General features: G+C 65.7%; 47 protein-coding genes (1 of these 47 running past the window's edge). 28 read left to right on the top strand and 19 right to left on the bottom strand.

The annotated features are described in order from the left end of the window. A protein-coding gene (locus YH64_RS19915) for a FecR family protein (RefSeq protein ID WP_046807062.1) crosses the window boundary here: on the top strand, nucleotides 1-122 show its final stretch. 874 nt of this gene lie to the left of the window's left edge; 122 of the gene's 996 nt are visible here — the last part of the coding sequence; its start codon lies off the left edge, out of view; the stop codon is at nucleotides 120-122. A 225-nt stretch (nucleotides 123-347) separates the two neighbouring features. After that, nucleotides 348-2,738, top strand: a complete 2,391-nt coding sequence (locus YH64_RS19910) for a TonB-dependent receptor (protein WP_046807061.1) — start codon at nucleotides 348-350, stop codon at nucleotides 2,736-2,738. A gap of 114 nt (nucleotides 2,739-2,852) precedes the next feature. Here YH64_RS19910 and YH64_RS19905 read toward each other — a convergent pair whose 3' ends face one another. From YH64_RS19905 to YH64_RS19885, 5 genes are all read right to left on the bottom strand, one after another. Continuing rightward, the gene (locus YH64_RS19905) at nucleotides 2,853-3,992 is read right to left on the bottom strand and encodes a hybrid sensor histidine kinase/response regulator (RefSeq protein WP_046807060.1); all 1,140 of its coding nucleotides are present in this window, start codon (nucleotides 3,990-3,992) and stop codon (nucleotides 2,853-2,855) included. Between the two features lie 20 nt (nucleotides 3,993-4,012). Beyond that, nucleotides 4,013-4,654, bottom strand: a complete 642-nt coding sequence (locus tag YH64_RS19900; protein ID WP_046807059.1) for a chemotaxis protein CheB — start codon at nucleotides 4,652-4,654, stop codon at nucleotides 4,013-4,015. Next, nucleotides 4,651-5,490 carry a protein-glutamate O-methyltransferase CheR gene (locus YH64_RS19895; protein WP_046807058.1) on the bottom strand — a complete coding sequence of 280 codons (840 nt, stop codon included), beginning with the start codon at nucleotides 5,488-5,490 and terminating at the stop codon, nucleotides 4,651-4,653. Before YH64_RS19895 ends, YH64_RS19900 begins: the two co-directional genes overlap by 4 nt. Before the next feature lie 35 nt (nucleotides 5,491-5,525). After that, nucleotides 5,526-8,954: a response regulator gene (locus YH64_RS19890; protein ID WP_046807057.1), complete on the bottom strand. Its 3,429-nt coding sequence runs from the start codon at nucleotides 8,952-8,954 to the stop codon at nucleotides 5,526-5,528. 226 nt (nucleotides 8,955-9,180) lie between these two features. Continuing rightward, the gene (locus tag YH64_RS19885) at nucleotides 9,181-10,167 is read right to left on the bottom strand and encodes a tripartite tricarboxylate transporter substrate binding protein (protein ID WP_082134632.1); all 987 of its coding nucleotides are present in this window, start codon (nucleotides 10,165-10,167) and stop codon (nucleotides 9,181-9,183) included. A 272-nt stretch (nucleotides 10,168-10,439) separates the two neighbouring features. Here YH64_RS19885 and kdgD point away from each other — a divergent pair, with 272 nt between their 5' ends. The 11 genes from kdgD to YH64_RS19830 all read left to right on the top strand — a co-directional run bounded on the left by kdgD (nucleotide 10,440) and on the right by YH64_RS19830 (nucleotide 23,875). After that, entirely contained in the window at nucleotides 10,440-11,354 is a 915-nt protein-coding gene (gene kdgD, locus YH64_RS19880) for a 5-dehydro-4-deoxyglucarate dehydratase (protein WP_046807056.1), read from the top strand. 317 nt (nucleotides 11,355-11,671) lie between these two features. After that, complete coding sequence (locus tag YH64_RS19875) at nucleotides 11,672-12,400, top strand: FadR/GntR family transcriptional regulator (RefSeq protein WP_046807055.1); 729 nt, start codon at nucleotides 11,672-11,674, stop codon at nucleotides 12,398-12,400. Between the two features lie 462 nt (nucleotides 12,401-12,862). After that, nucleotides 12,863-13,879 (top strand): amino acid ABC transporter substrate-binding protein, encoded by a 1,017-nt coding sequence (locus YH64_RS19870; RefSeq protein WP_046807054.1) that lies wholly within the window; start codon nucleotides 12,863-12,865, stop codon nucleotides 13,877-13,879. 164 nt (nucleotides 13,880-14,043) lie between these two features. Further along, nucleotides 14,044-15,252: an aminotransferase class I/II-fold pyridoxal phosphate-dependent enzyme gene (locus YH64_RS19865; RefSeq protein ID WP_046807053.1), complete on the top strand. Its 1,209-nt coding sequence runs from the start codon at nucleotides 14,044-14,046 to the stop codon at nucleotides 15,250-15,252. A gap of 3 nt (nucleotides 15,253-15,255) precedes the next feature. After that, the gene (locus YH64_RS19860) at nucleotides 15,256-16,446 is read left to right on the top strand and encodes an amino acid ABC transporter permease (protein WP_046807052.1); all 1,191 of its coding nucleotides are present in this window, start codon (nucleotides 15,256-15,258) and stop codon (nucleotides 16,444-16,446) included. Nucleotide 16,447: 1 nt separating this feature from the next. Beyond that, on the top strand, nucleotides 16,448-17,551 hold the full coding sequence (locus YH64_RS19855) for an amino acid ABC transporter permease (RefSeq protein WP_046807051.1): 1,104 nt from the start codon (nucleotides 16,448-16,450) through the stop codon (nucleotides 17,549-17,551). Nucleotides 17,552-17,592: 41 nt separating this feature from the next. Further along, nucleotides 17,593-18,333: an amino acid ABC transporter ATP-binding protein gene (locus YH64_RS19850; RefSeq protein ID WP_046807050.1), complete on the top strand. Its 741-nt coding sequence runs from the start codon at nucleotides 17,593-17,595 to the stop codon at nucleotides 18,331-18,333. A gap of 292 nt (nucleotides 18,334-18,625) precedes the next feature. Continuing rightward, nucleotides 18,626-21,343, top strand: coding sequence for a T6SS effector BTH_I2691 family protein (locus YH64_RS19845; RefSeq protein WP_370512765.1), 2,718 nt, complete (start codon nucleotides 18,626-18,628; stop codon nucleotides 21,341-21,343). After that, nucleotides 21,343-22,452, top strand: a complete 1,110-nt coding sequence (locus YH64_RS19840; protein WP_143215451.1) for a DUF4175 domain-containing protein — start codon at nucleotides 21,343-21,345, stop codon at nucleotides 22,450-22,452. The genes YH64_RS19845 and YH64_RS19840 overlap by 1 nt, the downstream gene beginning before the upstream one ends. A 34-nt stretch (nucleotides 22,453-22,486) precedes the next feature. Continuing rightward, nucleotides 22,487-22,744: a PAAR domain-containing protein gene (locus YH64_RS19835; protein WP_046807295.1), complete on the top strand. Its 258-nt coding sequence runs from the start codon at nucleotides 22,487-22,489 to the stop codon at nucleotides 22,742-22,744. Nucleotides 22,745-22,888: 144 nt separating this feature from the next. After that, nucleotides 22,889-23,875 carry a hypothetical protein gene (locus tag YH64_RS19830; protein WP_255444581.1) on the top strand — a complete coding sequence of 329 codons (987 nt, stop codon included), beginning with the start codon at nucleotides 22,889-22,891 and terminating at the stop codon, nucleotides 23,873-23,875. Between the two features lie 84 nt (nucleotides 23,876-23,959). On the opposite strand, the gene ilvA is transcribed toward YH64_RS19830, so the two are convergent. Then, entirely contained in the window at nucleotides 23,960-25,525 is a 1,566-nt protein-coding gene (gene ilvA, locus YH64_RS19825) for a threonine ammonia-lyase, biosynthetic (RefSeq protein ID WP_082134651.1), read from the bottom strand. Nucleotides 25,526-26,129: 604 nt separating this feature from the next. Here ilvA and YH64_RS19820 point away from each other — a divergent pair. Continuing rightward, nucleotides 26,130-28,358: an NADP-dependent isocitrate dehydrogenase gene (locus YH64_RS19820; protein WP_046807297.1), complete on the top strand. Its 2,229-nt coding sequence runs from the start codon at nucleotides 26,130-26,132 to the stop codon at nucleotides 28,356-28,358. Nucleotides 28,359-28,482: 124 nt separating this feature from the next. On the opposite strand, the gene YH64_RS19815 is transcribed toward YH64_RS19820, so the two are convergent. The 6 genes from YH64_RS19815 to YH64_RS19790 all read right to left on the bottom strand — a co-directional run bounded on the left by YH64_RS19815 (nucleotide 28,483) and on the right by YH64_RS19790 (nucleotide 34,029). Then, nucleotides 28,483-30,066 carry a glycosyltransferase family 39 protein gene (locus tag YH64_RS19815; protein WP_046807298.1) on the bottom strand — a complete coding sequence of 528 codons (1,584 nt, stop codon included), beginning with the start codon at nucleotides 30,064-30,066 and terminating at the stop codon, nucleotides 28,483-28,485. Nucleotides 30,067-30,300: 234 nt separating this feature from the next. Further along, on the bottom strand, nucleotides 30,301-31,101 hold the full coding sequence (fetB, locus tag YH64_RS19810; RefSeq protein ID WP_046807299.1) for an iron export ABC transporter permease subunit FetB: 801 nt from the start codon (nucleotides 31,099-31,101) through the stop codon (nucleotides 30,301-30,303). After that, nucleotides 31,092-31,709 (bottom strand): ATP-binding cassette domain-containing protein, encoded by a 618-nt coding sequence (locus tag YH64_RS19805; protein ID WP_255444580.1) that lies wholly within the window; start codon nucleotides 31,707-31,709, stop codon nucleotides 31,092-31,094. Before YH64_RS19805 ends, fetB begins: the two co-directional genes overlap by 10 nt. 48 nt (nucleotides 31,710-31,757) lie before the next feature. Beyond that, nucleotides 31,758-32,510 (bottom strand): amino acid ABC transporter ATP-binding protein, encoded by a 753-nt coding sequence (locus YH64_RS19800; RefSeq protein WP_046807336.1) that lies wholly within the window; start codon nucleotides 32,508-32,510, stop codon nucleotides 31,758-31,760. A 49-nt stretch (nucleotides 32,511-32,559) separates the two neighbouring features. Next, the gene (locus YH64_RS19795) at nucleotides 32,560-33,213 is read right to left on the bottom strand and encodes an amino acid ABC transporter permease (RefSeq protein ID WP_006219374.1); all 654 of its coding nucleotides are present in this window, start codon (nucleotides 33,211-33,213) and stop codon (nucleotides 32,560-32,562) included. Between the two features lie 21 nt (nucleotides 33,214-33,234). Further along, nucleotides 33,235-34,029 (bottom strand): amino acid ABC transporter substrate-binding protein, encoded by a 795-nt coding sequence (locus tag YH64_RS19790; protein WP_046807300.1) that lies wholly within the window; start codon nucleotides 34,027-34,029, stop codon nucleotides 33,235-33,237. Between the two features lie 296 nt (nucleotides 34,030-34,325). On the opposite strand from YH64_RS19790, the gene YH64_RS19785 reads away from it, so the two are divergent. After that, nucleotides 34,326-34,733 carry a hypothetical protein gene (locus tag YH64_RS19785; RefSeq protein WP_143215450.1) on the top strand — a complete coding sequence of 136 codons (408 nt, stop codon included), beginning with the start codon at nucleotides 34,326-34,328 and terminating at the stop codon, nucleotides 34,731-34,733. After that, the gene (locus YH64_RS19780) at nucleotides 34,730-35,584 is read left to right on the top strand and encodes a TlpA disulfide reductase family protein (protein WP_046807302.1); all 855 of its coding nucleotides are present in this window, start codon (nucleotides 34,730-34,732) and stop codon (nucleotides 35,582-35,584) included. The genes YH64_RS19785 and YH64_RS19780 overlap by 4 nt, the downstream gene beginning before the upstream one ends. Nucleotides 35,585-35,588: 4 nt before the next feature. On the opposite strand, the gene YH64_RS19775 is transcribed toward YH64_RS19780, so the two are convergent. The 4 genes from YH64_RS19775 to YH64_RS19760 are packed head-to-tail and all read right to left on the bottom strand — an operon-like array spanning nucleotide 35,589 to nucleotide 40,084. Further along, on the bottom strand, nucleotides 35,589-35,903 hold the full coding sequence (locus YH64_RS19775; protein WP_046807303.1) for a Zn-ribbon domain-containing OB-fold protein: 315 nt from the start codon (nucleotides 35,901-35,903) through the stop codon (nucleotides 35,589-35,591). Then, complete coding sequence (locus YH64_RS19770) at nucleotides 35,900-37,054, bottom strand: thiolase family protein (RefSeq protein ID WP_046807304.1); 1,155 nt, start codon at nucleotides 37,052-37,054, stop codon at nucleotides 35,900-35,902. Before YH64_RS19770 ends, YH64_RS19775 begins: the two co-directional genes overlap by 4 nt. Continuing rightward, entirely contained in the window at nucleotides 37,051-38,364 is a 1,314-nt protein-coding gene (locus YH64_RS19765; protein WP_046807305.1) for an MFS transporter, read from the bottom strand. Before YH64_RS19765 ends, YH64_RS19770 begins: the two co-directional genes overlap by 4 nt. Before the next feature lie 37 nt (nucleotides 38,365-38,401). Next, nucleotides 38,402-40,084 (bottom strand): AMP-binding protein, encoded by a 1,683-nt coding sequence (locus YH64_RS19760; RefSeq protein WP_046807306.1) that lies wholly within the window; start codon nucleotides 40,082-40,084, stop codon nucleotides 38,402-38,404. 164 nt (nucleotides 40,085-40,248) lie between these two features. Here YH64_RS19760 and YH64_RS19755 point away from each other — a divergent pair, with 164 nt between their 5' ends. Next, nucleotides 40,249-41,175: a LysR family transcriptional regulator gene (locus tag YH64_RS19755; RefSeq protein ID WP_223265061.1), complete on the top strand. Its 927-nt coding sequence runs from the start codon at nucleotides 40,249-40,251 to the stop codon at nucleotides 41,173-41,175. 102 nt (nucleotides 41,176-41,277) lie between these two features. After that, entirely contained in the window at nucleotides 41,278-42,177 is a 900-nt protein-coding gene (locus YH64_RS19750; protein WP_046807308.1) for an MBL fold metallo-hydrolase, read from the top strand. A 153-nt stretch (nucleotides 42,178-42,330) separates the two neighbouring features. Here YH64_RS19750 and argC read toward each other — a convergent pair whose 3' ends face one another. Next, a complete protein-coding gene (gene argC / locus YH64_RS19745; RefSeq protein ID WP_046807309.1) occupies nucleotides 42,331-43,263 on the bottom strand; it encodes an N-acetyl-gamma-glutamyl-phosphate reductase in 933 nt (310 codons plus the stop codon). Nucleotides 43,264-43,390: 127 nt separating this feature from the next. Here argC and YH64_RS19740 point away from each other — a divergent pair, with 127 nt between their 5' ends. Beyond that, nucleotides 43,391-44,284, top strand: coding sequence for a LysR family transcriptional regulator (locus YH64_RS19740; protein ID WP_046807310.1), 894 nt, complete (start codon nucleotides 43,391-43,393; stop codon nucleotides 44,282-44,284). A gap of 56 nt (nucleotides 44,285-44,340) precedes the next feature. On the opposite strand, the gene YH64_RS19735 is transcribed toward YH64_RS19740, so the two are convergent. After that, nucleotides 44,341-46,044, bottom strand: a complete 1,704-nt coding sequence (locus YH64_RS19735; protein WP_082134652.1) for a chloride channel protein — start codon at nucleotides 46,042-46,044, stop codon at nucleotides 44,341-44,343. 50 nt (nucleotides 46,045-46,094) lie between these two features. Here YH64_RS19735 and YH64_RS30830 point away from each other — a divergent pair, with 50 nt between their 5' ends. The 8 genes from YH64_RS30830 to YH64_RS19690 all read left to right on the top strand — a co-directional run bounded on the left by YH64_RS30830 (nucleotide 46,095) and on the right by YH64_RS19690 (nucleotide 53,995). Beyond that, entirely contained in the window at nucleotides 46,095-46,235 is a 141-nt protein-coding gene (locus YH64_RS30830; RefSeq protein ID WP_143215449.1) for a thiocillin family RiPP, read from the top strand. Between the two features lie 141 nt (nucleotides 46,236-46,376). After that, complete coding sequence (locus tag YH64_RS19725; RefSeq protein WP_046807311.1) at nucleotides 46,377-46,823, top strand: MarR family winged helix-turn-helix transcriptional regulator; 447 nt, start codon at nucleotides 46,377-46,379, stop codon at nucleotides 46,821-46,823. Nucleotides 46,824-46,959: 136 nt separating this feature from the next. Then, nucleotides 46,960-48,123 carry an HPP family protein gene (locus YH64_RS19720; protein ID WP_046807312.1) on the top strand — a complete coding sequence of 388 codons (1,164 nt, stop codon included), beginning with the start codon at nucleotides 46,960-46,962 and terminating at the stop codon, nucleotides 48,121-48,123. 147 nt (nucleotides 48,124-48,270) lie between these two features. After that, nucleotides 48,271-49,719: a sensor histidine kinase gene (locus tag YH64_RS19715; RefSeq protein WP_046807313.1), complete on the top strand. Its 1,449-nt coding sequence runs from the start codon at nucleotides 48,271-48,273 to the stop codon at nucleotides 49,717-49,719. Further along, entirely contained in the window at nucleotides 49,716-50,378 is a 663-nt protein-coding gene (locus YH64_RS19710) for a response regulator transcription factor (RefSeq protein WP_046807314.1), read from the top strand. Before YH64_RS19715 ends, YH64_RS19710 begins: the two co-directional genes overlap by 4 nt. A gap of 102 nt (nucleotides 50,379-50,480) precedes the next feature. Further along, entirely contained in the window at nucleotides 50,481-50,969 is a 489-nt protein-coding gene (locus YH64_RS19705) for a heme-binding protein (RefSeq protein WP_046807338.1), read from the top strand. Nucleotides 50,970-51,194: 225 nt separating this feature from the next. Further along, nucleotides 51,195-52,769 (top strand): hypothetical protein, encoded by a 1,575-nt coding sequence (locus tag YH64_RS30235; protein WP_046807315.1) that lies wholly within the window; start codon nucleotides 51,195-51,197, stop codon nucleotides 52,767-52,769. 77 nt (nucleotides 52,770-52,846) lie between these two features. Next, a complete protein-coding gene (locus tag YH64_RS19690) occupies nucleotides 52,847-53,995 on the top strand; it encodes a diguanylate cyclase (RefSeq protein ID WP_046807316.1) in 1,149 nt (382 codons plus the stop codon). Between the two features lie 55 nt (nucleotides 53,996-54,050). Here the strand turns inward: YH64_RS19690 and YH64_RS19685 are convergent, their stop codons facing one another. Further along, nucleotides 54,051-56,285 carry a rhodanese-like domain-containing protein gene (locus YH64_RS19685; RefSeq protein ID WP_046807317.1) on the bottom strand — a complete coding sequence of 745 codons (2,235 nt, stop codon included), beginning with the start codon at nucleotides 56,283-56,285 and terminating at the stop codon, nucleotides 54,051-54,053. Between the two features lie 222 nt (nucleotides 56,286-56,507). Here YH64_RS19685 and YH64_RS19680 point away from each other — a divergent pair. Continuing rightward, a partial coding sequence (locus YH64_RS19680) for a type VI secretion system Vgr family protein (RefSeq protein WP_143215448.1) occupies nucleotides 56,508-57,671 on the top strand: 1,164 nt, incomplete at its 3' end.

The raw sequence follows: 57,671 nt of genomic DNA, 5'->3' as shown, positions 1-57,671 counted from the left end.
TCTTCGGCAGCTATCCGCTTACCGATGTGGACCGCGCGCTGGCCATGTTGGCCTCGGTGCTGCCCATCCGCCTGCAACGCCCCTTGCCTTGGTGGATCAGCATCGAAGCACGCGACGCCTGAAAAATATTCACGCATGCGGTTCCGCATTTCGATGCGTCGTTCGATTTAGGAAGCAAGAGTTCTAGCAACGTCCGTTTCGTTGTCTGGCTTCGTTAGCCCGCTTCGTTGGCCCGCTTCGTTAGCCCGCTTCGTTGGCCGCTTCGTTGGCCGCTTCGTTAGCCGGTTTCGTTGCCTCTCCGCCCGCTTCCTTCATTGACCCCTCGCACGAGCGCACAGGTTTCCGTCATGTCTCACCGCTTTCCCTCCGCGCCAGCGCTGGCGCTGGCCATCGCCGCCGTCTTCGCCCCCTGGGCGCCGACCTTGCATGCGCAGTCCGCGCCCGCCGCCGACCTGCTGTCGTTCGACATCCCCGCCGCCCCGGTGGACCAGGTGCTGACCCGGCTGGCCAATGAAACCGGCATCTTGCTGGCCGCGCCGCCTGAGCTGCTGGCCGGCCGCCTGAGCGGCGGCGTGCGGGGCCGCTATACACGCGCCGATGCGTTGACCCAGGCATTGACCGGCACCGGCCTACGCGCCACGCGCGAGGCGCCCAACCAGTTCCGGCTGTCCGCCCTGCCCGCCGCTGGCGCCACCACGCTGGAAGCCGTCACCGTCACGGGCAGCGCCGTGGACACCAGCCTGCCCCCCGTCTACGCAGGCGGCCAGGTGGCCAGCGGCGGTCGCATCGGCCTGCTGGGCAACATGAGCGACATGGACACCCCCTTCAGCGCCACGCAATACACGTCCAAGCTGATCGAGGACCAGCAGGCGCAGAACATCGGCGACGTACTGGTCAACGACCCGTCGGTGCGCAACACGTATTCACGCGGCGCGGGACGCGATGAATTCAACATCCGCGGCTTCACCCTGTTCAACTACGACGTGTCGTTCAACGGCCTGTACGGCGTGTCGCCGCGCAACGCCAGTTCGCTGGTCGGCGTCGAACGCGTGGAAGTGCTGCGCGGCCCCAACGCCTTGCTCAACGGCATGGCACCGTACGGTTCGGTGGGCGGCGCGATCAACCTGGTGCCCAAGCGCGCCGGCGCCGAGCCGCTTAACCGCTACTCCGTCAACTACATCGGCGACTCGCAGTTTGGCGTGCACGCCGACCTGGCGCGCCGCTATGGCGACACCCAACAGTTCGGCGTGCGCCTGAACGTGGCCGGCAGCGGTGGCGACCTGCCGCAAGACGGCTCCAAGGAAAACCTGGGCGCCGTGGCCCTGGGCTTGGATTACCAGGCCGAACGTTTCCGGCTGGACGGCGACATCAACTATCAGAACCGCACCACCGATGCGCGCAGCGGCTTGCTGTTTCCGCCGCCGCCGGGCGTGGACATCGGCGCGGCGCCCGACGCGCGCGGCAACTTCTTTCCGTCATGGACCTATTGGAAGACCAAGGAATGGTCGGGCGCCCTGCGCGCCGAATACGACCTGACGCCCGACTGGACGGTGTACGGCGCCATCGGCGCGCGCAAGCACGACTTTGAAAGCCTGCAAACCAGCTGGCTGATGCTGGACGGCGACGGCGACATCGGCGCCGTGCCGGCCCGGCTGAACGAGAACCTGTTGAGCAAGACGGGCGAAATCGGCCTGCGCGGGCGCTTTAACACCGGCGCCGTCAAGCATGAGCCATCCATCAGCGCCAGCGCGCTGGACATCGATTATTCGTCGGCCCGCATCCGTTCGCGCACCGTGTTCTCAAACCTGTACGACCCGGCCGACCTGCCCAAGCCGGACATCGCGCGACCGGGCGACCTGCCCAAGACCAGCGAGTCGCGCCTGTACAGCGTGGCGCTGGCCGACAAGATCTCGTTCCTGGATGACCGCGTGCAAGTCATTGCGGGCTTTCGGCACCAGCGCATCGAGTCCACCAACTTTGACGCCGCCACCGGGCGCAGCACGTCGGAATATGCCAAGTCGGCCGTCACGCCCGCCTTCGCATTGACCGTGCGCCCCACCCAGCGCCTGTCCCTGTACGGCAACTACATCGAAGGCTTGAGCCAGGGCGGCACCGCGCCCGAAGGCTCGATCAATGCGGGGGAAATGTTCGCGCCGGAAATTGCCAAGCAGATCGAAGTGGGCGGCAAATACGACTTTGGCGAATTCTCCACGACGCTAAGCGCGTTCCAGATCGAAAAACCCAGCAGCTTTCTGGACCCCGACACCCGCCGCTACGTATCCAACGGACAGCAGCGCAATCGCGGCCTGGAATTCTTGGTGCAAGGCGACGCCGCGCCCGGCGTGCGATTGCTGGGCGGCGTGGCCTATACCGACGCGCGCCTGACGCGCACCGAAGGCGGTGCCAATGATGGCAACTGGGCGCCGGCCGTGCCGCGCTTTCAGTTCAACGCGGCAGCGGAATGGGACACGCCCTTTCTCCCCGGCCTGACCGTCACGGCGCGCATGGTGCGCACCAGCCAGCAGTATGTCGACGTGGGCAACACGCAGACGATCCCCGGCTGGACGCGCTTTGATCTGGGCGCGCGCTACGCGTTCAACGCCAGCGGCACGCCGATGGTGGTACGGGCGACGGTGGAAAACGTGTTCAACAAGAACTACTGGCAGTCGGCCGCGCGGGAAGGCTTGACCGTCGGCGCACCGCGCACGGTGCTGCTGTCGGTCTCGGCCGAGTTCTGACCCACGCCGGGGTCTGGTCCGCGCCGGGTTCGATCTACACCGGGTGAGATCTGCACCGGGTGCGATCTGCACCGGCTTCGATCTACGCCGAGTTCGATCTACGCCGGCTTCGATCTACGCCGGCGCGCCGCGCTGGCTGTCGCGCGGCAGGTCCACCCGGAAGCGCGTCACGCCGTTACGCGATTCGGCGCCGATGCGGCCGTGATGGCTCAGCACGATCTGCTGCGCGATGAACAAGCCCAGCCCCAGCCCGTTGTGGCTGTCAGCCCGACGCTCGCCGCTGCGAAAGGGATTGAACAGATGCGGCAGCAACGCCGGTGGAATCGTGCCGCCGTTGCTGACCGTGACCGTGACGCGGTCGGCCACTGTGCCGTCGGCGTGCACATGCACCGGGATGTCGCGGTCGCCATGATGCAGGGCGTTGCCGATCAGGTTGGCAAACACCTGGCACAGGCGGTCGCCGTCCCAGACGCCCGCCATGTCGCCCACGAATTCGCATTCGATCTGCCGGTCGGGCCGGCCCGTCTGCGCTTCGTCCACGGTGCGGCGCACCAGTGCATCCATGCGCTGCTGGGCCGAGGCCAGCGTCAAGCCGCCCGCCTGCCGGATACGCGTAACGTCCAGCAGGTCTTCGATCAACCGCGCCATGCGCTCGCTGCTTTGCAACATGCGCTGGGCCAGGCCCGCCACGCGGCCGGGGTCTGTCTGCCGCTGCAACAAGGACGCCCCCATCACGATCGACTGCAAGGGCGTGCGCAGGTCATGGCTTAACACGGCCATGAACATCTCGTTGATGCGCAAGGCTTCGGTGCGCTCTTCCAGCTGCTGCGCCAGCGCGCGCTTGCGCTCATGCAACTCGAAAAAGACGTTTGCCTTCATGCGCAGCATGTGCGGGTCGATGGGCTTGTACAGAAAGTCCACGGCGCCGCTTTCATAGCCGCGAAACTGCCAGTTGTGTTCGCGCGAACCGGCGGTGATGAAGATCAGCGGAATGTGGCGCGTACGCTCGCTGCCCCGGATCAGTTCGGCCAACTCGAATCCGTTCATGTCCGGCATCTGCACGTCCAGCAGCGCCAGCGCGACGTCGCCGTGGTTCAGCAGCAGTTCAAGCGCTTCGGGGCCGGATTGGGCCTTGAGCACCTGGATCTTTTCATTTTGCAGCAGCGCTTCCAGCGCGATCAGGTTTTCGGGAATGTCGTCGACGAGCAGGCATTTGATTCTTTCTTCTTGCGGTTTGGCAGATGTCAGGAACATGGTGTCAAAGCGGTTTAGGGTTACAGCACGGGCTGCGTCGGCAAGCGGGCAAGCATCGCGGCGATCTCGTCGGGGGCCAGTTGGTCATCAACCGCGTGCCGGGCCAACGCCGCTTGCGGCATGGTGGGCATTGAGGCGGACGACGGCGACTGCACCACGGTGCGACCGCCGGCGGCATGAATGGCAGCCAGGCCTTGCGCGCCGTCCTCGTTCGCGCCGGACAGCAGGATGCCCATCAGCCGGTCGCCATAGCAGTCGGCAGCCGAATCAAACAAGACGTCAATCGACGGCCGTGAAAAATACACGGGCGCGCCGACCGACAACGCCAATCGCGGCCCCTGGTCCACCAACAGGTGGTAATCCGGCGGCGCGAAGTACAGATGACCCGGCTGTATCCGAAGCTGATCTTCCGCCTCCAGCACGGGCAAGGCGCAGCGTTCACGAAAAATATCCACCAGCAGGCTGCGTCGGTCACGCGGCAAATGCAGCACGATGATCACGGCCGCGCACAGGCGCGCCGGCAAGGCGGGAATCAGCACGTTCAGCGCGTCAAGCGCGCCCGACGAGCCGCCGATGACGATGGCGTCCCACGGGCCCGACGGCGTCCTTGTCGCCGCGCTTGCCGCCGCGCTTGCCGGAAGGGTCGGCGCGCCCGAGCTCACAGCCCCGCCTTTTTGCGGTAGATGCGTTCTTCAAGCACAAAGTCGTCAAAGTTGTCGGCCTGCCCCGTGAACCGCAGGGATTCGCGCGAGCCCAGGCCAAGAAAGCCGCGGTGCACCAGTGCGTCATGGAACAAGCCCAGCGCGCGGTTTTGCAAGTCGCGCTCGAAGTAGATAAGCACGTTGCGGCACGATATCAAGTGCACTTCGGCGAACACGCTGTCGGTGGCCAGGCTGTGATCGGAAAATACCATGTGTTCGCGCAGCCGCTTGTCGAACACCACCCGTCCGTATCGAGCCGTGTAGTAGTCAGACAGCGAGCTCAACCCGCCCGAGCGCGCGTGGTTGCTGGAAAACGCGGCTACGCGGTCCAGGTCGAACACGCCTTGCTCGGCGGCGCGCAGCGCATGCGGGTTGATGTCGGTGGCGTAGATCAGCGCTCGGTCCAGCAAGCCCTCTTCGGCCAACAGGATGGCCAGCGAATAGACCTCTTCGCCGGCGCTGCATCCGGCCACCCACACTTTGATCGACGGGTAGGTGCGCAGGATGGGAATGACCTCGGTGCGCAGCGCCTGAAAGTAGCCGGGGTCGCGAAACATGTCGCTGACCTGCACGGTCAGGAACTGCAACAGCGCGGTGAATACCGCCGGTTCGTGCAGCACGCGGTCTTGCAACTGCGATAGCGTCTTGCAGCCGAACTGGGTTAGCGCGGTTTGCAGCCGCCGCTTCAGGGACGCCTGCGCGTACTCCCGAAAATCGTAGTGGTAGTGGTGGTAGATGGCATCAAGCAGCAGACGCTGCTCGATGTCGGCAATACGCGCTTTGGCAGAGGCAGGCATGGTGGTGTTCAGCGTAAAAAAGCGCGGACGCGGCGTTAGCTGCGCATCCAGACGCGCACCAGGGACAGCAAGCGTTCAACATCAAGGGGCTTGGCGATGTAGTCGTTGGCGCCGGCCGCCAGGCATTTCTCCTGGTCGTCCTTCATGGCCTTGGCGGTCAGCGCAATGATCGGCAGGCGCCGCCATTCCGGCCGGTTGCGGATGTGACGCATCGCCGTGTAGCCATCCATCTCCGGCATCATGATGTCCATCAAAACCAGGTCGATCGCGGCCATGCCGTCCGAACCGGCGCGCTCCAGCGCATCCAGCGCCTCGCGGCCGTTGCGCGCAATTTCCACGCGCAGGCCGGTGGGTTCAAGAATGCTGGACAGCGCGAACACGTTGCGCACGTCGTCTTCCACCACCAGCACCGTACGGCCTTCCAGCGTGGAATCGCGGCTGCGGGCCAGCTCCAGCATCTGGCGATGCTCGGGCGGCAGTTCGGCTTCAACCTGGTGCAGGAACAGCGTCACTTCGTCCAGCAGGCGTTCGGGCGAACGCGCGTCCTTGATGATGATGGACTTCGAGAAACGGCGCAGGTGCTGCTCTTCATCGCGCGACAGCGCGCGGCCCGTGTACACGATGACCGGCGGAAACGACACGCTTTCCTGCTCGGCCATCTGCTCTAGCAATTCATAGCCGCTGATGTCGGGCAGGTTCAAGTCCATCACCACGCAATCGAACGTGGTGCCGCGCAGCAGTTCCAGCGCCGCGGCAGCAGTGGCGGCGGGCACGATTTCGACATCGTTACGCGCCAGCAGCTGGCGCACGCTTTCGCGTTGGCGGTCGTCGTCTTCCACCACCAGCACGCGTCGCACGTGTTGGGTGAACTTGGCTTCCAGGCGCCGCAAGGCTTCCACCAGCTCTTCGCGCTTGACGGGCTTGAGGGCGTAGCCGACGGCGCCCCGGCCCATGGCTTCCTGCGCGTAGTCCGCTACCGACACCACGTGCACGGGGATGTGGCGCGTTTGCGGGTTGCGTTTCAGTTGATCCAGGACGCCTAGCCCCGAAAAATCAGGCAAGTTCACGTCCAGCACGATGGCGTTGGGGCGCTTTTGCGTCGCAAGCTCCAGGCCGTCGGTGGCGGTGTGCGCCGTCAGGCAGCCAAAGCCCATTTCGCGGGCCAGGTCGGCAAGAATGCCGGCAAAGCGCTCGTCGTCCTCGATGACGAGAATGCTGCGTTCCGGCTGGGCGCTGTCGCTGTCGCCGGCGGGCGCGGGGGTATCGGGCACCTTGGCGGCCGCCGGCGACTGCCGCGTTTCGACCGCGGCATACACCGGCTTGGCGATGCGGGGAAACGGCGCCACGCTGCTACGCGTATGCGCGGGCGGCGGCGCGTTTTCCAGGCGCACCGGCACTTCCAGCGTGAAAACGCTGCCCTGCCCCGGTGTGCTGGCCACGGTCAGCTTGCCGCCCAGCAGTTCGGCCAGATCGCGCGAGATCGACAGCCCCAGCCCCGTGCCGCCGTACTTGCGATGCGTGCTGCCGTCTGCCTGCCGGAACGCTTCGAAGATCAGCTCTTGCTGCTCGGCCGGCACGCCGATGCCGGTGTCGTGCACCGCAAAAAGCAGACGGTCGCGGCCCGCGCGCGAAACGCGCAGCGCCACCGTGCCGCGCTCGGTGAATTTCAGCGCGTTCGACAACAGGTTCTTCAGCACCTGGCCCAGGCGCTTGGGGTCGGTGTGCATAGCCGGCGGGACGGCGGAGTCGATATCCAATTCCAGCGCCAGGCCCTTTTCCAGCGCCATCGGCCGCAGGGGTTCCAGCAGGCGTTGCAGGGTCGAGGCGATGGTCACCTGCTCGACTTCCATCGTGGCTTGCCCGGCCTCGATCTTGGCCAGGTCCAGGATGTCGTTGATCAGCGTCAGCAGGTCGCTGCCGGCGGCGTAGATGGTTTGCGCGTACTTGACCTGTTCGGTACTGAGGTTGCCGGGCTTGTTGTCCGACAGCAGTTTGGCCAGGATCAGCGTGGAATTAAGCGGCGTGCGCAGCTCGTGGCTCATGTTGGCCAGGAACTCGCTCTTGAACTGGCTGGCCTGCGTCAGTTGGCGGGCCTTCTCGGTCAGCGCGCCCTGCACCCGCAGCAGTTGTTCGGCTTGCGCTTCCAGGTTGGTATTGGTCTGCTCAAGCTCGGTCTGCTGCAATTCCATGCGCGCCTGCGATTCCTGCAGGATGCGGCTTTGCTGCTCAAGCTCTTCGTTGCTGACGCGCAGTTCTTCCTGCTGGGTTTGCAACTCTTCGGCCTGACGCTGGGTTTCTTCCAGCAGCGCTTCCAGGCGGGTACGGTCCTGGCCGGAGCGGATGGCCGAGGCCAGCATTTCCGAGGCGCCTTCCAGCAGGCCGCGTTCCACTTCACCCACCGGATGGTTGAAGCCCAGTTCGATTACGGCGTAGACGCGGCCGTTCATCATGGCCGGCGCCAGCACCAGTTCGGCCGGGTTGGAACGGCCCACGGCGGACGCCAATTCCAGATGGCTCGCCGGCACGTCGCGCACATGCAGCAGGCGGCGCGACGTGACGGCCTGGCCGGTCAGCCCTTCAGCCGGCAAGATTTTGCGTGCCAGTCGCTCGGGGGGCAAGGCGAACCCGCCGAACAGTTCAAGTTCGCCGGTGGCGCGATCCACCACGTAGCCCGCGCCCACCTCGGCGCCCAGGTACTCGGCCAGATAATCCAGCGAACGCTTGCCGATTTCATCCAGGCGCAAGTCGCCCTGCAAACGCATGCTGAGACCCGACAAACCGGTGGTAACCCATGACTGCCTCGCCTTGGCCTGGTATTCACGCACGGTCATGCCGGCCGACAGCGCAATCAGCGCCAGCAACAGGATCGAGCCGCCCCACGAGTAATAGGCCGACGTGATGGCCGCCGACGCCCAGGCGTCGCGCCCAGCGGCCAGCTCTTCCATCTGCCGCGCATAAAGGTCGCTGACCAGCTCGCGCAGCCGGTCCATCGCGTCCTTGCCCGCGTCGGTGCGCACCATGGCCATGGCGCCTTCCGCGTTGCCGGCCTTTTGCATGTCGATGGTTTCGCGCAGCTCTTCGAGCTTCTGGCGGGTGATGCCTTCGATGTCGTTGACGATGCGGCGCTGCGAAGGGTCGTCGGACGTGGCGGCCTTGATGATGGCCAGCCGCTGTTCAATCAGCGGCAGCGCGCGCAAATACGGTTGCAGGTAAGGCAGTTCGCCCGTGAGCAGGTACCCGCGCTGGCCGATCTCGGCATCCTTGACGGCCGAATTGAACAGGCTGAGCTGGCGCAACGTTTCCGTGCTGCGGTCCATTGCCTTGACGGCTTCGGTGCGGCTGTCGGTAGACCGCACATTGACGAAGGCGATCACCAAAGTGGCTAGCGCGGCCGTCAGGAATCCGACCAACAAAGTCCGAGGAAAGGCAGAACGGTTGGCAGGCTGCGACGACGATTTCGGCATGGTAGCGGTGGCGGTTCAAGGTAGGGGCGAGTGCCGCTGCCCGACGACGCGGCGGCCCCAGAACATGAACGAGGCGCGGTCGTGGCTAACGGCCTTAAGCGCTGGACTATACCTGTTTTGAACGCGTCTCAACATGTGGAACGGTGCTGAAACCGTCCACCCTGCCCGCGCGGCGAAACGCGGGCCGCGACTACGCCCCGCGCCACCGCTTTGCCGCTGGATTGCCTTACTGAACCCGCAGCTTGCCGTCCGCGATGATCTTGGCCCATTTGGCCTGCTCACCGGTCTGGAACGCCGTGAATTGCGCGGGCGTATTCGGCGTGTAGGCCAGGCCCAGCGCCTTCATCTTGGCGTTGACTTCGGGCTTGGCGATGATGGCCGCAATGGTCTGGTTCAATCGGTCGACAACGGCGGGCGGCGTGTTGGCAGGCGCGTAGATGGCCTGCCAGCTACTGACGTCAAAGCCCGCGACACCGGCCTCCTGCATGGTCGGCACGTCGGGCATGACGTCGGTGCGCTTGGCGGACGTGACTGCCAGCGCGCGCACCTTGCCACTTTGAACGTAAGGCAAGGCAACCAGCGCGGTTTCGAACGAACTGGGAATCTGGCCGCCGATCAAATCCTGGATGGCCGGCGCGCTGCCCCGATACGGCACATGCGTCAGATGCGCCCCGGTCAATTGCTTGAACACCTCGCCGGAAAGATGCTGCGACGTGCCTTGCCCGGCCGAGCCGAAAGCGATGGTGTCGGGGTTGGCCTTGCCGGCCGCCACCACGTCCTGCACGGTTTTGTACGGCTGGTTTGCGCCGACGAGCAGCACGTTCGAAATGCTGCCCAGCAAGATCACCGGCGCAAAATCGCGGGCGGCGTTGTAGTTGATGCCGGGCAACAACGACGGGTTGATGGCGTGCGTGGCGATGGTGCCCAGCAGCAGCGTGTAGCCGTCCGGCTTGGCGCGCGCGACGGCGTCGGCGCCCAGCACACCGCCCGCGCCGCCCTTGTTTTCCACCAGCACGGTCTGGCTCAGGCTGGCGCCGAGTTCCTGTGCGATGAGGCGCCCAAGAATGTCCGAGGTGCCACCCGCTGCAAATGGCACCACCAGGGTGATGGGCTTGGCGCGCGGCCAGTCGTCGGCGGCATGGGCCGAGGCGGCGGCCAGGGTGGTCAGGGCCAAAGCGGCGAACGTGCGGCGCAGCAGGGGGAATGCCTTCAAGCTTGTCTCCTAGGGGTCTTTTAGTCTTGTACGTTGTCGTACGACTTATGGAAAAAGGAGAATACTTCGTTGGCGGACCGCGTTTCAATCTAGGGTAATTCCGAATTCGGGGTGCCTCTATAGTCGGTGTCTCATAGGGGCGACATGGGATTTTCGCTGCCATTGCATCGAACGGGTTGTATGTTGTACGATGACATACATCTACTCCAGGCCAAGGATTTTTCCAGGCCGTCCCATGGTTCTACCCCCTCCTTTTTTATTGGATGACAGGCATGACGACTCCCCAGGAACTCAAAGAAATCGTATCGGAAGGTTTGCTGTCCTTCCCCGTGACGGACTTTGACCAGAACGGCGATTTCAACGCCAAGACCTACGCCGCACGCCTGGAATGGCTGGCCCCGTATGGCGCCACCGCGCTGTTCGCCGCGGGCGGCACTGGCGAGTTCTTCTCCCTGGCGCCCCAGGAATATTCCGACGTCATCCGCACCGCCGTGCAGACCTGCGCCGGCAAGGTGCCGATCCTGGCCGGCGCCGGCGGCCCCACCCGCACCGCCATCGCCTACGCACAAGAAGCCGAACGCCAGGGCGCCAAGGGCATCCTGCTGCTGCCCCACTACCTGACCGAAGCCTCGCAAGACGGCATCGCCGCGCACGTGGAAGAAGTCTGCAAGTCCATCAAGATCGGCGTCATCGTCTACAACCGCGCCCAGTCCCGCCTGTCGGCCGACAGCCTGGAACGCCTGGCCGAACGCTGCCCGAACCTGGTCGGCTTCAAAGACGGCATTGGCGACATCGAAGCCATGGTGCGCATCCGCCGCAAGATGGGCGACCGCTTTTCGTACCTGGGCGGCCTGCCCACGGCTGAAGTCTATGCCGCCGCCTACCGCGCGCTGGGCGTGCCGGTGTATTCGTCGGCCGTCTTCAACTTCGTGCCCAAGACCGCCATGGATTTCTACCGCGCCATTGCCGCCGGCGATTCCGACACCACCAACCGCTTGCTGGATGATTTCTTCCTGCCGTACCTGGAAATCCGCAACCGCAAGGCCGGCTACGCCGTCAGCATCGTCAAGGCCGGCGCCAAGCTGGTCGGTCACGACGCCGGCCCGGTGCGCGCGCCGCTGACTGACCTGACCGGCGAAGAGCTGGAAATGCTTAACGCCCTGATCAAGAAGCTTGGCCCGCAGTAAACACGCGGCCACGTACCCGCCGCTCGGCTGAGAAAGAACGCCCTCTGGTTTGAGGGCGTTTTTTTTGCTTACGCATCCCGCGCAACGAGGCATTGCCGAATACTCAACCTGTATGTTGTCATACAGGTTGATGTTCTGAACGACCTTACCGTTGCAGTGTCGCCGTGAAAGCCCCTGGTCCGCGCCTTGTCCGGGCCTTCAACGCCACCTCGATCGCCCCTTCGTACAAGCGGCCGCGATGCCCGGAAAGCGTACACTTGCGGCTCCGGACGCGGGCCTAACGCCCGCTGCAACTGCCCCACCCTATAAGAGAGACGATGGAAACTCCCGCCCGGCCCCGCCAGCGTTCGCGCCTGACAGACGTGGTCATCCAGGAACTGAACAAGCGCCTGGACGCCCGCACCTATCGCGCCGGCGACAAGCTGCCGTCGGAACATGCGCTGTGCGATGAATTCAACGTCAGCCGCACGGTCATCCGCGAAGCGGTTGCGTCGATGCGCCTGAGCGGCCGGTTGGTCAGCAAGCCCGGCATCGGCGTATTCGTCACCGAAGACCGCGAAAAGCCCATCGACTTTGTCATCGAACCCGCTACCGACCCGCGCTGGGCGCTGCACATCATGGAGTTGCGCGCCGGGCTTGAGGTCGAGGCCTGTGGCCTGGCGGCCGAGCGCCGCAGCGCCTCTGACCTGAGCGGCATCGTGGAAGCGTTCGACGCGTTCAACCGGGCCACGCGCGACATGGAAGCCGCCGTCAAGGCCGACTACGAGTTCCACCTGTCCATTGCCAAGGCGTCCAACAACCCGCACTTTCCCGCGCTGCTGCGCGCGGCGGTGCGCGACGTCATGCTGGACTTGAACATCAAGCACGGCGGCAAGACCCCCGAAGAGCTCGAAACCTACGAAACCCGCAACGTGCGCGAACACGAAGCCATCCTGACCGCCATCATGCGCCGCGACCCGGGCGCCGCGCGCGCCGCCATGGCCCGCCACCTGGGCGACAGCATCGCCCGATACCGCAAGCTGCTGTCGCAGGCACCCGCGCAATAAGCAGGACCGCCAGGGGGAAACCGTGCCGGCGTTGTCACTGCCCGGCACGGAAATTACGGGAATCCCCTTACTTGCTAGCTTGTATGACAGCTGCCATCATACGTCTCATGACTTGACGGATTGAGCGCATGCCGGTTTTGCCGGCCCAAGCCCGACCAAGCGCCGTCCAAGCATGACTTTCGTTATGACCCTCGTTGTACAAGTACCGCCGATGAGTCCGATCCTATCTCTACGCACGACGTTCCAGCGCTACACGACGCGTATCCATCGGCATACCCCCTGACCTGAGCGCCTGAGCCGGTCAACCGCGCCCGTTCCGGGCCCGCTTCCCTTTCCTTCGCGCCTTCGCGTGCCCTACCCGCCCGGCCCCGGCCGGCGATCGGCTGCGCCTGCGCGACGGACCCCGCTTTCCCTTTCGCTTATTCCAAGCGTTTTCGACCCCCCTCCCCAGGAGCATTCTCCATGCGTAAGTTTCTGACCACCGCCGTTGCGGCGACTTTGCTGTGCGCCGCCTCTGGCGCGCAAGCCGGCGTGACGTTCGATGCCGTCAAGAAAAAGGGTTTCTTGCAATGCGGCTTTGCCGGCATCCCCGGCTTCTCGGTGTTGGACAGCAAGGGCGAATGGACGGGGCTGGACGTGGACATGTGCCGCGCCGTCGCGGCCGCCATGTTCGGCGACGCATCCAAGGTCAAGGGCAATGTGCTGACCGCGCAAGCCAAGTTCACCGCCTTGCAGTCCGGCGAAATCGACATGCTGTCGCGCAACACCACGCAGACGCTGACTCGCGACACCACGCTGGGCCTGATCGGCGTGGGCGTGAACTTCTATGACGCGCAGGGCCTGATCGTCAAGAAGTCCATGAACGTGAAAACCGTGAAGGAACTGGACGGCGCGACGATCTGCGTGCAGCCCGGCACCACCACCGAACTGAACCTGGCCGACTACTTCCGTAGCCGCGGCCTGACGTTCAAGCCCGTGCTGGTCGAAAACTACGACGAGAACTTCCGCCTGCTGGAATCGGGCCGTTGCGATGCCTATACCAACGACAAGTCCAACACCGCCGCCAACATGCGCACGCGCCTGGCCAAGCCGGAAGACTGGGAAATCCTGCCCGAAAATCTGTCCAAGGAACCCTTGGGCCCGATGGTTCGTCAGGGCGACGAGCAGTGGTTCAACGTGGTGCGCTGGTCGCTGAACGCGATGCTGGAAGCCGAGGAATACGGCATCACGTCCAAGAACGTGGACGACATGCTCAAGAGCACCAACCCGAACGTGCAGCGCATCCTGGGCGTGACGCCGGGCATGGGCAAGAACCTGGGGCTGGACGACAAGTGGGCCTACAACATCATCAAACAGGTGGGCAACTACGGCGAAAGCTATGACCGCGCCATGGGCAAGGACAGCCCGCTGAAGCTGGAACGCGGCCTGAACAAGCAGTGGACCCAAGGCGGCCTGATGTACGGCTGGCCGGTGCGTTAAGCGCCACCTGCTCTGCCTTAGCGACGGCGCAACCGCACTCTGGCAATACCCGCCGTCGCGGCATCCCGCCCTTGCGCGGCTTCGCCCTGGTGCTAAGCCGCTTTTCTCTTTACCCGCAAGCCCGGCCATCGCACGGCCTGGTTTGCCCTTTTTACGTTGTAATCATGAACAGCATCGTCAATGCCCGCCTGAAACAGATCAAACCCTCGCCCAGCATGGCCGCCAAGATCGTCGTCGACGAACTGCGCCGCCAGGGCCGCGAGATCGCCGACTTCACGTTGGGCGAGCCCGACATGCCCACGCCCGCCCACATCGCGCGCGCCGGCCAGGACGCCATCGCCAGCGGCGACATCCGCTACACCAGCCCGAACGGCACCGTGGGCCTGCGCCGCGCCATCGCCAACAGCCTGCAACTAGGCCTGGGCGTGTCCTACGGCATGGACCAGATCACCGTGGGCGCGGGCGCCAAGCAGATCATCGGCGCCGCGTTGACGGCCAGCCTGGAACCGGGCGACGAAGTGATCGTGTGCGCGCCGTACTGGGTGTCTTACCCCGACATGGTGCTGCTGAACGAAGGCAAGCCCGTGGTTGTGACCGGCCCGGAATCGCAAGGGTTCAAGCTGGACGCCGCCACGCTGGAAGCCGCCATCACGCCGCGCACGCGCTGGTTGATCCTGAATTCGCCCAGCAACCCCAGCGGCGCCGTCTACAGCGCCGCCGAGCTGCGCGCGCTGACCGACGTGCTGGTGCGCCATCCGCACGTCTGGATTCTTAGCGACGAAATCTACGCACCCTTCTGCTATAGCGGCCAGGCGCACGCCTCGCCCGTGCAGGTCGAGCCGCAACTGATCGGCCGCACGCTGATCGTCAACGGCATGTCCAAGTCCTACGCCATGACGGGCTGGCGCGTGGGCTACGGCGCGGGCCCGGCCGAGCTGATCAAGGCCATGAGCACGGTCATGTCGCAAAGCACCTCGTGCCCCAGCGCGATCTCGCAAGTGGCCGCGCAGGCCGCCCTGGAAGGCGACCAGTCCAGCGTGACGCAGATGGTCGACATCTTCAAGGCGCGCCGCGACTTGATCGTGCGCCGCCTGAACGCCATTCCCGGCATCTCGTGCGCGATGCCCGACGGCGCCTTCTACGTGTACGCCAACGTGCAAGGCCTGATCGGCCGCACCGGCCCGGCGGGCGAACTGAAGACGGACCTGGACGTCAGCCTGTTCTTCCTGCGCGAAGCCGGCGTTGCCGTGATCGACGGCGGCTCGTACGGCTTGTCGCCCTACGTGCGGTTCTCGTTCGCGACGTCCACCGAAGTCATCGAACAAGGCATGGACCGCCTGGAAGCGGCCGTCAAAGTCTTGATGGCGGACTAAGTCGTGGCCAAGCACACCGCGCTATCCCCGGCGCCGCGGCCCGCGCACCGGGTTTCCTGGAACGACCCGGCCACGCGCGCGCTGGTCTACCAGGTGCTGGCCCTGACGCTGGTCGGGGCCGGCGTTTGGTTCCTGGTGCACAACACGCTGCACAACCTGTCGATGCGCAACATCGCCACGGGGTTCGGCTTCCTGGACCGCGAGGCAGGCTTTGCGATTGGCGAATCCGTCATCGCCTACGGCCCGGCCGACACCTATGGCCGCGCGATCTTCGTGGGCGTGTTGAACACGCTGCGCGTGGGCCTGCTGGCGCTGGTCGCCGCGACGATACTGGGCGTTTTCATCGGCGTCGGCCGCCTGTCGAAGAACTGGCTCGTCAAGAAAATCACCTCGGTGTACGTCGAGGTGATGCGCAACGTGCCGCTCCTGCTGCAACTGTTCTTCTGGTATGCGCTGATCACCGAAAACATGCCCGGCCCGCGCCAGGCGCACAACCCATTGCCCGGCGTGTTCATTTCCAACCGGGGCCTGAAAGTGCCCGGGCTGGAAGGCGCGTCGCTGGACTGGGTGCTGGGCGGCCTGGCGCTGGCCATCGTGGCGATTCTGTTCCTGGGCCACTGGGGCACCAAGCGCCAGGAAGCCACCGGGCGCGCGTTTCCGCTGGGCCGCGCCGCCATCGGCTTGCTGATCGGCTTGCCCATCGTGGGCTGGCTGGCGGGCGGTGCATCGCTGACGTTGGACATGCCGGCGTTAAAGGGCTTCAACTTCGTCGGCGGGCTGACCCTGTCGCCGGAATTCGTCGCCCTGTTCCTGGGTCTTACCGTCTACACCTCGGCGTTCATCGCCGAAGTGGTGCGCTCGGGCATCCAGGCAGTCAACAACGGCCAGTGGGAAGCGGCCGGTTCGCTGGGCCTGCCACGCGCGAAAGTGCTGCGGCTGGTGGTGCTGCCGCAGGCCTTGCGCGTGATCATCCCGCCGATGACCAGCCAATACCTGAACCTGCTCAAGAACAGTTCGCTGGCGGTCGCCATCGGCTATCCGGACATCGTGTCGGTCGTGAACACCACGCTGAACCAGACCGGCCAGGCCATCGAAGGCATCCTCATCATCATGGGCGCCTACCTGACGGTCAGCCTGTCGATCTCGATATTCATGAATTGGTACAACAAGCGCATCGCGCTGGTGGAGCGTTGATATGAGCAGCACTACGCATTCCTTCACCGACGCCCTGCCCCCGCCCAGCACCCAGGTTGGCGCGTGGGCCTGGGTACGGTCGCGCCTGTTTTCGTCGCCGCTGAATATCCTGATCACGGTACTGCTGGCCTGGTTTTTGTTGATGTCGCTGCCGGCGCTGGTGGAATGGGCTTTCTTGAAGGCCAATTTCACCGCCACCAATGCCATGGAATGCCGCGCGTCCGTCGGCGGCGCCTGCTGGGCGTTCATCGTTGAAAAGCATCGGCTGATTCTGTTTGGCACCTATCCGTTCGACGAGCAATGGCGGCCGCTGATCGCGACGCTGATCCTGGTTGGCGTGATCGCGTGCAGCGGCATGCGCCGCTTCTGGAACGGCAAGCTGGCGCTGATCTGGACGGCCGGCCTGACGGCCGTGGCGCTGTTGATGTGGGGCGGCGTGTTCGGCCTGACCTATGTCGAGAACTCGCGTTGGGGCGGCCTGCCGCTGACGCTGATCCTGGCCACGTTCGGCATTGCGTTTGCCTTTCCTATCGGCGTGATGCTGGCCCTGGGCCGGCGTTCGAAAATGCCCGCCATCAAGGCGCTGTGCGTCGTGTACATCGAACTGATACGCGGGGTGCCGCTGATCAGCCTGCTGTTCATGTCGTCGGTGATGCTGCCCTTGTTCCTGCCGGAAGGCTTCACCATCGACAAGCTGCTGCGCGCGCAGATCGCCATCATCATGTTCGCCGCCGCCTACATCGCGGAAACGGTGCGCGGCGGCTTGCAGGCCATTCCGAAGGGGCAGTATGAAGGCGCCGATTCGCTGGGCCTGAATTACTGGCAGCAGATGCGCAAGATCATCCTGCCGCAAGCGCTGAAGATCGTGATTCCGCCGCTCGTCGGTATTTTCATCAGCCTGTTCAAGGACACGTCGCTGGTGGTCATCATTGGCATTTTCGATTTGACGCTGGCGGCCAAGGCGGCCCTGTCCGACGCGGCGTGGCGAGGTTTCGGGGTAGAGGCTTATCTCTTTATCTCGCTGATCTACTTCGCCTTTTGCTATTCCATGTCCAAATACAGTCAAGCGCTGGAAAAGCGCCTGGCCACCGGGCACGCGCGCTGATTGCGCCGCGTAGCCCCCGGTAAACCTTACGGAGACCAAGCATGTCGGATTCCATTATTCGATTGCAGGGCGTGAACAAGTGGTACGGCCAATTCCACGTGCTGCGCAACATCAATCTGGACGTCGCGCCCGGTGAACGCATCGTGGTGTGCGGCCCGTCGGGCTCGGGCAAGTCCACCATGATCCGCTGCATCAACCGGCTGGAAGAACACCAGCAAGGGCAGATCATTGTTGACGGCACCGAGCTGACCAACGACCTCAAGCACATCGAGACCATCCGCCGCGAAGTGGGCATGGTGTTCCAGCACTTCAACCTGTTCCCGCACCTGACGGTGCTGGAGAACCTGACGCTGGGACCCATGTGGGTGCTGAAACAGCCGCGCGCACAGGCCGAGGCCACGGCGATGAAGTACCTGGAACGCGTGCGCATTCCCGATCAGGCCAAGAAGTTTCCGGGCCAGTTGTCGGGCGGCCAGCAGCAGCGCGTGGCGATTGCGCGATCCTTGTGCATGAACCCGAAGGTCATGCTGTTCGACGAGCCCACCTCGGCGCTGGACCCCGAAATGGTCAAGGAAGTGCTGGACGTGATGGTGACGCTGGCCCAGGAAAGCGGCATGACGATGATCTGCGTGACGCACGAAATGGGCTTTGCGCGCAAGGTCGCCAACCGCGTGATCTTCATGGACCGCGGGGAAATCATCGAGCAGAACAACCCGGATGCGTTCTTCGATAACCCGCGGAACGAGCGGACACAGCTGTTCCTGAGCCAGATATTGCACTGAGGCGCCTCTTCATCAGCGTGACTGGCGTCGGTGCGCGTCTGACATGAAATGCCGTCCTTGATGAAGGGCGGCATTTTTTTTAGGGCGGGTACGTGGCCTCGCCGCGAACGGTGCAAGTAGGTTGCAAGGGCGAATCGAGCGAATCGGGCGATGGGGAGGCTGGAAAAATCCCGAAGGGGCCGCGTAGCACTGATTGGCCACGATTTCGTAACCCTCCTATAGATACACGCCTGCAAGCAAGGGAACATGGTGGGTTTTACGCCTTCCTGTAGCGGGTGTTCCCGCTTCGACCATGACGACCGAACCCAGTCTGGAATCCCTGGTGCCGGAAATTCTCCGCATCGCTGATCAGACGCGCTGCGACGCGGGCCCCAGCGCCGTGGTCGCGTGCAAGAGCGAAGTGGCCATCCTGCCCCTGCGCTATGCCGTTGTGACCGACGCCGGCCCGGGCCTGGATACCTTGGCGCCTGCGCTACCGTCCCACCTTGCCGCCAATTTTGCGCCGCTACAGGGCAAGCACGCGCGCTATGCCGTACGCACGATGCGCAGAGGCTATCTGTACCTGTTCACGAAGCGCTACATGAAGGACTGGTTCTGCGAAAGTGCCTATCGCACCTATGACACCGGTCTGTTCAAGCGTGTCTTTCCCTATGCGCCCCAGCACCACGCTCTTGAGCCGATCCATGAACCCACAGCCCGTGTGCACGATCTGCACGGCCCGGCCGAAAGCGGCCCCGGTGCCTGGACCGTGTGCCTGAAAGCCCCCGAAGACATTGAAGAACTTCGCGCCCTGTTCACGCCCGATCCCTTGACCAAGCGCATGCTGGACTTGATATCCAGCTTCAGCCCGCTACGCAATCAACTACAGAACTTCGATATCCGAAAGCTGCTGATGTCGTGCTCGCGTACGCCGGACGTGCTGGACCCCAGCACCATCGACGACACGCTGGCGGACGCCATCGCGCAAGATCAGCCTGACACCGCGTCGGTCCTGGCAGGCCAGCTTTATTCCGATCCCGAGAACCGCTACGCGCGCCAAATCGTCGCCCTGGATCTGAAGGAAAGCGCACGCCGTGCTCGCGGCTTTGGCATCGTGCTGCACGACGCCATCGGGATCACGCAGCAGCTCAATAGCTGGCGCAACGACGCCTATGAAGCCGTGCAGCGGTACTTGGACAAGAAGGACGGCAAAGGCGTCGAGAACCAGCGCAAGGTCTTGGTGGCCCAGGCGTTTACCGACGTCAAGCAGCAGTTCGAAGCCCGCTCGGCGGCGCTGGAAGCTCAACATTTCATCGATATCGAGCGCGCCAGGGTTTACGACCCCGGCATGGCGGTGGGCCGCAACTGGGTCTTGAACGACGACGAGCGTGAACGCTGGGACAACGAAGCAGACCAATACATCACCCAGTTCGAAGACGCGATGCGCGCCAAGATGCAGGCGAAGCTGGACAGCGGTGAGTACCGGCGCAGGTTCGACAGCAAGTATCTGTCTCCGGAAAAACCGAGGCAGGCGGTGCGCGTGGCAGACATGGACGTGGAGTTAACGACGTTCGACGCCGTGTCGGCGGCCGCCGAAAACGTCGGCGCCAAGCGCGCCAAGGATCACGAACGCTGGCTCACCAGCGAACAACTGCTGAGCGCGCTGGACGTCTACGACGACCGGGATCTGACAAGCGGCTGGCGCTTTGCCGGCCAGACAGGCTTGTGCGTGCTGGGCGCGGACGGGTGCGCGAGCACGGCGGATCTGATCGAACAATGGTGGACGGGAAACCCGACCGACCGCGCCAACCTGGCGATGCGCGGCTTTGCGCTGAACCAAACAGAGATTCAGGCGGAATTGCAACGCACGCTGAACGCAGCGCGCCTTCACGCGCAAACCCAGGCGCGTGATCCTATTCTGTCTAACGACAGAATGATCCAGCAGGTTCAGGCCGGGTTCGTCGCCGTTCAACATCTGGCTGATCTATTCAACAAGGCGAACGGATTGTTCGAAGCCTTGTCAGCCGCAGGCGAAACGAACCTGGCGGGTGGCGCCCTGGCCTGGTATTCCAGCCTGGGCCGCCAATCCCTGCGCTACGGCTCGACCGGCAAGGAATGGGCCTTCCATGGCATCACCCGAAGCTGGCTGGCGGCCAGCGTCAGCAAGCGGGCCACAAACTTGCGTATCGACGAACTGACCAAACTAGGGCGTAGCGCGGATCCCAAGCAGTTGCGCGCACAGATTGGCCGGAACACCAGATTCGCATTTGCCACCGAACTTGTGGACGCCCATCGCAGTGACTTTTACAAGCTGCGCGCCAGCAGCTGGTTGCTGTTCTTTGAAGCGGCGTTGATTGCAATGCGGGTGCGGGATATGCCGGACGATGAACGCGGCGCGGGGGAGTTGATCGCCCATGGGTTGCTTGCGGGTGCTGCGGGTACGGAAATACTGGCGGCCGGGACGGAGTTGGTATTGCAGCATTACAGCGCCGCCAGCGTCACCGGAACGGGAGCGACGGTCTTTCTGGGGCAGCTGAAGCTGGTCGGTGGCGCGTTGGCGGCGGTGGGTGGGGTGGTGTTGATGGGGTATGACTGGAAGGACGCACGCGCCGCTAGGCAGGAGCGCAAGCAAACGCTGTCACGCGCTTACTCGACTAGGTTTGCAGCGGGACTTGCCATCCTAGCCAGCCAGTCCAGTATCGCTTTCGCGGCCGCCGGGCCCATGTTCAGAATCTTGGCTGAGCGGGCGGCTAGAGCCACCGGGGTACAAGGAGCACTCGGTCTTGCGGCTGCTATTTCCAGCTATCTCGGACGACCAGCGGTCCTGCTGTTCATGCGAAACGTCTTGCTACGCAGTGCGTTGGTCGGACTGGTCGCCACTTTGGCAATATGCATCTTCGATGACGACGCTCTTGAAAAATGGTGCAAACGTTGCCTTCACCGGGGCTACGACTATCACGGCAACCCACCTTTCCGCGAAATCAGCGAAGAACTCTCTGCACTGTATAGCGCCTTGCTGGAGCTGCTGTAGTGTATTTGACCGAATGGATCATCTGGCTGAGTAACGTCAAATCAGACACCTGGATCAATGCCCATAGCGACGAACCTTATGAGGCGACTCCTATCTACGAAGATCCCGCACGATCAGAGCAAAATCGCGCGCATGCTCAACGCTTCTCCAAAGCGAAGATTCGAAGCCCCGTCTACGCTTGCGACAACACTATTCTCGAAATGCGCTGCGGCGGCATGGAAGAAAAGCGAGGCTTCGTTACGTTCATTTCCGCTTTGTTCTTTCTCCCGATGGCTGGCGCTGTCCGGGGAGTTCATATTGACCTTACTCACTTTGGTTGGAGCAGCCTTGACGCGTGGGACGCCGCATATACGACTTTTGATTTTTTGCTCGGATTGAGCTTCCTATACGTCTATTTCAAATACCTCTTCCGCTTCACCCGCCTGGAATCCCTTACGTCCCGCCACCTGCTCATCCGATTCAACCGCATCACCCGCCAGGTCTACCTGCACCGCCCACCCAGTTGCGGCGGTATCGCCGTACTGCCCTGGGATGACATTCATCACGATGCAGTCCCCGGCGTGAACCTTGTCGTTGGCTGGTATCCGCCCTATTCCCCGCTGCCTTTTCCCAACATGGTTTTCGTCGGCAAGAAAAGCGTCAGCGAATTCGATATGAAAGCCGAATGGGAGTACATCCGCCGCTACATGGATGAAGGCGGTCTGGATGCGGTATCCCTGCCGCGCCTGAGTTCGCACCTGCCTTTGCCTTGGCCCGCCTTCGCGGCGCAGTTTGAGGCGCTGGGCCCGTACCTGCGTCACAGCGGCCCGTTGACCTGGCTTGGAATGCTATTGATATCTCCGGCCCTGCTGGCTATCGGCCTGGGGCATTGGGTGTCGCTCATGTTGTGCTGGCGTCCGCGTTGGCCAAAGATCATTCGGGAAGCCGGCTTGCCCGGCAAGCCGACCCCGCCGTTGACCACCATCGACGACTACCCGCCGGACGTTCGCGCGGCGTTGCTGGAAAACACGCATCGATGGGTTGTGCGGCCCGGTTCGCCGCCACCACGGCCCAAGTTTTCATTGACCCGCCGCAAACGGCCCCGGGTTACTCCCCGCGACCCCGTTTGACTGCGCCCTTTATCGCTTTCCACCTGGAATATTCATGACTCCCATCGCCCTAGTCGGACACGCGCATTCCTGCCCCCTCCATGGCCCCGGCACCATCGTCAGCGGGGCGTCCAGCGCCGCTGTCAATGGCCGGCCCATCGCGCGGGTGGGCGACCGCATCAGTTGCGGGGCGGTGATCGTCACCGGGTCGGCAGTGGCCAAAGTGGAAGGACAGCCGGTGGCTCGCCAAGGCGATACCACCAGCCACGGCGGCACGCTGATCGAAGGCGACGGCAGCTGGCTATCGGCGTAAGCGGCCGGGACGATGCCGGGCTGAAGGTGGCAAACCCGGGTCACGGAGCGCGGGCGCCGGATCGAAGGCGGTATATAGTCACCCCGGTAACGCGTCACCATGCACGCCACCCAGGGAACCTGCCGAATGACGAGAAGCCGCATCATGGCGTTTTTTCTCAGCCTGCTTGCCGCGCCGGCCGGCGCCGGCGTGATCTACGACAACCATGGCCTTGTCGTCGACATCACCACCGGCGGCCAGCGGGACTGGAATACCGGCCAGCGCCAGAACACGCGCAGCACCACCATTTCGTTCCAGGGCAACAAGCTGTGCGGCAAAGACGTCGGCAAGCTGCTGTACCCCGACGGCCGCAACATGGCCGCCAATGCGTTCTTCTGCGCGGCCAACGCGCGGGCGTTGGAAACGGACGCGGTGCTGGCCTACTTCACCAGCTCCAGCGCCGATGCGGCACTGGCGCACTTGCAGGTGGTCAACGGCGCGCTGCGAGTGAACCGGCTGGCCTTGTCCCGCCAGCCTGATCGCGACAAACCCAGTGGCACGCGCTTTGAAGAAGCGCGCCTGCCGGGCTGGACGCGCGTGGAAACCGCGTGGGCCGAAACGGTGATGATCCGGCACGCGTCGCTCGCGCCTGCGCAACTCTCGGTCAAACCTGGCGGGTCCGCGCCCGGTGCAACGGGCGCAGGAGCCACGCGCCCCGGGGTCATCAACCTGGGCGCGGGCAAGCTGCTGGATGTGGATGGCGACGTGGTCTATCTGGCCATTCCGCCCGGCCGCGATGTGGTGGTGGTCGAGCCGGCAACGCGCATCAAGGACGCACAGGGCGACATGCGGATCGTGCCGGAGGTCGTTAAGTTTGTAGACACGCCGTTGGCGTTTCGCGCGGTGCGTTTGCCCACCGGCCAGGAGCTGGCGCGCCTGGATGTGAAGGACACGTGCGCCGCCCTGCCGGCCATGGAATTCAACCAACCGGACCCGCTGTACCCGTCCTCGGCCAGGCGCGACGTGCTGTTCGACGACGTGCCCGCCTGGCGCGCGGCCACGCTGCAATTGACGCAGACGGCGGGCCGCGCCACGTTGCAGCTGAAACCCGGCGTGACCTTGCCGACCAAGCCGAACTGCAAACGGGGCTGACGCCGCCGCGTGGCCAAGGCCCGGACCCTGTTGCCGTGAAGGGTGGCCCGCAGCGCTTCGCACCTGCCGCGTGCCCTACCCGCCTCAGATCAGAAACTGCCGATACGCCTCGTTATCCGTTTCCTCGAAATGCGCGTAGCCCAGTTGCCGCAGAAAGGCGTCCAGCGCCGCGCTGTCGGCCAGCGGGGCCTGGATGCCGACCAGCGCCGAGCTGAAATCCGCGCCCTGGTTGCGGTAGTGGAACAGGCTGATATTCCAGTTGGGCGCCATCTCGGACAGGAACTTCATCAGCGCGCCGGGGCGCTCGGGGAACTCGAAGCGGAACAGCCGCTCTCCACCCGCCAGCGGCGAACGGCCGCCCACCATGTAGCGGATGTGCTGCTTGGACACCTCGTTGTACGTCAGGTCACTGACCGAAAACCCCTGCTCTTGCAGCGCCGCCATGATGTCGGCGGCATCGCCACGCCGCGCGATCTGCATGCTGACAAAGATGTGCGCGGTGTGCGCGTCGGCAATCCGGTAGTTGAACTCCGTGACGCTGCGCTGCCCCAACACGCGGCAGAACCGCCGGAAGCTGCCGCGCTCCTCGGGCACGGTCACGGCGAACACCGCTTCGCGCGCCTCGCCGACTTCGGCACGGTCTGCCACAAAGCGCATGCGATCGAAGTTCATGTTCGCGCCTGACGTCACGGCCACCATCGACAGCCCCTGCGCGTTTTCGCGTTCAACGTATTGCTTCAGCCCCGCCAACGCCAGCGCCCCCGCAGGCTCGAGCACGCTGCGCGTATCCAGGAACACGTCCTTGATTGCCGCGCACACCGCGTCGGTATTCACCAGGATGATTTCGTCCAGGTATTCGCGGCACAGGCGGAAGGTTTCCTCGCCCACCAGCTTGACCGCCGTGCCGTCGGAAAACAAGCCGACTTCAGCCAGGTTGACGCGTGCGCCGGCCTTGATGGACTGCGCCATCGCGCAGGAATCCTCGGTCTGCACGCCGATCACCTTGACGCTGGGGTCCACTGCCTTCACATAGGCGGACACGCCGGCCGCCAGGCTGCCGCCGCCGATGGGCACGAACACCGCGTGCAGCGGGCCGGCGTGCTGGCGCAGGATCTCCATGCCGACGGTGCCCTGCCCGGCGATGACATACGGGTCGTCAAACGCGGGCACGAAAGTCATGTCGTGTTGCTGCGCCAGCGTTTGGGCATGGGCGTAGGCGTCGCTATAGGAATCGCCGGCCTGCACCACCGTGACGGTGGGCCCGCCGTGTGCGCGCACCGCGTCCACCTTTACCCGCGGCGCGGTTTGCGGCACCACGATGATGGCGCGCACGCCCAGTCGCGCCGCCGAAATGGCCACGCCCTGCGCATGGTTGCCGGCGGACGCGGTGATCACGCCCCGGTCCAGCGCGGCCTGCGGCGTGTTGCGCATCTTGTTGTAGGCGCCGCGCACCTTGAAGGAAAAAACCGGCTGGTTGTCTTCGCGCTTCAGGTAGACCGTATTGTTCAGCCGCGTAGACAGGCCGCGCGCCAGGTCCAGCTCGGTCTCGCGGGCAATGTCGTACACCCGGGCCGTCAGAATCTGGCGCAGGTATTCCATGGGCGAGGCGTTGCCGTGCTGGAATGCGGTGTCGGGGGTAGCGGTTTGCATGGGGGTTCTCTGCTTTGGGGAAGACTTGCCCGGCAGAGGCGGCCACAAAAAACCCGCCTCGTGGGGCGGGTGGCTGTGACTGTTGCGGTCGCGCGCTAACCCACCATTTTTGGAATGATGGTAATAATCAGCGCAATGCGGACGGCGGGGAAATTCATGACGCAAAGCTTGCGCCGGGCGCGCGAATTTGTCAAATCGGGCGCGGCGGCCTGACGGCGATATGGGGTTTGTGCTGCGGGCCACCGTGCCCCTCTCGTTCGCGTCATTGCCCGCCTGGTGGTTTGCCGGCCCGGCGCCCTTGCGCCATATCCTGGCCGTATTGATGCGATATCGAGCCCATAACGCAGGCTTTATCGGTGATTTCCCTGCGCGTCAAGCGTGTCGCGGTATTACAATACTGGCTTCGTGGCAGTTCGCACCTTCCAGAATGACCGGTTAAACCGGCTCATTAATAAAGGACGGGCAACCGCCAATTTGCGCGGATCCGGAGCCTGCTTCGCATCTGCCCATACGAACCCACTCTCGACAACATCTACCGGCGTACGCCGCTTAGCATGTTCGGGTTTGCGCCGAAAGCGCTATGCGCCGAACAGATTCAAGGATCATGTCTCTTACTCCGAAGATTATCTATACCCTCACCGATGAAGCGCCGGCGCTTGCAACCCGTTCGCTGCTGCCCATCGTCCAGGCATTCGCCAAGCCCGCGGGCGTCACGGTGGAAACGCGCGACATCTCCCTGGCCGGCCGCATCATCGCCCTGTTCCCGGATTACCTGGAAGACAGCCAGAAGCTGTCGGACGCCCTGGCCGAACTGGGCGCGCTGGCCGTCAAGCCCGAAGCCAACATCATCAAGCTGCCCAACATCAGCGCCTCGATGCCCCAGCTGAAGGCGGCCATCAAGGAACTGCAAGACCAGGGCTACAAGCTGCCCGACTACCCGGACGCCCCCGCCAACGACACCGAACGCGACGTGAAAGCGCGCTACGACAAGGTCAAGGGCAGCGCCGTGAACCCGGTTCTGCGCGAAGGCAACTCCGACCGCCGCGCGCCGCTGTCGGTGAAGAACTACGCCCGCAAGCACCCGCACAAGATGGGCGCCTGGTCGGCTGATTCGAAGTCGCATGTGGCTCACATGTCCGACGGCGACTTCTACGGCACCGAAAAGTCGGCGCTGATCGCCGAGGCCGGCGACGTCAAGATCGAACTGACCGCCGCTGACGGCACCAAGACGGTCCTGAAGGAAAAGACCCCGGTCAAGGCCGGCGAGATCATCGACGCCGCCGTGCTGTCGACCGCCAAGCTCATGTCCTTCCTGCAAGCCCAGATCGACGACGCCAAGACCACCGGCGTGCTGTTCTCGGTGCACCTGAAGGCCACGATGATGAAGGTGTCCGACCCCGTCATCTTCGGCCACGTGGTATCCGTGTTCTACAAGGATGTGCTGGCCCGCCACGCCGCCGTGCTCAAGCAAGCCGGTTTCGATCCCAACAACGGCATTGGCGACCTGTACGCCAAGATTCAATCGCTGCCCGCTGACCAGCAAGCCGCGATCACCGCCGACATCGACGCCGCCTACAAGACCCTGCCGCAACTGGCGATGGTCAATTCCGACAAGGGCATCACCAACCTGCACGTGCCCAGCGACGTCATCGTCGATGCGTCCATGCCGGCCATGATCCGCGACTCGGGCAAGATGTGGAACGCCGAGGGCCAGCTGCAAGACACCAAGGCCGTCATTCCCGACCGCAGCTACGCGGGCGTCTACCAGGCCGTCATCGACGACTGCAAGAAGAACGGCGCCTTCAATCCGGTCACGATGGGCAGCGTGCCCAACGTCGGCCTGATGGCGCAAGCCGCCGAAGAATACGGTTCGCACAACAAGACCTTCGTCGTCCCGGCATCGGGCACCGTGCGCGTCACCGACGCCTCGGGCAAGGTGTTGCTGGAACAAGCCGTGGAAGCGGGCGACCTGTGGCGCATGTGCCAGACCAAGGACGCCGCCATCCAGGACTGGGTCAAGCTGGCCGTTACCCGTGCCCGCGCCAGCAAGACGCCGGCCGTTTTCTGGCTGGACGAAAAGCGCGCCCACGACGCCCAGGTCATCGCCAAGGTCAAGCAGTACCTGAACGACCACGACACCAGCGGCCTGGACCTGCGCATCCTGAACCCGGTTGAAGCGACCAAGTTCTCGGTCAAGCGCATCCGCGAAGGCCTGGACACCATCTCGGTTACCGGCAATGTGCTGCGCGACTACCTGACCGACCTGTTCCCCATCATGGAGCTGGGCACCAGCGCCAAGATGCTGTCGATCGTTCCGCTGGTTGCCGGTGGCGGCCTGTTCGAAACGGGCGCGGGCGGCTCGGCCCCCAAGCACGTGCAGCAGTTCCTGGAAGAAGGTTTCCTGCGCTGGGATTCGCTGGGCGAATTCATGGCGCTGGCCGAATCCCTGGACCACCTGGGCCGCGCGTACAAGAACCCGACTGCCCAGATCCTGGCCAAGACGCTGGATCAGGCAACCGCCAAGTTCCTGGACGAGAACAAGTCGCCGGACCGCAAGGTCGGTGGCCTGGACAACCGTGGCAGCCACTTCTACCTGGCCATGTACTGGGCCCAGGCCGTGGCCGCGCAAACCGACGACCGCGCGCTGGCTGCGCAGTTCGCCGGTGCGGCGGGCGCCTTTGCTGAAAACGAAGGCAAGATCGTTGAAGAACTGAAGGCCGCGCAGGGCAAGCCGGTGGATATCGGCGGCTACTACCAGCCCAACGAAGCGCTGGCCAGCCAAGCCATGCGCCCCAGCGCCACGCTGAACCAGGTGCTGGCCTCGATCGGCTAAGCGTCACTGTCCGGCGGCGCTTGCCGCCGGCACAAAAAAGCCGGCAGCCTTGGTAAGGCTGCCGGCTTTTTTATGGGTGCAAGGCAGTGGTTGCGGGCGTATCGGGCGTATCGGGCGTATCGGATCAGCGCGCGCCGCCGCACATCCGTTGGCGGAAAGCGGTGTCGATATCCAGCCGCCAGACCGCGCGCGTAGCGCCGGGCAGGCGCGGCGCCACGCCGCTCAGTGCGGGATAGCGTCCGGCGTCGTCGTCGCGGCCCCAGATCCAGAAACGCGTGCCATCAGCCGACGCGCAAAGCCGCGCGGTCAAATCTTCGTTCTGAATCAATACCCGCTTGCCGACGACCGGGTCGAACACCGCCGCGTCGTACAGTTCCTTGCGCCAGTTGTCGCGCGTGGGAATCTCCGGGTCGTTCCAGTTATCGACAATCCAGGAAGGTTCGGACGCCTTCGTGTAGAAGCCCAGATCAAACGGCAACGCATGCAACGCCACTTGCATGTCTTGCGGCCGCATGTCGCCGCGCAGTTCTTTCATGGTGGGGCCGACGCTACCGCGCGGGTTGTTGGATGCCACGATGATCGCGCCCAAGCAGATGATGGCCGCCACGACGATGGCAATGCCCACGCCCCGGCGCTTGCCGGCTGCCCAGGCCGGCGCGACGCGCTCGGTGATCAGAAATGCCAGCGGCGGAAACACCGGCAGCACATAGCCGATCAGCTTGGATTGCGGGATGGAAAAGAACACCATCACCACCGCGATCCAGATCGCCATCAGCCGGCGCAGCCCATGCGGATCGGCGTCACGCCAGAACGCGCGCGTGAAAATCGCCGCGCCCCAGATCGACCACGGCAAGGCAAGCCCCACCACAATCGGCACATAGAACCAGATCGGCTGCGCGTTGTTGAAGCCGCTTTGCGCGAAGCGTTCAAAGTGCTGGTAGACGAAAAAGTAATGGTAGAAGCCGGGAAACTTCATCTGCATCAGCGCGAACCACGGCACGGCAACCACGGCGAACGCCAGCAAGGCCGGCACCCATAGCAAGGCGCGCATGCCGCGCCAATCACGCCGCAGCAGCAGCCAGGCCAGCACGATTGCGCCGGGCAGCGCCAGCCCGATCAGCCCTTTGGCCAACACGGCCAGCGCGGCCAGCACTCCGGTTGCGATCGACATGCCGCGAAACGCCCGGCCGTCGGCGCGCCGCAGGGCCGTGTCGGCGGCGGCCAGCACGCACAGCGTGATCATGCTGGCAACCAGCATGTCCATGTTGGCAAACTGCGCCGCGCCAAAGAACAGCGGCATCAAGCCCAGGATCACGACGGCCCAGCGCGCCTGCGCCACATTGCGATAGCGCGACACGAACGCATACAGCCCCGCCCCCGCGCTCCACGCGCCCAGCAACGACGGCACGCGCGCGCTGAATTCATGCACGCCGAACAAGGCGTAGCTGATTTGCGCCAGCCAGTAATACAACGGCGGCTTGTGAAAATATGGCATGCCGTCCAGCAGCGGCACCATGGGAGACTGGCTGCGCAGCATCTCCCAGGCGACGCCGGCGTAGCGCCCTTCGTCGGGCAAGGTCAGCCAGCGCGCCCATGCCAAGGCGGCCAGCCAGACGGCCAGGCCCAGCAGCACTTGCCAGCCGGGAATGGACGCTTGCGTCGCCACGCGCGGAACAGACCGGGCGGCGGGGGTCAGCACGGCGCTCATGCCGGGTGATCCTGCGCCGACGGGTGCGCGGCAAGGGGAAAGGCGCGGGGAAAGGCGCTGGGAAAGTCGCCCGCCAGGCGGGGCGAACCAGACTCAAAAGACATGAAAGTCCTGGGTAAGAAACGTTCGGAAAGGCTCAACATGGCACCTATTATGAAAAGGGTAGCGTCGAGTTCTCATGAAATTTCTTAAACCGATCTGAAATAATACGCCGCCCTGCCCGCCTTGGCAGCCCTATTTCGATGCCGACAAGCGGTCCAGTCGCAAGCGTCCCCGATCGTCCGTCAGCCTGCGCATGGCGCCGTAAGCTGCCCCCATGGCCGCCATGCCGCTGGCGCCGCACAGCAGGAACATCAGCAGGATCTGGTATTTGGCGGCGTCGATGGGGTCCATGCCCGCGATGATCTGCCCGGTCATGATGCCGGGCAAGGTGATGATGCCGGCCGCCGACATCTGATTGACGCTGGGCACAATGCCGCGCCGGACCGATTCGCGCAGCAACGTCGAAAACGCCTGATGCGGGGTGGCGCCCAAGGCCAGCCGCGCCTCGATGGCGAGCTTTTCGCGGCGCACGCCGGAAAGAACGCCGTCCAGCGCCAGGCTGGCGGCATTGAGCACGCTGCCCAGCACAATGCCCACCAGCGCGATGGCGTAGCGCGGGTCGAACCAGGGTTCTGGCCGCAACGCCGTGCTCAGGATGAACATAGCCGTGATCAAGGTGGTGGCCGCCACCGCCAGCGTGCCGACCCAACCATTGCCATGCCCGGCCAGCCGCGCCTTGGGGCGGGCGGCCACCTCGCGCGCGGCCAGCGCCATCATCACCGCCACCACCAGCGCCGTCAGCATCGGCGTGGCATGCGCGAACACCACGCGCAGGATATGGCCGACCAGCAACAGCTGCACCACGGTACGGACCGCCGCCCACAAGACCTGACGTTGCAGGTTCAGCCGCAGGGCGAACGAAATTGCCGCGCACAGCAGCACCAGCAACGAGGCAATGACCAGGTCCAGCGCTTGCAGTTTGATCACGTCCATAGCGGCTCCAGTTGGCCGTTGGTCATGCGCCACGTCCGGCGCGCCAGCCGCCGGGCCTGCTCGGCATTGTGCGTCACCATCAGCATGGCGCCGCCATGGTCCAGGAACTGTTGCAGCGCGGCTTCCACGGTGACGGTGGCGGCCTGGTCCAGCGCCGCCGTGGGTTCATCCAGCAGCAGCACGCGCGGCTGTAGGGCCAACGCGCGCACCAGCGCCAGGCGCTGCCTTTCGCCAGTGGAAAGCTCGTGGACCAGGGCGTCCAGCTTTTCGGGCGTCAGGCCCAGCGGCTGCATCAGGCGTTGCGCCTGCGCGCGGTCGGTGAAATGCGGCGCGACGTGATCGTCCCACCACCCCGCCTCGGCCTGGCAATAGACGACCTGACGCCGCCATTCATGGCCGCGCATTGCCGAACGCGGCCTGCCGAGCAGTTCGACCTCGCCATGGCCGGGGTCCAGGTCCGCGACCTGGCGCAGCAGCAGCGACTTGCCAGAACCCGATGGGCCCACAATGGCGCCGCACTCGCCGCCGGCAAGATCCAGGCTGACCGGGGCAAGGCGCTGGCTATACACGCCACGCAATCGCAGCATCGGCATGATGTCAGAGCGCATCCACCCCTCCGGTACCGGTGCGCGGCGCGATGCCCGCACCGGCGTTGCTTACAGCATGTGGGCCAGGAATTCCCGGCTGCGAGCGTGTTGCGGCGCACTGAAGAACGCGGCCGACGGCGCTTCTTCGACGATGCGCCCTTCGTCCATGAAGATGACGCGATGCGCCACTTCGCGCGCAAAGCCCATTTCGTGCGTGACGACCAGCATGGTCATGCGTTCGTCGGCCAGCTGCTTCATGGTGCGCAGCACTTCGCCCGTCAGTTCCGGGTCCAGCGCCGAGGTGGGTTCGTCGAACAGCATGATGTCGGGCTCCATGGCCAGCGCGCGGGCAATCGCAACACGCTGCTTCTGGCCGCCCGACAGGCGCGTGGGATAGTTGTCGCGCTTGTTCAGCAGGCCGACTTTGCGCAGCAGTTCTTCCGCCTTGGGGATGATCTGCGCCTTGCTCATGCCCTTGACGGTGATCGGCGCTTCGATGATGTTTTGCAGCACCGTCATGTGCGGGAACAGGTTGAACGACTGGAACACCATGCCCATCTTGCGGCAGATGCGCCGCACCTCGGCGTCGCTGGCGTAGTGGCTGCGGCCGCCGTCGACGGCGCGCGCCATCACTTCGCCTTCGACCTCGATACTGCCTTCGTCGATGGTCTCAAGGTGGTTCAGGCACCGCAGAAAGGTGCTTTTGCCGGAGCCGGACGGGCCGATCACCGCCACCACCTCGCCCTGACCCAGCGTCAGCGAAACCTTGTCCAGCACGCGGTTGGCGCCAAAGGACTTGGTGATGTGGGTGGCCTGGATCATGACCGGGCGGGCGCCGGGGGTGCCGGCGGTGCCCGCGGCAAGCGGCGGATTACTGGTCATATTTGGCATAGCGCTTTTCCATGTGCTGGAAGAACCACGTCAGGACAAGCGTCATGAGCAGATAAAAGGCGGCGGCCACCAGGAACGGCGTGGTGGTGAAATCGCGCTGCACGATGCCGCGCGCGGTGCGCAGGATATCGTTCAACGCCAGCACGTAGATCAACGACGTGTCCTTGACCAGCGTGATGGTTTCGTTGCTCATCGGGGGCAACACGCGCTGCACCATCTGCGGCAGCACGATGCGGCGCAGCGTTTGCAGATAGGTCATGCCCAGCACCTTGCTGCCTTCGTACTGGCCCCGGTCCACCGACTGGATGCCCGCGCGGAAGATCTCGGCAAAGTACGCGGCGTAGTTCAGCGCAAACGCCACCACGGCCGCCGGAAAGTCCGGCAGCCGCACGCCCACCACCGGCACGAAAGGCAGGGCGAAGTAGATGAACAGCATTTGCAGCATGAGCGGCGTGCCGCGCATGAGCCAGATGTAGCCGTTGACCAGGTTGCTAAGCAGCGGCCACTTCGAAATGCGCGCCAGGGCCAGCACCAACCCCAGCGGCACTGCCAGGGCCAAGGTGATGAAAAACAGCGTCAAGGTCACTTTCGCGCCTTCCGCCATCGGCCCCAACAGAGAGAGAACGTAGTCCATTTAAGAGAGGTCGCGCGCCGCTTACTTGATGATGTTGGCGCCGAACCACTGGGTGGCGATGCGGCCGGCGGTGCCGTCCTGCTTCATCGAATCCAGCGTCTTGTCCAGCTTGCCCAGCAGCTCGGTATCGTCCTTGCGCACGCCGACGCCGTAGTCTTCGGTGCCGAAGTTTTCTTCCAGCACGCGGTATTCGCCCGCGCGCTTGCTGATCAGGTAGCGGCCCACCACTTCGTCCACCACGATGGCGTCCAGGCGGCCGGCGGCCAGGTCCATCAGCGCGGTGACGTTGTCACCGAACTTCTTCACGTCCTTGATCTGCGCGGCAACCGGATCCTTGGCGATGGCGTCCGTGGCGCTGCTGCCGTCCTGCGCGCCGACCGTCTTGCCGGCCAGGTCGTTCTTGACCTTGATGGGCGATGCGGTGCCCACGATGATGATCTGGTGGTTGGCCATGTACGGCGCGGTGAAGCTGATGTTCTTCTTGCGCTCTTCGGTGATGGTCAGGCCGTTCCAGAGAACGTCGACGCGCTTGCCGTTCAGCTCGGCTTCCTTGGCGCTCCAGTCGATGGGCTTGAATTCGACTTCGATGCCCAGGCGCTTGCTGGCTTCCTTGGCCATGTCGATGTCAAAACCGACGATCTGGTTGCTGGCGTCGCGAAAGCCCATGGGCGGAAAGTTGTCATCCAGGCCCACCACGACCTTCTTGGCGACGGCCGGCGTTTGGGCGCCCGCGGTCGGCTTGGCGTCATCGCTGGGGCCGCAGGCGGTCAGCATCGTGGTTGCGGACACGAGGAAAACAGCAGTCAGTTTTTTCATGGGTTCAGGTGTGCGAAGCGTAAGAATAAGAATGCCGGAATAAGAATGCCGGAATGGCTGGCCGGTCAGCCGCGAGCCGCCATTTTAGCGTTACTGCAAGACCGTGCCGGAAAGCGCCCGGGGCGGCCAGGATAGACGTGGGAACGAGATGCCAAGGCGGCAGCGCGGGCCGGGAAGGAATGCAAGCCATGCTAGGCTTTGGCCGCTTGGAGCGGCTGGGCTGCGGGGGGGAACGCGGGGAACACTCGGAACACCCGGAACACCCGGAGCCCACGGTATACACACGGAGGACAGGCATGCAACTGAACATCAAGGACAACGGCGGTCGCCTCATCGGCGTGGCAGAGGTGAGCACGGGCACGGGCGCCGTGATGGAAGGCAGCTTCACGCCCATGCCCGACTTCGCGCCCTACGCGGCATTGTTCGCCGCCCGCGAAGAGGCGCAGAACGCGCCCGGGGCTGACGCGGCCGACCGGGCTGACGCGGCCGACCGGGCTGACGCGGCCAACCCGGCTGACACAGCGCCATCCTCCGGTATGAACGACGCAGCCGACCGCCTTCAGCGCGATATCGATGGCCACGGCTTCGTGGCGCAAGGCCCCATGCCGCTGCCCGGCACCACTGCCGTCCAGGCGCTACGCATCGCGGGCGACCGAATCCGCTTTACCTTGCAACATCCGCTGACCGCCAAGGCCGACGGATGAGCCCCGCCATCCGTATCGGCCCCCTGGTATTTCCCACCGAACTGGCGGTGTTGATCGTCGCCGGCCTTGTCGCGATAGTGGCGGCGCGTTTGATCAACCGCCGGCAAGACGAGGCCGCGCGCCTGTCCGCGGTCTTGTGGCGCGCGCTGATCATCGGGCTGTTGGTCGCCCGGCTGGCTTTCGTCTGGCGCTACCGAAACAGTTACCTGCCCGACCCCATCAACATCCTGGACATCCGCGACGGCGGCTGGAACGGCATGGCCGGGCTGGCGGCGGCCTGGGTCTATGCGCTGCCCGTGGTGCTGCGCCGGCACGCGCCGCGCGCGGCGTTGCTGGGCGCGTTGGCCCTGGCCAGCGCAACCTGGCTCGGCGGCAGCCGCTGGCTGGCGCCCACGCCGCAGGCGCATCCGGAGATGACCGATATATTCGTCCATAACATGAACGGCGCGATGGCCGACTTGTCCGACTTTCGCGGCAAGCCTACCGTGATCAACCTGTGGGCCAGCTGGTGTCCGCCCTGCCGTCGCGAGATGCCCGCCTTTGCCGCCGCGCAGGCCGCCAATCCGGACGTCAACTTCGTCTTTCTGAACCAGGCCGAGGCCAAGCCCGAGGTGACGCGGTTCTTGAAGGACCATGCGCCGACGTTGCGTAACGTGCTGATCGACCCGGGCGCCGAAGCGTCGCGCGAATTCAGCAACCGCGGGCTGCCCGCCACGCTGTTCCTGGACGCTCAAGGGCGGGTGATCGATGTGCGCGTGGGCGAGCTGTCGGCCGCATCACTGGCGCAGCGGGTAGAGGCGACGCGGGCAGCAAGCGCGCGCGCCGCCGATGTGGCTAGCGCGGGTGACTGAACGATTACAGCGCCCCCCAAGGCAGCGCGCGTCCGGCTACCGTGCGCTCGAACAGTCGCAGGCGCTGGCCGATATGCGTCGGGCTGTCTTGCAGCCTCAGCACCAACACCGGCCCGTCGGGCAGTGCACGCGCCGTCCCGATAATGGCGACGGCGGTGTCCGCGCCCTCCTCGGCACCGGGTTGCGTCGTCCAGGCCAGCACCTCGCCCTCACTCACCGCCACCGCCTGGGCGGCGTCGTGGCCGCACGCCGGGCACCACAGGCGGGCGGGATAGACGCGATGGCCGCAAGCGCGGCATTCGTGCACATGCAGGCTCATGATTCCTCCCGGCTTAACACGGCGGCGTTGGCGCACATGCCGTAGCGCAGCTGCACCATGCCGTAGCCGGTGACGACGCCATGCCGTGCGCCCGGCAATTGGCGTGCACCCGCCTGGCTCAACAGTTGCCGCGCCACTTCGACCACGCCGTGCATGCCGCCCGCCGTCCCGGCCTGCCCGGCCGATAACTGCCCGCCCGCCGTGTTCACGGGCAACTGGCGCGTGGCGATACGGCGGGCGATGAACCCGGGCAAGTCGTTTGCGTCGGCATAGCCCAGGTCGCAAAGCTGCGCCACGGCCATCGCCGGATAGTCGTCGTACACGCTGACCACATCCATGTCTTCGGGACCCATTCCTGCCTCTTGCCACAGCCCGTCGGCCAGCTCGGCCACGCCGGTTTGCAGGCCGTCGCCTTCCTGCTGGTCGTGGTTATAGCGCGCGCCACTGGACACCAGCCGCAGGTGCACACCCGTGGGCCGGGCCTGCAAGACCAGAGCGCTGGCCCCGCTGACAACCGGCACGCAATCCAGCCGGCCCAACGGCGGCGCCACCATCGGCGCGTCCAGGTACTGCGCCAGCGTCAAGGGCGTGCGATAGGCGGCGTTGGGGTTGTCGGCGGCCCAGGCGCGCTGCGCGACGCACAGCGCGCCGTAGTCTTCGCGGCGCAGGCCCGTTTGGGCCATCTGCCGCTGGGTCAGCATTGCGAACAAGGGATTGGGCCCCTGGCAACCCAGCGGACTGAGATAGTCCTGCGCGCTGCGGTTGTATCCGCGCACCAGCTGCGCGAAGTCCGCGCCGGTGAAATGGTCACCAGACACCAGCACAATGGTCCGCGCCTGCCCCGATTGCAGTGCCAGCCACGCCTGCCGCAGCAGGTTGATGGCGCTGGCGCCGCCCAGTTCGTCCTGCATGCACCAGTGAAGCCGCAGCCCCAGCTGCCAGGCCAGGTCGATGGCGGGATCCGGCCGCAACGTGAACGATGCCACGCCCAGCCCATCCACCTGGGCGGGCGACAGGCCCGCGTGGCGCAACGCCTGCCCCACCGCCTGTGCCATCAAGCCCGCCGTGGTGCACGCGGCGTCGGGATGGCGCAGCGCGGGGGTTTCGCCCACCGCGACGATGCCGGGCCTGTCTGTGCCGGCCGGGCTCATTCCGTATCCTGCCTGGGCGGGTTACGGGTCAGCAGCAAGGTCACCACCGTGATGGCCGCCATGCCCACCAGAAACCACGCGACGGGCGTGGCCGATTCATATTTGCGCAGCAGCGCCATGGCAATCAAGGGCGACAGGCCACCGGCAAACACCGACGCCAGTTCATGCCCCAACGCCAAGCCCGTGTAGCGCACTTCGGCCGGGAACAGCTCGGCAAAATACGCGGGCTGCGTGCCGATCATGGCGGCGTGGCACACGGTGTTGCCCAAAAAGAACGCCAGGAAAATCCACAGCGGCTCTTTGGTCTGCACCATCCAGAAGAAGGGAAACGCCACCAGCACCAGGCCGACGGACCCGATCAAATACACCGCGCGCCGCCCGATGCGGTCGGACAGATGGCCAAACCACACCAGCGTGCCCAGCTCGATGAACATGGACACCAGCACGCCGCCCAGCATCACATCATTCGAGATGCCCAGGAACTTGCCATAGGCCAGGGCAAAGGCCAGGAAAATGTACGAGCCGCCGTTTTCCGCCACGCGCAGGCCCATCGCCGTCAGCACCTGACGCGGGTAGCGGCGAAACACCTCTACGGCCGGCATGCCGCGCTTGGCCGTTTTTTTGGCCTGCACGAATTCCTCGCTTTCCGGAATGTGCTTGCGGATGTACAGCCCTACGCCAAAGATCAGCACGCTAAGCAGGAACGGCAGGCGCCAGCCCCAGCTCATGAACATGTCCTTGGGCAATTGCTGCGCCAGCATGAAAATGCCGGACGACAGCACGAAGCCGCCCGCCACGCCCAATTGACTGAACGACGAAAAATAGCCGCGCCGCTTGCCGCCCACGGCTTCGCTGATCAGCAGCACGCCGCCGCCCCACTCACCGCCCGCCGCCGCGCCTTGCAACACGCGCAGCACCACCATCGCCACCGGCGCCCAGAAGCCGATCTGCTCGTACGTGGGCAACAGCCCGATCAGGAACGTGGCCGCGCCCATCAGGCCCAGCGTCCATTCCAACGCCAGCTTGCGGCCGTAGCGGTCGCCGATGTGGCCGAAGATCACGCCGCCCAGCGGGCGCGCCAGAAATCCCACGGCAAAGCCCGCGAACGCGCCCATGGTGCCCAGCAAGGGGTCGGTGCCCTTGGGGAAGAACAGGTCGCCGAACACCAGCGCGGCTGCCGTGCCGTAGATGAAAAAGTCGTACCACTCCATCGCGTTGCCCGCGACGGATGCCGCCACGACGCGCCGGGTTCGCTTGCGCTTTGCTTCGTCGTCGGCGGACAGCGCCGCCCCTTTGTATGCCATCGTCATTGCCGCCCCTTGGATTTTTGAATGGATGAATGGCGCGTCAGCGCGCCACGCGATAACCGGCCGCATCCCTGTCCCAGGTGTCGCCGGTAATACCTTCTTCCCGCAAACGGAACTTGCGGACCTTGCCGTTCTCGGTGCGCGGCAGATCGTCCAGCACGCGCACGTAGCGCGGCACGGCGAAATACGGCATGCGGGGCTGGCAAAAATCAAGCAGGCCTTCGGGCGTGGGCGCGTGACCGGTCTTGTAGACCAGCGCGGCCATCACTTCGTCTTCGGCCAATTCGGAACGCACGGCGTACACCGCCGCCGTGGCGACGGCGGGGTGCGACAGCAGCACCTGTTCCACTTCGTACGACGAAATGTTCTCGCCCCGGCGGCGGATGGCGTCTTTCATGCGGTCTAGAAAGCGGAAGTAGCCATCGGCATCGCGCACGACGCGGTCGCCCGTGTGAAACCACAGGTTGCGCCAGGCGTCGACGGTCTTGTCGGGCATGCCGAAATAGCCGGTGGCAATCGCAAACGGCGGACGCGCGCGCAGCAGCAGTTCGCCCGGTTCGCCATCCGGCACGGGCGCGTCATGGTCGTCGGCGACGATGGCGTCAAATTCCGGCGCCACCCGGCCCATCGTGCCCGCGCGCTGGTCGGCCAGCACGCCGCCCAATGCAAAGTTGGTTTCCGTGGACCCATAGCCTTCCAGCAACGCCATGCCGGTGCGCTCGGCGAACACGGCATGAAAGCGTTCGGGTACGCCGGGCGCCAAGGCAATGCGCGTGCGGTGTCCGCGTTCTGACGGGCGGGATTCTTGCGCCAGCAACATCGGCACCATGGCGCCCAACAGATACGTGACGGTGGCGCCCGTGGCTTGCAGGCGGTCGAAATAACGGCTGGCCGAAAACCGTTCGTCGCAGATGATGGACGCGCCCGTCACCAACGCCTGGAAGCAGGCGTTCAGGGCGTTGGTGTGAAACAGCGGCAGGCTGGTGTAGAGCACGTCGGCATCCGAGATTTCCAGATTGCGCGCGGCGATCTTGCCCCACCAATAAAACTGCGCGTGCGGACAGCACACGCCCTTGGACGGGCCAGACGTGCCCGACGTGTACAGAATGGCCAGCATGTCGCCCGGCTGGATCGTGGCGGCAGGCAATGGCGGCGTGTCGGCGTGCGGGGCCGGCGGCGGCGCGCTGGCGGGTACGGGCAATTGGCAATCGGGGTCGGCGGGATCCAGCAACCAGATCGCGCGCAGGGCCAACGGCGCATCGTGCGCGGGTTGCCGACCGGCAGGCGCGCGTTGCGCGGGCTGCGCGGGTTGCGCGTCGTGCACGGGTTGCACTGGTTGCGCCGGCTGCCCTGCTTGCGACAGCGTCGCCAACGCCGCCACGGACGGACAGGACGCCGCGTCCGCCACCAACAACACGCATCCGCTGTTGCCCAACATGTGCTGCAACTGCATGCCGCGCGACGCGGTGTTGATGGGCACCACCACCGCGCCCAGCCAGCCGCAACCCAACACTATCGACAGGAACTCATGACGGTTGCCGGCCATGAGGCCCACGCGATCGCCGCGCTTGACGCCCGCGGCAGCCAGCCGCGCGGCCCAGCTTGCCGCATGCGCCGGCGCATCGCCAAATCGCAACGCACCGCCCGGCGCCTGCACCCACAGGCGGTCTCCCAAGCGGGCCGCCTGTTCCACCAACAGCGACGGTAATGTCAACGCATGCATGACGACGGTTCCCCTGTTGCACTCTTGTGTCGTTGCGGTCGCATCAGCGTGCAGGCACGTCGCGGCCGGTGTGTAGCGTGAAATTAGTCTAGGAATCAACTATTTATGTGTCAAATTTATGGGTATTATTTATCTTATAAATCCGACTGATATCAGGGGCATGCGTGGACTTCGACTTGAATCTCATGCGGGTTTTCCTGACCGTGCTGCACGAGCGCAGCGTGACGCGCGCGGCGCAACGGCTGAACTTGACTCAGCCGGCCGTCAGTTACGCGCTGGCCCGTTTGCGCGAACAGTTCGACGACCCGCTTTTCGTGCGCACCGCCACCGGCATGCAGCCCACGCCGGTGGCGTTTGCGTTGGCCGACCCCATCGAACGCGGCATGAACAGCTTTGCCGAGGCGGTCAGCCTGCGCCAACAGTTCACCCCCGCGACCAGTACCCGACGGTTTCGGCTGTCGATGTCGGACATCGGTGAAATGGTGTTTTTGCCGCCGCTGATGGAACGCGTGCACGCCTTGGCGCCGCGCCTGCGGGTCGAGGTGCTTGAGGTTCCGCTGGAGCAACTGCCGCAGGCTTTGAAGGACGGCCAGGTGGACTTGGCCATTGGCAACCTGGCCGGGCTGGCGCGCCATACGTGCCACGCCGACCTGTTCAGTGAACGCTATGCCTGCATGGGGCGGCGCGGCCATCCCGTGCTGTCGGCGGGCTTGACGCGCGGGCAGTTCAAGCGGCTGGATCACATCCTGGTGGCCTCGCGCGCCAGTGCCCACCGGCTGCTGGACGATGTGCTGGGCGAAGCGGGCTTGCAACGCCAGCCGTACCTGACGCTGCCGCACTTCTCGGCCGCCGCCGAGATCGTGCGGCGCACCGATCTGACCGTGACGCTGCCGCATCGCGCAGCGCTTTGGTTCAATCGCGACAAGGCGTTTGAGATCCGGCCGCTGCCGATTGCGCTGCCGCCCTTGTCGGTCACCGTGCACTGGCATGCGCGCTTCGAGAGCGACCCGGGCACGATGTGGCTGCGGCGGCAGGTCCAGGCCACGCTGGCCGACGCCGCGCCGGACGCCGCCTTGGCGGACCGCGCTTGATCTGCTCGAAGCGCGCAACAGACTCTGGCAAAGACAGGGATAGATCGACGGGATTCACGCCACTAGACTGGCCGCTTCCCTGATCCCACCCTGCGAGCCGCAATGACCCTCTTCCCTTTCGCACGCCGCCTGCTACAGACCGCCGCGCTGGCGCTGTTGATCGCCCCCGTGCTGAACGCCCCCGCCCGCGCCGCCGGCACGGACCTGACGCTGACCCATTTCAACCCGGGCAACGACGCCATCTTTCCGGTGTCTTCCGTCCTGGTCGCCGGCAAGCGCGATGCCATTTTGATTGATGCGCAATTTGGCAAGTCGCAGGCGGAAAAGGTGGTGGCGATGGTGCGTGACAGCGGCAAGACGCTGACCACCATCTACATCAGCCACGGCGATCCTGACTTCTACTTCGGCCTGGACACCGTGTTGGCAGCCTTCCCGGGCGTGCGCGTTGTTGCTACTGAGCCGACCGTGCGGCACATCAAGGAAACCGTTGATGGCAAATTGGCGTTCTGGGGTCCCAAGCTGGGCGCGGATGCGCCGGCCAAGGCCGTGATCCCGCAGGTGCTGGCCGGCCACTCCCTCACGCTGGAAGGTCATCAGCTTGAAATCACCGGCCTGGACGGCGCGCAGCCTGACCGCAGCTATGTGTGGATTCCGTCGCTAAAGGCAGTGGTGGGCGGCGTTGTGGTGTTCGGCAATCTGCACGTGTGGATGGCGGACACGCAGACGCCGCAGTCGCATAAAGACTGGCTGGCCACGCTGCAACACATCGAAGCGCTCAAGCCGGTCACGGTCATTCCCGGCCACTACGCTCCCGGCGCGCCGCTGACGCTGGAATCGGTGCGCTACACGCAGGGCTATATCCGCGCCTTTGACGCGCAAACCGGCAAGGCCGCCGACAGCGCGGCGCTGGTCGCGGCCATGAAGGCGCAGTACCCGCAAGCGGGCGGCGCCGCGTCGCTGGAACTGAGCGCCAAGGTCGCCAAGGGCGAAATGAAGTGGTAGGCAGGCGCGGGGCAAGCACGCCGCACTGACGACGCGACAGAAGCGTCGCCACCGCAACATTGCCCCAGCCGCGTGGCCTTGGCGACGAAGCCCAGGCTACGCGGTCACTGAAAGTGGCTGCGCAACCCGTGCCCCCATCCCGCGCAGCGGGCCTCAGCGCATCGCCGCCAGCATCAAGTCCAGGTTCTGCACCGCCGCGCCGGACGCGCCCTTGCCCAGGTTGTCAAACACGGCGGTCAACAACACCTGTCCATGCTGCGCGTTGCCATAGACGGCCAGCCGCAGGTTGTTGGTGCCGTTCAGTGCTTGCGGATCCAGATTCGTATGGGTGGCGGCGTCTTGCGGCGCCACCACTTGCACGTGCGTTGTGTCCGCATAGTGCTGTTGCAGGGCGTCATGCAGCTGCGCGATGGTGACGCTGGCCGGCAGCAACCGTAGTTGCAGCGGAATCGTCAGCACAATGCCCTGGCGGAACGCGCCATAAGCGGGCACGAACACGGGCCGCTGCGTCAGCCCGGCATGCGCTTCGATTTCGGGCGTGTGCTTGTGCGCCAGGCCCAGGCCGTACAGCTGGAATGCGGGCTGGGACGCCGCATCGGCGCCTTCGTACGCGTCCACACTGGCGCGCCCGCCGCCCGAATAGCCCGACACGGCATGCACCACCGCCGGATAGTCGGCGGGCACCAGCCCCGCCTGGATCAAGGGCCGCAGCAAGGCGATGGCGCCGGTGGGATAGCAACCTGGGTTGCTGACCCGCTTGGCCCGCGCGATGGCGTCGGCCTGGCCCGCCGCCATTTCCGGAAACCCATAGACCCAACCCGGCGTCGTGCGATGCGCCGAACTGGCGTCGATCACGCGCACGGCGGGGTTGACGACGGATGCCGCCGCCTGGCGCGCCGGCTCGTCGGGCAGGCACAAGATAGCCACATCGCTGGCGTTGATGGCTTCGGCGCGGCGGGCGGCGTCTTTGCGCTCGGCGGCCGGCAAGGTCAGCAGGCGCAGGTCGGTGCGGCCATTCAAACGTTCATGGATTTGCAGGCCGGTCGTGCCTTGGTCGCCGTCGATAAAGACTAGGGGTTGGGTCATGGCTGCTCCGTCAGGAAAAGGAATGGGGGCTGGGTGCAAGCCGTATCATCGACCCGCGCCATGCATAAGAAAAGTCGAATATCATGACCGTCAAATTCATCTTTTCTGAACGACGGAAGATCACCCCATGCGTGAAATCAGCCTAGACCGCCTGCGCACCCTGGTTGCTATTGCCGACCTTGGTTCCTTCGCCGAGGCGGCGCGGGCCTTGCACCTGGCGCCGCCCACCGTCAGCCTGCACGTGGCCGACCTGGAAGCCCGCGTGGGCGCGCCGCTGCTGACGCGCAAGCGTGGCCAGGTGCGCGCCACCGCCATCGGCGACACGCTGCTGGAACGCGCGCGCCGCTTGCTGGCCGAAGCCGATCAGGCGCTGGATGATGTACAGCGCCAGGTGCAGGGCTTGTCCGGCCGCGTGCGGCTGGGCGCATCCACCGGCGCCATCGCGCATCTGCTGCCGCGTGCGCTGGAAACCCTGGGCAAGCATCACCCCGGCATTGACGTGCAGGTGGCGGTGCTGACGTCGCAGGAAACCTTGCAGCGCTTGAACGATGGCAGCCTGGACGTGGGCTTGGTGGCGTTGCCGCAACCGCCTATCGATGGCTTGGTGATCAAGCCATGGCGGCGTGATCCGGTCATGGCGTTTTTGCCGGCCGGCTGGAGCGCGCCGGCACGCGTCACGCCCGCGTGGCTGGCCACCCGCCCGCTGATCCTGAACGACGCCACCACGCGGCTGTCGCGCCAGACGGGTGAATGGTTTGCCGCCGCCGGGCTGAACCCGCGCGCGCGCATCCAGCTCAACTACAACGATGCCATCAAGAGCCTGGTGGCGGCGGGTTACGGCGCGACCCTGCTGCCGCACGAAGCGACCGCGCCACAGGCGGACGCGCGCATCATCATGCGCGCGCTGCGCCCGGCATTGTGGCGGCCGCTGGGCATTGCGCATCGGGCCGAAAAAGTGGAACGGTCAACCCAGCATGTGCTGGACGTACTGTGGCAACTGCGGGCGGCAAGCGGCACGTAGCGACGTAGCGCGTCTGAAAGCGGGACGCGCGCGGCGGTCCAAAAGCACAGCAACGGTCAGCAAGCGCGGCGGAAATACGCCGTGCGCCGCGTTTCTTCGCGCAGCCGTTGAGCCCGCGCGCGGAACAGGTCGCGCCGGCCCACCAGCCCCAGCAAGCGGTGATTGGCGCGGTCAACAATTGGCACTCGCCCCACGCCAGACAACGCCATGCGGTCGGCGATGCGGCTGGCCAGTTCGTCCGGATACCCCAGCACCGGCTCGCGCCCGGCCAGCGCATCGGCCAGGGTGCGCGTGTCCTCGGCTTCCTCCAACGCCCACGCCAGCCAATCCGCGCGAGTCGCGGTGCCCACGACCACGCCATCGTCGTCCACCACCGGGTAGCTGGTATGCACGTGGCCCAGCGTCGTGAAATGGGCAATGGCCTGCGCCACCGTCATGCTTGCCGCGAAGGTTTCAACGGGATGCGTCATCACCGCTTCGGCGCGCAGCAGTTCGAAGGGATCCACATGGTATTCACGGCTGACGTGATGCCCGCGCCGCGCGATTTTCTCGGTCAGGATGGACCGCTTCAACAGCAGCACCGTCATGCCGTAGGCGAACACGCAGGCCGCCAGCACGGGCAACAACGCGCTCAGGTTGCCGGTGAGTTCGACGGCGAACAGCGTTGCGGTCAGCGGCGCGCGCATGGTGCCGCCCATCATGGCTGCCATACCCACCAGGGCCCAGAAACCGGGATCGGCCTGCGGCAGCCACGGCGTGGCCAGCGCGCCCAGCGCCCCACCAAAAATCAGCAAGGGCGCCAGCACCCCGCCCGAGGTGCCCGAGCCCAGTGCGATGGACCAGATCGCCACCTTGACCACCAGCAAGACCAGCACGGCTTGCAACGCCAGGTCGCCCGCCAGCAGGTGGCGGATGTTGTCATAGCCCACGCCCAGTGCCGCCGGGTCGATCAGGCCGCCGATGCCGATGGCCAACCCGCCGAACGCGGGCCACCACATCCAATGCAAAGGCAATTTTTCGAACAGGTCCTCGGCTGCGTACACCAAGGACGTCAGCACGCCCGAGCCCAGGCCGGCCAGCACCCCCACCGCCGCGCACGCCAGCAGGTGGCCCGGCGTAAAGGACAAGGCCCCGGCATAGGCAAAGATAGGCCCGGCATCCAGCATGAAGGCGCGCGCGGCGGCGGCTACCAGGGCCGCCATGGCCACGGGCAGGAAGCTGCGCGGCTTCCACTCGAACAGCAGCAATTCCACCGCCAACAATATGGCGGCCAGCGGCGTGGCGAAGATGGCCGTCATGCCGGCGGCGGCGCCCGCCACCAGCAGGGTCTTGCGCTCGCCGTCGTCCAGGTGGATGGTTTGCGCCAACAGCGACCCGATGGCGCCGCCCGTCATGATGATGGGCCCTTCCGCGCCGAACGGCCCGCCGGTGCCGATCGACACGGCGGACGACACGGGTTTGAGCACCGCCACTTTGGGCTGGATCCGGCTCTTGCCGATCAATATGGCTTCCATCGCTTCCGGTATGCCGTGGCCGCGAATCTTCTCGGAGCCGTACCGCGCCATCAAGCCGATGATCAGGCAGCCCACGACCGGAATGGCCACGGACGCCCAGCCCAGCGCACCGGTCGTGATGGGTTGGTCGACAAAGGAAAACTGGCCGTGGTAGGCCAGGTTGGTGCACAGGGCGATCAACCGCAGCAAGGCCCACGCGGCCAGCACGCTGGCCAGGCCCACGGGCACGGCCAGCGCCATCAGCATCACCACGCGGCGGTCGGTGGTGAAGTCGCCCAGGCGGTGGGCGCGGGCGGATGCGCCGGGTTCGGGGCGGCCAGACGTTGGGGCCGATTGGGACGTTGGGGACGTTGGGGACGTTGGGGACGTTTGGGACGTTGGGGACGTTTGGGACGATTGGGACGGCGGGGCCAATGGAGACGTCGGGAAAGTCGTAGACGCCGCGGCCGTCGGCAAGGTGGCAGACGCGCGCGATGTTGCGGGCATTGAGGGGGTGGACGATGAAGGCATGGAAGTGCAAGAACGGGTTCGGTTTCACTTATTTATATCGTATCACGACATATATTAGAATTGCGCTTGTGAAAACGTCTCCGTCCCCCACTCCGCTGTCCCCCGCCGACTACGAACTGTTGGCCGACTTTCGCTACGCGCTGCGCACGTTCGCCGCGTTCAGCGAAGGCGCCGCCGCCGAATTGGCGTTGACGCCGCAGCAGCATCAAACCCTGCTGGCCATCAAGGGCACGCGCAAAAACGCGCCCGACCGGCGCGGCCTGTATGTCGGTGAAATTGCCGACCGACTGTTGATCCGGCCGCATACGGCGGCCGAGCTGGTCGGCCGTCTGTCGCGTCTGGACTTGGTCAGCCGCGAGGCGGATCCCGAAGATGGGCGCCGCGTAGAAGTCATTCTGACGCCCAAGGCCGAACGCCTGCTGGAAAGCCTGTCGGCCTCGCACCTGGAAGAACTGCGCGCCATGCGGCCCTTGCTAGGCCGCCTCCTGGCGCGCATCGGCGACGACACGGCTTAACGGGCGCCAGGGGCGAGCGCGCCTCCTGCGCCGCCCCTGGCGCCTGCCCCTGCCCATAAGTTCATAACCGGCCAACACGGCGCCGCGTGATAAATTGTCGTCCCGCGACATATTTCAAGCACGCGAGGAGATCGTTTTGGGTGTGGCATTAAAGCGCTGGCTGAGCGCATTCGCGCCAGCGCCGGTGCGCGTCAACGGGCGCGAAAAGCTGGTTGGCGTGCTGGGCGCGCTGGTCGGGCTGTTCTGCACGGAATGGGTGGGGCGACACGCGCTGGGCGCGGCCAGCCCCTGGTTCATCGCGCCCATGGGCGCATCGGCCGTGCTGCTGTTTGCCGCGCCGGCCAGCCCGCTGGCGCAGCCCTGGTCCATCATGGCGGGCAACCTGGTGTCGGCACTGATCGGCGTATTTTGCGCGCAGATGATTCCCGTGCCAGGCGTGGCGGCCGCCGTGGCGGTGGCCTTGTCCATCGGCGCCATGTTCAGCCTGCGCTGCCTGCATCCGCCCAGCGGCGCGGTGGCGTTGACGGCCGTGCTGGGCGGGCCGCCGGTGGCCGCCCTGGGCTATGGCTTCGCCCTGTGGCCCGTGGGCTTGAATTCATTGATCCTGCTGTGCATTGCCGTGGCGTTCAACGGCGCCTTCAAGCGCAACTACCCGCGCCGCCACGCCGACCCCGCGCAAAGCCACCACACACGCGATGCCGCGCCCAGCACCCGCCTGGGCTTTTCCCGCGCCGACCTGGACGAAGCCCTGGCGCAGCGCGGCGAACTGCTGGACATCAGCAAGGAAGACCTGGAAGACATCGTGCTGGCCGCCGAGCTGCGCGCCAGCGTGCGCCGCTTTGGCGACGTTTCGTGCGCGGACATCATGTCGCGCGATGTCGTCACCGTGCAGGAACACGCCCCGCTGGACCACGCCGTACGCCTGTTCGACAAGCATCGGCTACAAGCCTTGCCGGTGCTGGACGCAGCCGGTCGTTACGCGGGCATGGTCGCGCAGGCGGACGTGCTGGCGCGCAAGACGCGCCCGCTGGTCGCCATGCCGGACGGCACCCCTGCCCAAGAACTGCTGGTGGCCGATTGCATGCGCAGCGAAGTGCCCTTCGCCACGCCCGGCCTACCCGTGATCGAACTGGCCCGCCCCATGTCGGACAGCGTGCATTGCGTGCCGGTGCTGGACGCTTCGCGCACCTTGCAGGGGCTGGTGACGCAGTCGGACCTGGTGGCGGCGCTGTATCAAATGGCGGTCTCGGCCAGCTCGCAGGCCGAGACCGGCGACCATGCCCCCCAGCGCGCGGCCTGACGCCTGCGTAACCATCGCCTCCCTGACCATCGCCGCCGAAGCCGTCGCCCCCGAAGCCATTGCCCCCGAAGGCATTGCGTTCGTAACCCACGCCTCCGTAACCCTACGGATGTTGGGGCGCGCTTGCCGCAAGGCATAATTTCACGCGTGAATCCCTTATCGCGCTCCCGCGCCCTCCTCTGCTGGCTGGTTTTGTTCTTGCTGGGCGCCGCCTGGATCGCCCGCCAGGAATACCTGGACCAGCACGACCGCTTCTTTCAAAGCACCAGCATCGCCCAGCGCATGCTGAGCCAGAAGACCGTGCAACACGAGGCCGTGCTGGCCACGCTGACGGCCCTGTCGCATCCGCCCACCCCCGAACGTCTTTACCCCAGCCTGCACCCGGCCATGCCGCAGCTGCTGGGCTTGGGCTATCTGGCCGATGGCGCGTGGGCCGGCAGCCTGCCGCCACCACCGGATCTGTCCGCCGCCGTGACGCGCGCCACGCAGTTGGGCCGGCCGGTGACATTGCCGCTGGACGCCGCCCGCTACTGGCTGATCGCGCCGTCCAGCTGGAGCCTGTTGATCGATGCCCGCCAACTGGTGCCGCCCGCCGACTTCCCGCCCAACCTCAGCAACCTGAGCCTGCTGGTGGATCAGCGCCCGCTGGCGCTGCTGGACAAGCAGCCCGAGGACGCGCGCGGCTTGCCCATGACGCTGCAAAAGCCGCTGGGCGCGGCCAGCCAACCGTTTCAGATGCGCAGCAGCCGCACCCTGACGCCGTCTTATTGGCCCTGGACGGCATGGACCGCGTGGGCGCTTGCCAGCGCGCTGCTGGTGGCCGGCGCCGCCGCATGGCAGCGCTCCCGCGCCGAAGCCCGCCGCCAGCAGGAACAGGCGCGGCTGGCCGCGATGGCGCGCCTGGGCACGCTGGGCGAAATGGCCGCCGGCATCGCGCATGAATTGAACCAGCCCCTGACCGCCATCCTGGCGCAGACGCGCGCCGCCCAACGCATGCTGGACGACGAGGACGAGCGCCCCGCCGTGCGCCACGCACTCTTGGCCAGCGCCGAGCAGGCCAAGCGCGCGGCCGACATCATCAGCCGCATGCGCGCGCTGGTCCAACCCCGCCCGCCCGCGCGGCGCGAAGCGCTGGACCCCGACGCGCTGGTGGCCGCGCTACGCTTTCTGCGGGAAAGCGAACTCGCCCGGCAGGGCATTCGCCTTGTCTGGCACAACGCCAGCCCCGGCGCGCGGCCGCTGGGCGACCGCGTAGCACTGGAACAGATTCTGCACAATCTGGTGCAAAACGCCGCCGACGCGCTGGCCGGCACTGACGGCCCCCGAGTGATCCAGCTGGAAGGCCGGCTGGACAGCCGCGCCTCGGGCGACGTCTACCGGTTCAGCATCAGCGACAACGGCCCCGGCATTGCCGCCGACGCACTGCCGCGGCTGTTCACCCCGTTCTACACCACGCGCGCACAAGGCATGGGCCTGGGGCTGGCCTTGTGCGAAACGCTGGCCGGGTCGATGGACGGCAGCGTGGCCGCGCACAACCTCAAACCCTCGGGCGCGTGTTTCACCGTCAGCCTGCCTTGCAACAAGAGCCCCGCATGAACCCCGCACCCAACCCCGCGCCCAACCGCACGCCCGAACTGTCACCCCGGGTGTACCTGGTGGACGACGACGACGCCGTGCGCGACGCGCTGGCGCTGCTGCTGCGCAGCGTGGGCCTGGCCAGCAGCGGCTTTGCCGACCCGCAGGCCTTTTTGTCGGCGCTGCCCGCCAGCGCGATCGGCTGCGTCGTGCTGGACATCCGCATGCCCGGCATCAGCGGCCTGGACGTGCTGAGCCGCCTGGCCGACCAGTCCGACCTGCCCGTCGTCATGTTGACCGGCCACGCGAATGTGGACCTGTGCCGCCGCGCCTTCAAGGGCGGCGCCATGGAGTTCCTGCAAAAGCCGGTGGACGACGATGTCTTTTTGGACGCGGTGCAGGCCGCCGTGCGCACGCATGTGGCCAGCCGGGAAAGGCTGGCCGTGACGCAGGCCGCCGCCGACCGGCTGGCGCGCCTGTCCGGCCGCGAACACGAGGTGCTGGAACGCATCGTGCGCGGCATGAGCAATAAGGAAATCGCGCGGGAATTCGACTTGTCGCCGCGCACCGTCGAAACGTATCGCGCCAACGTCTTCGCCAAGCTGGAAGCCGACTCGCTGGCGCAACTGATCCGCCAATACGCCACCCTGCTCGACGAGCGCGCGCCAGGGCCTCCGTAAGCCTACGGAGGCGCGCGCGTAGTCGGGCGTATACCGCGCAACGCCGGATTTGGCCACACTGACTGCTCCTACCGAACGCTCTGAAATCAAAGGATGCAGACCATGAACCGTGTCACCCTAGCCACCCTGTTGTCCACCCTGGCCTTTGCCGGCGCCGCCCACGCCGCCGTACTGACGGAAAGCAACCTGTCGATGGCCGATGCGCAGAAGCTGGCCACCGCCACCGTCGCCGCCTGCCAGGCCAAGGGCTACAACGTCAGCGCTTCGGTTGTGGACCGCGCCGGGCTGCTCAAGGCCTTTGCCCGCGCCGACAACGCCGGCCCGCACACGATCGAGGCCAGCCGCGCCAAGGCCTTCACGGCGGTGTCGGCCAAGACGCCCACGCTGACGATGATGGAAAACGCGCAAAAGAACCCCGGCGCCGCCAACCTGACCGACATCCCGGGCTTTCTGCTGCTGGGCGGCGGCGTGCCGGTCAAGGCAGGCACCAACGTGATCGGCGCCATCGGCGTGGCCGGCGCGCCCGGCGGCAACCTGGATGCGCAATGCGCCGACACCGTGCTGGAAGAGAACGCCGCGCTGTTCAAGTGATCGACGGCGGGTGCGGTCAAGGCGATCCGCCCGCGTTTCGGGTTCTGGTTTCGGGTTTCGGTTCTCGGATCTCGGGTTTCGGATCTCGAATTTCGGATTTCGAGTTCGTGGCGTCGCGGGTTCGTGGGGCCGCGGGTTTCCGGGTGGCGATTGGCGCGCGCGGCGTCAACAGGCTAGGCTTACGGGCGCCCCATCAGAAAAACGCCCCGATCGCCCTAGCCTCCCATGCCCTTGCCGCCGCGCCCCGCCTTGCTGGACGAAACGCTACGCATCGTCGCCCGACGTTATCGGGTGCCGGCCACCCTGGCCGGCGACACGGACCCAACCGTGTCGTCCCAGCGCCATTGCGCGACCCGCCTGGCCGTGGCCATCGATCAGGCCCGCCAGGCCTTGGCCAGCGCCACCACCCCGCCGGCCTCGGTCAAGCAGTGCTTTATCGACGCGCTGGCCCAACTCATCCACGAAGCCATGCGCCCTGACCAGGGCGACCCTGCCATCCAGGCGATGGTGCTGCGCCACCAGGCGCCGCAGGTTCGCGAATACGCATCCCTGTCCGCTGGGGCCGAGGCCGACCGACGCGACGTAGTCGCCGCCGTCAACGCCATCGCCCACCCCGCCAAGCTGGAACGCATGCCCGCGGGCGCGCTGCGCACAGTGTTGGCCCGGCTTCAGGCGGCTGCCTCTGCCGCGTCCTGGCCCGCGCTGGCGGCTGCGGTGGCGCAACTGGAATCGCTGCGGGGCACAGCTAGCGACCCAGGCAAAGACCTTGCCGACGGCCCGGCCAATGCCCCTGACAACACCGCAGCTAACGACCCTGACAACGCCTCGGCCAACGCCCCTGACAACGCCTCGGCCAACGCCCCAGCCTCCGACCCAGCCACCGACCCCGCCACCGACCCCACCAACGACCTCGCCCTGGCGCGCAGCCTGTCCCGCTTGCGCGACGGCGCCGCATTGGAACGCTTGCAACGCCTGGACGAGCTGGCCCTGGATTCCTGGGTACGGCGCTACCAGGCGTTATGGAATCGCAACGGCCCCCGCTCGGGCAGCCCCGGGGCCGTGGCACAAGGCGTGGCCGCGCAGCAGCGCGGCGCGGCGGTCGAAGCGCGCGCCTCACAGGCGCTGCAAGCCCTGGCAGACCGACTCAACGCGGCGCCGCACGGCAACGCCGCCTACCGCGTCGTGACGTCAATGCGCGTGCCGCCCGCATTGCCCGGCGATGCCGACCGCGCCAAAAGCGAATGGGACGCCGCGCTGCTGCGCCGTGCGGATGCGCCAAACGTGCCGAACGCGCCAGCCGCCCCGCCCGCCGCCTGGGACGTCTGCCTGCTTGTCGAAGCCAAGGCTTCCGTGGATGCCGCCAGCACCGACTTCGCCCGGCTGTTGCGCGGCCTTGCGCGCCTGGCACAGGCCGAACCGGGCATGACGTATCCGTTTCACACCCACCAGGGCCCCGTGCCGATACGCGGCGCGTCCCTGGCCGCCTTACCCACCGGCAACACCGACCTGTCCGGCGCCGTGCTGTATTGCAGTGACGCGCCGGCCGACCCCGCGCCGCGCCTGCTTAACGCCGCCTGCCGCATGCAACTGCTATCCGCGCCCGCAAGCGTGGCCTACGCCAGCGAGCTTGCCCAAGGGCGGCCGGCCGACACACGCGGGCTGCAAGCCGTCTGGCAGTCGTTGTTGACATCGCCCCAGTGGGCGGGCGTGTTGAATCAGTACCCGCAGCTGTACCTCGTGCGCGAGCTGATGGTGCATGCCGATGACCTGTTGGCGGCCGCGCAACAGGCTGTGATGTAACCGTCGGCGCTGCTTTTTTTCCCCGTAAAATCCCGCAGTCGGCAACACGTGTCGGCACCACGCTGATACCCGCCGGGATGCACGTCGATCTCTACACCCTTTATTTCCTAGTCATCGGAACGCTGCTTGCCAGCGCCGGCATGACCTATTGGGAACACCGGACCAACGCCAAGCGCGGCAAGCAACTGCGGCGGCTGGCCACAGGCTTTGCCACCATCGCCGTCGGCTGTACCGGGGTGGTGCTGCGCGGGTATCTGCCCGCCTGGCTGGGCCCGGCCTTAAGCAACCTGGTCATCCTTGGCGGCTATCTGCTTGTGCTGCAAGGCGTGGCCGCCTTCAACGGCCGGCGCTATCGCGGCGGGTCGGTGGCATTGCTGGTCGTCATGGCGTTGATCTGGGCCATCGCCGGGACCCGTTGGCAAGGCCTCGTCTGGGCCTACGTCAGCGCGGCGCCCATCGCCATCGCGTCCGCGTTGACCGCCTGGGAAATGTGGCGCTGCACGCCCATGAAGGCGCTGACGCCGCGCCGCTTTGTCGTCGGCATCGCCGGCATCCATGCGTTGTTCTACGCCTTTCGGGCGCTGATCCTGCCCTGGCTCGTTGCCCGCCACGGGGCGTCCGTGCAGAGTGCGGCCAGCAGCATCACGATGTACGAAGGCGTGCTGTATTCCGTGTTGCTGCCCATGGCGTTGCTCAAGCTGGTGCGCGAAGAAGCGCATGGCCAACTGCTGCTCGAATCGCAGACCGACTACCTGACCCGCCTGGGCAACCGCCGCTGGTTCTTCGAGGAAGGCGCGCGGCTGCTGCGAACCAAGGGCGCACAGCACCCGGCCGCGGTGCTGGCCTTCGACCTGGACCACTTCAAGTCCATCAACGACCGCCACGGCCATCAGGCCGGCGATCAGGTGCTGAAGACGTTTGCCGATATCGCCCAGGGCGAGGCCGGAGCGGGCGTACTGCTGGCCCGCATCGGTGGCGAGGAATTCGCCGCCTTGCTGCTGGGAGACGACGCGCGCCGCGCACAAGCGCTGGGTGAGACGGTCGCGCGGCGCTTCGCCGAATCCACATCCGAACCCGGCGACCGCAGCGCAATCCGCGCCACGGTCAGCATCGGCCTGGCGTGTTACGAACGCGACGTGCCGCCGCTGGCCGACAGCCTGGCGGCGGCCGATCGCGCGCTGTACCGTGCCAAGGCAATGGGCGGCAACCGGCTGGAGCTGGCGTAGCGCCCGCGCGCCGGTAAAGATAGCGGGCGTCGCGCTACCTCGCTTGCCCCCCTCCTTATCGCGCAGCGGGAATCAAGCGGATGTGTTCGCTGCCGTCGCGCTCCAGCTGCGCCACCAGCCCCAGTTCCCAATCCAGGTACTCCCGAAATCCTTCGTCGCGCGCCGACAGGTCTTCAAAAAGATAGGGGCTGATGCTCTGATCGTCATCGCCGGTCAGCACACCCGCCGCGCCGGTGCCCAAGGCCAGACCCTGCGCCTTCCAGGCCCGGGTTCCGCCCAGCAGATACTGCACCGCGTGCTTGCCGCGCCACGCCAATTCGGCGGCCACCACGCTGGCCAACACGCCGTCGGACGACGTCAACACCACGGTGCGATGATCGTCGGGCGACAGGAACTGCGCCAATCTGTCCGGCGCCGCAAAGCGCGCGCCCGGCACATGGCCGCGCTCGTAGGCCACGCGCGATTCCACGTCAAACACAATCACTTCATCCGCATCCAGTGCCGCGCGCAGCGCCTGTGGCCGCACGCTGGCCGCCTCGGGCCGATGGCGTAACACACGGCGCGGCTCGGGACCGCTTTGCAGCGCGGCCCACGCCGGCGGCTGATACAGATAGACCTCCACCGCGCCCAGTTGCGCCAACCATGCGCCCGTCGTCAACGCCCGCACGCCATCCCAATCCGCCAGCACCACGCGCGCGCGGCGGGTCGCCAGATAGTCGTCGGTGGCCTGCACCAGTTGCCCGCCCGGCGCCCAGCGCCAGCCTTCCAGGTGCCCCGTTTCGTATTCCTCGCGCGTGCGCACATCAAACTTGTACAGCGTGCGCGTGTCCTGCTCGGCCTCAAAGGCGTGCAAGGTCGCCGCATCCACATAGCCGATGCCGGCGCGCTGCGCGACATCGCGCGCCTGCTGCCGCGCCGCATCCCGCGCGGCTTCGCCGGGCTCGGGCAAGGCCGCGTGGCGGCCATAGGCCAGCTCGCGGCCGGACAGCAGCCACTGCATCGTGCCATTGCGCAACGAGGCCACCCGGTTCGGAATGCCCGCGTCGATCAGCGTCTGCGCGCCCACGATACTGCGCGTGCGTCCCGCGCAATTGACGACCACGAACGTGTTCGGGTCCGGCGCCAGCTCGCGGATGCGATAGACCAGTTCAGCGCCCGGCAGGCTGTGCGAGAACGGCAGCGTGAAGTGATGGAATTCCTCGGGCGTGCGGCTATCGACCACGACGATATCGTCACCGCGCGAGATGCGTTCGTGCAGCTCGTCCACATCGATCCAGGGCGTTTGCTTTTCATGTTCGATGACTTCGCCGAACGCCTTGCTGGGCACGTTGGTCCCGGTAAACACCTCCAGCCCGGCACGCGCCCAGCCATCCGTGCCGCCGGCCAGCACGGACACGTCCGACCAACCCAAACGCGTCAGCTTGGCGGCGGCCAGGTGGGCCTGCGATTCGTCGTCGTCCACCAGCACGATGCGGGTGTCGCGCCGGGGCACCAGCCGGTCGGCCAACACTTCAAGCCGCCATAGCGGCGCGGGCACGGCGTACAGCAGATGGCGACGGGCATAGCGGCCCGCCTCGCGCACATCCAGCACGGCGATCTCGGCGTCGCCGCGCAGCGCCTCTTGCAAGGCGTCGGGCGACACGCGCGCGTGGTAGATGGCGGCCGGCGGCGAGAACGTCCGGTACGTGCCGCCGGCCGTGCTTTCAAACACCACCCGACCGTGCAGCCGATCCAGCGCCAGCCCGTAGAAATGCAGGTGCGCGCCGGCCTCGTCGCCGATCAGTTCAATGGTGTGCACATCGTTCGGCCCCAGCACGATGGAACTGCCCGGCCCCACGTCCACGCGGCGCACATGGGTCAGCGCGTCACGCAAGGGGTCGGCCGTGGGCGCGCGGCGATAGACCTCGTTGCGCTCGTTGCCGTGCACGCCGGCAATGATGGCCCAGGTGGTGTGGTCGTGCGGCGGCTGGGCCTTGCCGGCCTCGCCCAGCGACAGGTAGAGCGCATAGCCGCCGTCCACGTCTTCCGCCAGGCGGTACAGCGTACCGGGACGGTCCGGTACCAGCGGAAATTCCTCTGCCGGAAACAAGTCGCGTCGGCTGCCCAATGCCTGCAACAAGGCGGCGGCCTCGGCCAGCTGCTGGGGCGAGGCGCGTGCCGCGTCGGGCACGCGCTTGCGCACGTCGGCGATGAATTCGCGCACGGCCTGCGCGCGCTCGGTGTGCTTGCCGGTGGCCGGGCTGGCCGCTTGGCTGGCCGCTTGGCTGGCCGTTTGGTAAGAGGTGCTCATGAGGTGACCCGCGGTGTCGGATAAGGGAATAGCTGAGGCTACGTGGCCCGTGCGCCGCCGACAACGTAGAAATGCGTCTATGGATATGCGAACCGTTGTCGCACGGATCCCGGCGCGCCCTATCTGGAATCGCCCGGCCCGAAATATCAGAGAAGTTCTATAGACGGCCGGGTAGCGGCCTGCGCAAGATGATCAGTCAACCTGACTCGTCCGGAGGCGCCTGTGTCATCGCACGCGAACGATTTTCGTTTTAGTTTTACGCCCGCCAGTGGCGCGGCATTCGACGTCATTGAATTCACACTGGACGAGGCGCTGTCCGAGACGTATCGGCTATGCGTGGAGTTGTCCAGCTTTGATCCCGCGGTGGATTTCGGCGCGCTGCTGGATCAGCCGGCGCTGTTCACGATATGGCGCGGCGCGGTGGCTGTGCGGCACGTGCACGGCGTCGTCACTGAATTCGTTCAAGGCGACACGGGCTTTCGGCGCACGCGGTATCGGCTGGTGCTGGAGCCGTCTTTGGCGCGCGCCGCGCTGTGTTCCGACTGGCGCATCTACCAGCATCTGTCCGCGCCCGAGATCCTGGCTGACGTCATCAAACGGCAGGGGATTACCGACTACGAACAGGTGACGACGCAGGAACACCTGCCGCGCGAATACTGCGTGCAGGCCGGCGACACCGACTTGACGTTTATCGACAGGCTGGCGGCCGAGGAAGGCTATTTCTATCGCTATGCGCATTCGGAGCATGGGCACCGTTTGATTCATGGCGACCGGATTTATATCCACGGCGAGATCGCGGGCGGGCCGGTGGTTTACAACCCGATGCCGGGAGGCGATCAGGCAGAACCCGCGTTGCATCGGTTTTCTTATGCCGAGCGCGTGCGCACCGCCGTGCAGACGCAGCGCGACTACACCTACACGCATCCGCGCTACAGCCAGGAACATTCGCCGGTTGCATCGGATCTTTCTCATCAGGATGCCCGCTACGAACGTTACGACTACCCCGGCCGCTACAAACGCGACGAGGCGGGTCAGCCGTTTACCCAGACGCGCTTGCTGGGCCGCCGCCGCGATGCGCGCGTGGCACTGGTCGAAGGGGATGACGCGCGCTTGATTCCTGGCGTGGCGTTCGATCTCGCGGGCCATCCTCGTGAAGACTGGAACCATGGTTGGCGACCCGTGCGGATGCAACATCGGGGCGTGCAGCCGTCGAGCCAGGAAGAAGAAGGATCGGGAGCGCAGGGGGGGACGCAGTATCGCTACACCGCGGAACTGGTGCCCGACAAGGTCGATTGGAAACCCGATCCCTTACCCAAGCCGCGTGTCGACGGCCACCAGATGGCGACGGTGGTCGGCCCGCCCAATGAAGAAATCTATTGCGACGAC

The sequence above is a fragment of the Achromobacter sp. LC458 genome, assembly GCF_001005835.2.
Taxonomy (GTDB): domain Bacteria; phylum Pseudomonadota; class Gammaproteobacteria; order Burkholderiales; family Burkholderiaceae_B; genus Achromobacter; species Achromobacter spanius_B.
Note: the sequence above shows the minus strand (reverse complement) of the source record. Positions and strands in the feature narration are given on the sequence as shown.

Excerpts from the sequence above, each read along its gene's own strand:
- YH64_RS19910 (WP_046807061.1), top strand. The coding sequence starts at position 348 with ATGTCTCACCGCTTTCCCTCCGCGCCAGCGCTGGCGCTGGCCATCGCC.
- YH64_RS19905 (WP_046807060.1), bottom strand. The coding sequence starts at position 3,992 with ATGTTCCTGACATCTGCCAAACCGCAAGAAGAAAGAATCAAATGCCTG.
- YH64_RS19895 (WP_046807058.1), bottom strand. The coding sequence starts at position 5,490 with ATGCCTGCCTCTGCCAAAGCGCGTATTGCCGACATCGAGCAGCGTCTG.
- YH64_RS19890 (WP_046807057.1), bottom strand. The coding sequence starts at position 8,954 with ATGCCGAAATCGTCGTCGCAGCCTGCCAACCGTTCTGCCTTTCCTCGG.
- kdgD (WP_046807056.1), top strand. The coding sequence starts at position 10,440 with ATGACGACTCCCCAGGAACTCAAAGAAATCGTATCGGAAGGTTTGCTG.
- YH64_RS19875 (WP_046807055.1), top strand. The coding sequence starts at position 11,672 with ATGGAAACTCCCGCCCGGCCCCGCCAGCGTTCGCGCCTGACAGACGTG.
- YH64_RS19870 (WP_046807054.1), top strand. The coding sequence starts at position 12,863 with ATGCGTAAGTTTCTGACCACCGCCGTTGCGGCGACTTTGCTGTGCGCC.
- YH64_RS19865 (WP_046807053.1), top strand. The coding sequence starts at position 14,044 with ATGAACAGCATCGTCAATGCCCGCCTGAAACAGATCAAACCCTCGCCC.
- YH64_RS19855 (WP_046807051.1), top strand. The coding sequence starts at position 16,448 with ATGAGCAGCACTACGCATTCCTTCACCGACGCCCTGCCCCCGCCCAGC.
- YH64_RS19850 (WP_046807050.1), top strand. The coding sequence starts at position 17,593 with ATGTCGGATTCCATTATTCGATTGCAGGGCGTGAACAAGTGGTACGGC.
- YH64_RS19845 (WP_370512765.1), top strand. The coding sequence starts at position 18,626 with ATGACGACCGAACCCAGTCTGGAATCCCTGGTGCCGGAAATTCTCCGC.
- YH64_RS19835 (WP_046807295.1), top strand. The coding sequence starts at position 22,487 with ATGACTCCCATCGCCCTAGTCGGACACGCGCATTCCTGCCCCCTCCAT.
- YH64_RS19830 (WP_255444581.1), top strand. The coding sequence starts at position 22,889 with ATGGCGTTTTTTCTCAGCCTGCTTGCCGCGCCGGCCGGCGCCGGCGTG.
- ilvA (WP_082134651.1), bottom strand. The coding sequence starts at position 25,525 with ATGCAAACCGCTACCCCCGACACCGCATTCCAGCACGGCAACGCCTCG.
- YH64_RS19820 (WP_046807297.1), top strand. The coding sequence starts at position 26,130 with ATGTCTCTTACTCCGAAGATTATCTATACCCTCACCGATGAAGCGCCG.
- YH64_RS19815 (WP_046807298.1), bottom strand. The coding sequence starts at position 30,066 with ATGAGCGCCGTGCTGACCCCCGCCGCCCGGTCTGTTCCGCGCGTGGCG.
- fetB (WP_046807299.1), bottom strand. The coding sequence starts at position 31,101 with ATGGACGTGATCAAACTGCAAGCGCTGGACCTGGTCATTGCCTCGTTG.
- YH64_RS19805 (WP_255444580.1), bottom strand. The coding sequence starts at position 31,709 with ATGCGCTCTGACATCATGCCGATGCTGCGATTGCGTGGCGTGTATAGC.
- YH64_RS19800 (WP_046807336.1), bottom strand. The coding sequence starts at position 32,510 with ATGATCCAGGCCACCCACATCACCAAGTCCTTTGGCGCCAACCGCGTG.
- YH64_RS19795 (WP_006219374.1), bottom strand. The coding sequence starts at position 33,213 with ATGGACTACGTTCTCTCTCTGTTGGGGCCGATGGCGGAAGGCGCGAAA.
- YH64_RS19790 (WP_046807300.1), bottom strand. The coding sequence starts at position 34,029 with ATGAAAAAACTGACTGCTGTTTTCCTCGTGTCCGCAACCACGATGCTG.
- YH64_RS19785 (WP_143215450.1), top strand. The coding sequence starts at position 34,326 with ATGCAACTGAACATCAAGGACAACGGCGGTCGCCTCATCGGCGTGGCA.
- YH64_RS19780 (WP_046807302.1), top strand. The coding sequence starts at position 34,730 with ATGAGCCCCGCCATCCGTATCGGCCCCCTGGTATTTCCCACCGAACTG.
- YH64_RS19775 (WP_046807303.1), bottom strand. The coding sequence starts at position 35,903 with ATGAGCCTGCATGTGCACGAATGCCGCGCTTGCGGCCATCGCGTCTAT.
- YH64_RS19770 (WP_046807304.1), bottom strand. The coding sequence starts at position 37,054 with ATGAGCCCGGCCGGCACAGACAGGCCCGGCATCGTCGCGGTGGGCGAA.
- YH64_RS19765 (WP_046807305.1), bottom strand. The coding sequence starts at position 38,364 with ATGACGATGGCATACAAAGGGGCGGCGCTGTCCGCCGACGACGAAGCA.
- YH64_RS19760 (WP_046807306.1), bottom strand. The coding sequence starts at position 40,084 with ATGCATGCGTTGACATTACCGTCGCTGTTGGTGGAACAGGCGGCCCGC.
- YH64_RS19750 (WP_046807308.1), top strand. The coding sequence starts at position 41,278 with ATGACCCTCTTCCCTTTCGCACGCCGCCTGCTACAGACCGCCGCGCTG.
- argC (WP_046807309.1), bottom strand. The coding sequence starts at position 43,263 with ATGACCCAACCCCTAGTCTTTATCGACGGCGACCAAGGCACGACCGGC.
- YH64_RS19740 (WP_046807310.1), top strand. The coding sequence starts at position 43,391 with ATGCGTGAAATCAGCCTAGACCGCCTGCGCACCCTGGTTGCTATTGCC.
- YH64_RS19735 (WP_082134652.1), bottom strand. The coding sequence starts at position 46,044 with ATGCTGATGGCGCTGGCCGTGCCCGTGGGCCTGGCCAGCGTGCTGGCC.
- YH64_RS30830 (WP_143215449.1), top strand. The coding sequence starts at position 46,095 with ATGCGCCGGGTTCGGGGCGGCCAGACGTTGGGGCCGATTGGGACGTTG.
- YH64_RS19710 (WP_046807314.1), top strand. The coding sequence starts at position 49,716 with ATGAACCCCGCACCCAACCCCGCGCCCAACCGCACGCCCGAACTGTCA.
- YH64_RS19705 (WP_046807338.1), top strand. The coding sequence starts at position 50,481 with ATGAACCGTGTCACCCTAGCCACCCTGTTGTCCACCCTGGCCTTTGCC.
- YH64_RS30235 (WP_046807315.1), top strand. The coding sequence starts at position 51,195 with ATGCCCTTGCCGCCGCGCCCCGCCTTGCTGGACGAAACGCTACGCATC.
- YH64_RS19690 (WP_046807316.1), top strand. The coding sequence starts at position 52,847 with ATGCACGTCGATCTCTACACCCTTTATTTCCTAGTCATCGGAACGCTG.
- YH64_RS19685 (WP_046807317.1), bottom strand. The coding sequence starts at position 56,285 with ATGAGCACCTCTTACCAAACGGCCAGCCAAGCGGCCAGCCAAGCGGCC.